Below are 47,888 nucleotides of genomic sequence, written 5' to 3' on the forward strand. Positions count from 1 at the left end.
CTGATTGCAGTCTAGCGAGCCCGGCAGGACTGGGCTGCGCTCTTCAAGGAGAATGGGAAGCCGGGAGCCGAACGCCACTCTGTGACCGAAGCCAAGGCATCAGGTCACGTATTGGAGATTGGTTCAAGAACCGAACGGCAGATGCCTGTCGCGCGGAAGGAAGACATTTAGCCTTATCGGCGGAAATGCCGGTCAATAACCAACCGAACCCAAGGAAAAGCAGCCAATTGAAGCCGTTTTGCCCCTTGTGTTCTTTCATTGGAGAATGCGATGGACAAGACGGCAGACGGTTGGATGAGCGGTTTTATCGGGGTGCTGATCTTCAGCGGATCATTACCTGCGACACGCGTCGCAGTCATGGATTTCGATCCGGTGTTTCTGACGGTGGCGCGTGCGGCGATCGCCGGCCTGCTCGCGCTCGCGCTGCTTCTGATCTTCCGTCAACCGCGTCCAGCGCGGGCCGATCTCGTTTCGCTGGCGATTGTCGCCTTCGGCGTCGTGCTCGGTTTCCCGCTTTTGACCGCCCTCGCCCTACAGCACGTGACCTCGGCGCATCTGATCGTCTTCGTCGGCCTGCTGCCGCTGGCAACGGCCATCTTCGGCGTACTGCGCGCCGGCGAGCGGCCACGCCCGGCCTTCTGGCTTTTTTCCTCCCTCGGCAGCGCCGCAGTGGTGGGCTTCGCGCTGGTACAGGGCTTCGCCGCGTCGCCCATCGGCGACCTCCTGATGCTCGGCGCCATCATCGTCTGCGGCCTTGGCTATGCCGAAGGCGCCAGCCTCTCGCGCAAGCTTGGCGGCTGGCAGGTCATCTGCTGGGCGCTGGTCCTGTCGCTGCCGATCATGCTCGCGCTCACGCTCTTCACGCTGCCTTCCTCCTTCTCGATGGTCACGCATGGCGCCTGGACGGGCCTCGCCTACGTCTCGATCTTCAGCATGCTCGTCGGCTTCGTCTTCTGGTACCGCGGCCTCGCGCTCGGCGGCGTCGCCGGCGTCGGACAATTGCAGTTGCTCCAGCCCTTCTTCGGCCTGGCACTTGCCGCGACGCTCCTCGGAGAGCCCGTAAGCTGGAGCATGCTGGCAGCAACCGGCGCCATCGTGCTCTGCGTCGCCGGCGCCAAGAAGTTCGCGAAATAGACGTCAAGGGCGGTGCCGGCAGAGAAGCGGCCTCGCCCGCTCTAAAGGCGGTCGAGCTTCAGCCGCTCGCCGAGCAGATCGAGAAAGTAGCGGATCTTTGCCGAAGGGCTCCGCCCCTCGAGCCAGAGCGCGTGGATCGGCACCGGAGCGGGCTCAAAGTCTTCTAGGACGACCTCGACCTTGCCCGCGTCGATCAGGTGCTTGATCTGCCAGAGCGGAGAGTAGCCAAGGCCGAGACCTACCTCCACCGCCGAGTAGATCGTGTTCATCGAATTCGTGCGAAACGAGCCGGTGACTTTGACCGCGCGAGCCCGACCGTCGATGGTGAACATCCAGGCGCCAGGTCGCTCGTCGCCCGTGCGCGTGACACAACGATGCTCGGCCAACTCCAGCGGATGTGAAGGCCGACCGAAGCGCGCGAAATAGGAGGGCGAACCGAAGACGACCCGGCGAAGCGCACCCAGGCGTTTGCCTGTCAGTCCCGAATCCGCGAGATCCCCGATCCGCACCACCAGGTCGAGCCCGCTTCCGGCGAGGTCGACGAACGCATCGGAAAGGTCGAGGTCCACCTCGACCGCAGGATACTTCGCCATGTATTCGGCGATGATTGGCATCAGGAACCGCGGCGCAAACAGATTGGGCGCCCCGAGGCGCAGCACGCCTGACGGCTCGGACCGGCGCTGCGCCGCCTCCTCGCGCGCCTCGTGGATCTCCTCCACCGCCGGCTTGATGCGCTGATAGAAGCTCTCGCCCGCCTCGCTCGGCATCGAGCGGCGGGTCGTGCGATGCACCAGCTCCACACCAACATCAGCCTCAAGCATGGCGAGCGACCGGCTGACGGTCTGGAGCGGGCGCCCCAGCCGTTTCGCAGCCGCCGTCAGGCTACCCTGTTCGACAATGGCCAGAAAGGCTTCCAGGTCTTCGATGCGGCTCATGAAATAATCCCGTTTTCCGGGAGAATAAATCACATTTCACATCGATTGTCCGCCGCCTTGTGCCTCATTAGCTTGAGGTCATCACTTCTCGGCGACATGAAAGGCAGCTCAATGAACCAGCGATCCAATACGATCCTCGTTGTCGGCGCCACCGGCCGGTTCGCCGGCCTCGTCGTTCCGGAACTTGCGCGGCGCGGCGCCAAGGTTCGCGCCCTGATCCGCGATGAGACGCATGGCGCGCTGGCGAAATCGCTGGGCGCATCCGAGATCGCGATCGGCGATCTGCGTGCGCGCGGAAGCCTCGACCGGGCACTCGAAGGCGCTGCCGGCGTCTTCCATGTCGGGCCCGCCTTTGCCCCGGATGAAGCGGCGATGGGTGTATCCATCGTCGAGGCAGCCGTGCGTGCCGGAGTGCAAAAATTCGTCTTCTCCTCGGTGATCCAGCCGACCCATGTCCGGCTGAAGAACCATGCGGCCAAGATCCCGGTGGAAGACGCGCTCTATTCGTCACCGCTCGAATACACCATCCTGCATCCGGCAAACTTCATGCAGAACCTCCGCCCGGCCTGGCCAAGTGTGCTTGCAACCGGCACCTTCGCCGAGCCGTTCCCGACGACGACGCGCATCGCCCGGGTCGACTACCGGGACGTCGCCGAGGTCGCGGCAATTGCACTGACCGAGGATCGCCTCGCCTATGCAACGCTCGAGCTCTGCGCCGAAGGACGGCACAACCGTGAGGAAATCGCCCGCATGATGAGCGAAGCGCTCGGGCGGCCGATCGTCGCCGGAAACATCGGATTTCACGAATGGGCAAAGCCGATCGCCGCGACATACACCGACCACCAGTTGGAACTACTGGCCAAGGTGCATGCTCACTATACCGAGGTGGGCCTCGGTGGAAACAGCCTGACGCTTCGGGCTGCCCTTCAGCGTGCCCCCCGCAGCCTCGAAGGCTTCATCCGTGAGTTGGCGCAAGCCTAGCAACAAGGACTGTCCGGCGCCGTTCCCCTTCTTTTTCGAAATTCTGGAGTCATCCCTATGTCAAAGAAGCTTCCACATCGATACCAGGCGATCGTCATGCCGCTTGTCCTTTCCGTGCTGATGTCCGCCATCGTCTCCTTTGTCTCGACGGCCAGCGGCAGCGGCCTGCAGCCGGATCTCTTGGCGCTATGGCTCAAGGCCTGGGCCTTCTCCTGGCTGGTCGCGTTCCCGAGTCTGCTCGTGGTTCTTCCGGTGGTGCGCCGGATCGTGGCGGCGACGGTGGAGCAACCACGCAGCAGCCCTTGAAGCGCGCAGCGCAACCCTCCCCTCGCGCCCTCGGCGACCATTTGCGAGGAGTTTGCCTTTTGCCGTTCCCGGCCTCCTGCTGCGGCGGATGATTTTTAGGATATCTAAAATCGATTGACAGGAAATCGGGCCGCACCCTAGCTTGAGGAGAGACGAGAAGGGGACAGACATTGACGACGGACCATGCCAGCGGCGCATCTACCGGCGAGGCAGAGGCGCCGTCGCTCGGCGATCGCCTGCGCCAACGGCGCAAGACGCTGAAGATGACCCTTCAGGAGGTCGCCGACGAGGCAGGCTTTTCCGTCGGCTTCATTTCGCAGATCGAGCGCGGCATCACCGTCCCGTCACTGACCTCGCTGATTGCCGTCTGCCGGACGTTGAAGGTCGAGGCCGGCAGCTTCCTCAACCCGCCGAAGGTGGCGACACCGTTCACCCGCCGCGAACACCGGCCGATCTATGGGCTCGGCGGAGAACGCGGCAACGCGGTCTCCTACGAACGCCTCTCCGCCTCCTTCCCCGGTAACGTGCTCAGAAGCACCATCATCCACGAACCGCCGGGCCATCGCAGCGAACCGATGTCGCACGAGGGCGAAGAGATCTTTTTCATTCTCCAGGGGGCTTTGACGCTGGAGGTGGACGGTGAGCGTATGGTGCTGGAGGCCGGCGATTCCGCCCATTTCCCTTCTGTCCGCACCCACACGATGTGGAACCACACGAGCGAGCCCACCACTATTCTGCACACCTGCACCATGGATGTGTTCGGCGACGGAGATCCGTCGGGAAGCCCTGCCGACAGCCTCGCGGTGACGCGAGCCGACAACCGGCTGAGCGCCACCAGCAAGACATGACCTTTAAGGGCGCTTGAGCGTCCGAGCCTCCAACGCTAGGGCAACAGCACCATGGCGCCCGTCGTCTGGCGTCCCTCGAGCCGGCGATGCGCCTCGGCTGCCTCCGAAAGCGGTAGACGCGCGTGGACGGCGATCTTGACCGCGCCGCTCGCGACGAGGTCGAAGAGATCCTTGCTCATGGCAAGCACGTCCTCGCGCCGCGCCAGGTGCGCCGGCAGCAGTGGCCAGGTCGCGTAAAGCGACCCTTTTATCGCCAGCGTCGTGATGTCGAACGGCGGGATCGGGCCGGAGGCGGCGCCGAAGCTGACGAAATGGCCGAAGGGGCGCAGACTATCGAGCGAACCTTCGAACGTCGCCTTGCCGATGCCGTCGTAGACGACATCGACGCCTTCGCCTTTGGTGATCTCGCGGACATGGTCGGCGAAACCCGAACTGCTGTAGTCGATTACGTGGTCTGCGCCATTGGATCGCGCGAGTTCACCCTTTTCAGGTGAGCCGACGGTGCCGATGACCGTGGCGCCGAGATGCTTCGCCCATTGCGTCAGGATGAGGCCGACGCCGCCGGCGGCGGCATGGACGAGGACGGTGTGACCAGCTTCGACACGGAAGGTGCGGCGCAGGAGATATTGCGCCGTCAAGCCCTTCAGCATCATCGCCGCACCCGTCTCGAAGTCGATGTCGTCAGGCAGATGCACGAGGAAATGGGCCGGCACATTGTGCTCTTGCGCGTAGGCGCCGAGCGCCTCGGCATAGGCGACCCGATCGCCGGGCTTGAAGCCTTCGACATCAGGCCCGACCGAGATCACCTCACCCGCCCCTTCCTTTCCGGGGATGAACGGCAGTTGCGGTGGCGGGTAGGAGCCGCGGCGCAGGTAGACGTCGACGAAGTTGACGCCGATCGCCCGGTTGCGCACCCGGACCTCGCCGGGGCCAGGTTCGCCGAGTTCGACGTTTTCATAGGCGAGCACGTCAGGCCCGCCGTGCTGATGCACGCGGATTGCTTTCATGGATTTGCTCCTCTGGTTGGGAATCGTGGCCGCAGGGCCGTGGCAGTGCCTAGTCGATGGTGGGTGCCGGCTTGCTCTTCTTGGGCATGCGGATCGAGCGCTCCTTTGTTCTCACACCTGATAGATAGCCACACGGCAGTTCCCCGTGTAGACTGATATCGATGACAATAGAGTTCAAAGATTATGATATCTGATCAGATCGGCATCGACCTGCTGCGCGCCTTTGTGGCGGTCTGTCGACAAGGCAGCTTGAACCGCGTCGCTACCCAGACCGGCCGCACCCAATCGACGCTCAGCATGCAGATGCGCCGGCTCGAAGATCTGCTCGGCCGCCAACTCTTCAACCGCACTGGTCGAGGCGTCGTGCCGACGCGCGAGGGCGAACTGTTCCTGGGATATGCGACCCGCATGCTGGCGCTCGGCGACGAAGCGGCCGCGCGGCTGCGACAGGCCGACCTCACGGGTGGCGTGCGGGTCGGGCTTGCCGAGGAAGTGGCGACGACGGCGCTGCCCGAGGCTCTCGGGCGGCTGCGGCGCGGCTATTCGGAGATCCGGCTCGACGTCGTGGTGGAGCAGTGCGTGGCGCTCGGAAGGACCTGGCCCGAAGGTGAACTCGACATCATGGTCGTGCCGACCTCTGTGGTCACGGCTGACGCCCTCACCACCTGGAACGTAGAACTGCAATGGGTCTGCGCCACGGACTATGCGTTCGACGAGACACGGCCGGTCGACCTCGTCGCCTTCGCAGCGCCCTGTCTCTGGCGCCGGCGCATGATCGAGACGCTGGCGGACCAGGGCCGAGAACACCGCATCACCTTTACGAGCCAGAGCATCACGGCGCTTCAAGCCGCAATCGAGAACGGGCTCGGCATTGGATTGCTTCCGCCAGAAGCCGTGCGCGCGAGCACGATGCGGGCGCTCCCCGCTTCGTCAGGCGTTCCGAAGCCGCTTGCCGTCCAATACGGGCTTTTCGCCAGGGATCGCCGCACAGCCGTCGTCGATGTAGCGATCGGCGTGCTGCTCGAAGCCCTGCCGGCAGCGTCAAGAACCTAGTGACCTTCGTTGAAACGCTCGGCCGCTTGAGAACACGTGGCTCCGAATGGAACTCACGCGCCCCAGGTCGTCTCCAGCACGCGGAGCCAGTTGCCGTGGCAGATCTTGGCGAGCGCCGCCTCGTCATAGCCGCGTGTCCGCAGAAGGTCGACAAGCAGAGGCAGGTCGGCTGCGCTACGCATCGCAGCAGGGATGGCCGTACCGTCGAAGTCAGAGCCGAGTGCCACATGGTCAATACCGATACGCTCGACGATATAGTCGATGTGGTCGACAAGGAGCGAGAGCGGCGTGTCCGTGTTCCTGGTCCCGTCGGCGCGCAGGAACAGCACGCCGAAATTGATACCCGCGAGCCCGCCGGTATCCTTGATCGCGTCGAGCTGACGGTCCGTCAGGTTGCGGCTGTGCGGGCAGAGCGCATGAACGTTGGAATGCGACGCCACCAGGGGCGCCTGCGACAGCGCGGCGATATCCCAGAAGCCCTGCTCGTTCATGTGCGAAAGATCGAGCATGATCTTCAGCTCGTTGCTGGCGCGCACCAGATCCTTGCCGGCCTCGCTGAGGCCCGGACCGATATCGGGCGAAGAGGGAAAACGGAAAGGGACGCCATAGGCAAAGATGTTCGGCCGGCTCCAGACGGGACCAAGCGTGCGCAGGCCGGCGGCATGGAGCACATAGAGCGCGTCGAGATCGGCGCCGACAGCCTCGATGCCTTCGATATGCAACACCGCAGCAAAGGCGCCCTTGGCCATGGCATCGCGGATATCGCCAGCACTGCGGCAAATCTTCAGCCGTCCCTCGGATTGCCGCTCGATCCGCATCAACAGGCTCGCCATACCGAGAGTAGCTTCGAGAGCGGTTTGCTGATCGGGCATCGCAAAGTCGCCGCTGCCGTCCTTGGCCAGGCCCGGCGAAGCCACGTAGACGGCACAGAGACCGCCGGCAAGGCCACCCGTCTCCGCCTTGTCGAGATCGATGTGTCCGGTATCGGCGCCGTCGAGAAAGCGGCGTTCCGGCGCACCGCCCGGCGAACGCCAAAGCCGCGACAGCACGTCGTTATGTCCGTCAAAGACCGGGATTTTCGCTTGGGTCGCCAATTCTGGATCGCCTTCTCAACCTGTTGTCCTGTGCGCGACTCATAGATAGTCGCGGACGGACCATAGACATTGGGTGCGGGAACCGCACCATTTTTCCCTGCCGCCCTAACCCAATGCAGCCATGCCGGGCAAATGCAAACCGTGCATAGGCCCTGCCGGAATCGGAATTGGCAGCGCATGCGGCTGTCGTGCTTAGTCAGAAAACGCGCGCGGCAACACCCCGCGAACAGGACGGAGAATGGACATGACGAAGCCGGCATCGCTGGATTGGCAAGCCGCCGAAGCAACAGCGAGACGCCTGACCGCACAATGGGCGGCGGACGAGCCGGGCGGCGCCGTCATCGGTTTCGACGGATCCGGAATCTGCTTTTCGCATGCGGCCGGCGTCGAGAGCCTCGCCACGTTTGCGCCGTTCGCGGTCGACAGCGTCGTGCGTTATGCATCCCTCACCAAACACGTCTTTTCGGCAATGGTGCTCGCGCACAGCGATCTGATAGGCCTCGACGATCCGCTCGGCCAACACCTTCCGGAATTGCGTTCGCCGCTTGCCGAAGTTACGGTTGGACAGGCGCTCGACATGAGCGGCGGCCTGCCGGATACCCGCGAATGCCTGTCGTTGCTTGGCCTTTCCGTCTACACGGAAACCAAGGCCGGAGCGCTGCTCGATTACATTTCGCGCCTTGAGCGGCTGAACTTCGCGGCAGGCACCGAGGTCTCCTATTCGAACACCGGCTACCGCCTCGTCGAAGCGGCGTTGGGGCGCAAGGGATTCGGTTTCGACGATTTCGTCCAGCGCGAGATCTCAACGCCGCTCGGCATCGCGCTGAAGGCGCCGGACGTCTGGAACGACCCGGTGGAGGACCTCGTTCCCGGCTATTGGCATTCGGGCAAAAGCTGGCAGCTTTCCGCCGCCGGTCTGCACATTTCCGCGTCGGGCAGCCTGACCGGCAGCGCCCGGGCGCTCGCCACCTGGCTACAGGCGCTGCTCGGCGACGAAGGTCGCTTCGCCGGTCTTCTGCAGAAATTGCAGGCGACCCGGTTTCTTGCCGACGGGCGACCGACGGGTTACGGCCTGGGCCTGCGCAAGTCCTGGCTCGGCCCGCGTGAATTCGTCGGCCACGGCGGCTCACACCCCGGCTACAAGACCTATTTCCTGCTCGATCCCGAAACGCGCGCCGGCTTCGTCATCGTTTCCAATCGCGAAGATACCAACGGTTACAAGATCGCGCTCGAAAGCATGGCAGCGCTCACCGGGCTCACACTACCGGCTCCCGTGACCGATCTCGGCGACGGTCTCTATGTGACGGAAACCGGCCCCTGGTGGATCGAGATCAAGGGCAGCACCTGCACCTATCTCGATGCCGACGAGACGCTCTATGACGACGGCGAAGGCTGGGTCTCATCGCGCTCCGCCTCGTCGCCCCTAAGGCTTCACCGTGATGGTGCCGCTCTAGTCAGCGAGGTCGGTCATGCTGCTAGACGTTTCCTCCCGGCAAAGACCGAAGAGCCCGTTCCCGCCTCGCTCTGCGGCGTCTGGCGCTCGAACGAAGACGCGGAATTCACGGTCGATAAAGGTACGGTGTTGATGGGCATCGGTCCGACGCGTCAGGCCCTTGCACTGACCGCACTCGGAAACGACCGCTTCCTGTTCACATTGAACGACGGTCCATGGGTGAAGCGCATCTGCCTGCATCTGCTTGGGCCTGACCGTCTCGAAATGGTGACGAGCCGCGCCCGGATGATCGAGTACCATCGGCGCGGCTGATTTTTCTTGATGGCGCTGCCGCACCGCCTAAAAGGAGGCTTTCTCGCCGCAGATGACGGCGGGAGCCGAGCTTTACGGGAGCGCGTCAGTGGAAATCAAATGGCTTGAGGACTTTCTGGCGCTCGCCAACACGCTGAATTTTTCCAAGGCGGCGGACGAGCGCCACGTGACGCAGTCGGCCTTCAGCCGCCGCATAAGACAATTGGAAGCGTGGCTGGGGGCAACGCTGGTCGATCGGGCGACCTATCCTTCGCGTTTGACCGAGGCGGGTGCGAAATTCGTTCCCGTGGCACAGGCGACGCTGAAGCAACTCTACCAGACCCGCCGCGACCTGCGGTTAGAGGAAGGGTTCGACGCCCGAACGATTACGCTGACGGCGTTGCACACGCTCTCCTTCACCTTCTTTCCGCAGTGGATGACCCGCATCAATGCCAGGGTCGGACCGCTGTTTTCGCGGCTTCGTCCGGATTCCGGCAGCATGGAGGAAAACCTCAACTCGCTCGTCGACGGCGAATGCGACTTCCTGCTCACCTACGCCCACACCCAGGTTCCGCACCTGCTCGACCCACAGGCCTTCGAGCATCGTGTGCTGGGACACGAGCGCATCCTTCCCGTCTCGGCCGCAAACAAAACAGGTGCGCCAAAGCACCTGCTCGAAGGCGGGGCGAAACCCTTCCCGCATCTGAGCTACGAGAAGTCGTCCTTCTTCGGCCAACTCCTCGACGAGCTGATCAGTCCCAATTTGCCGCCGGCGCAAAGGGTGCACGAAGGCAGCATGTCCGTGGGATTGAAAGCCATGGCCGAAGCCGGCTGGGGCATCGCCTGGGTTCCTGAGAGCCTGATGACGGACGAATTGGCAAGCGGCTCCCTGGTCCGGGCAGCCGAGCCTCGCTGGAACGTCAGCGTCGAAATCCGCGTCTATCGCGCCAGGGAGAACCGCCGCCCGATCGTCGGGCGTGTCTGGCAGAGCCTTGAGGCCACCGCCTAGGCGATAGCCCAGAACCGCGCCACCTAGATCGCCGTCCGCCGTGCGTGTTCCAGATAGAGTTCACGCAAGCGCTTGACGATCGGGCCCGGTGCGCCGGAGCCAACAGGCTTGCCGTCGATCCGGGTGATCGGTGCGACGAAATTCGAGGCGCTGGTCAGGCAGGCTTCGCGGGCGCTCAGCGCCTCGTCGAGCGTGAAGGGCCGTTCTTCTAGCGTCAGCCCCTGCTCGCGCGCCAGCGCCAGTGCGGCAAGCCGCGTGCAACCGGGCAAGGTCGCCTGGCTGTTGCCGCGGGTGACGATGCGATTGTCCTCGGTGATGATATAGGCGGTGGAGGAAGCGCCTTCGGTGACATAGCCGTCTTCGATCATCCAGGCCTCGTCGCAGCCTTCGGCCTTGGCGATGCGCTTGGCGATCACCTGCGGCAGCAGGCACACGCTCTTGATGTCGCGGCGTGCCCAGCGCTGGTCGGGCACAGTCTTGATCGAAAGGCCTTTCTCCGTCGCAGCGACGCCCACCAGCGTCTTCTGCTGGGTGAAGAGCAGAAGCGTCGGCTTGATATCCTCCGAGAACAGGAAGTTCCGGTCTTCGGCGCCGCGGGTGAGCTGGAGATAGACGATGCCTTCGACAAGGTCGTTGTCTCGCACCAGCCGCTTTTCAATCGCGACGATCTCCTCGGTCGACACCGGCAGCGGCACGTCGATTTCACGCGCCGAACGTTCCAACCGGGCCATATGCGGCGCGCTGTCGATCAGCTTGCCGTCAAGAACAGCGGTCACCTCATAGATGCCATCGCCGAAGAGGAAGCCGCGATCGAAGATCGAGAGGCGCGCCTCGTTCTCCGGCAGAAACTCGCCGTTGAGATAGACTGTGCGAATGGGCGGCTGGGACATGTGGGCTCCATAAATATTAGGTTTGGTGTGCAGCCGTGGATCGCCACACCACTCGCGATCCATGGCGCAATGATCACTGCTCTCTCAAGTCGCGAAGCCTCTCGAGCGAGATCGCTTCGACCGTGCTTGGCTTGCCGTTCGCGGCGTTGAAGCCGTGCGTCGTTCGCGCCATGGTCAGCGAATTGAGGATTGCCTCCTCGGTTGCCCCGATGGCCGCCTCGAAGAGCGGCGACATCAGGTCGTTCGGAAGGTCCGGGTAATCCGCAATCGCTGCCCGCCGTGCCTTCGTTCGACGAACGGATGGCGCCGTCGAGAAGGCAAGCGCATAGTCGCCGGAGCCGTTGCTGAGTGCTGCCCCAGTGCGGGCAAGGCCGCCAAAGCCGCGCTCGGCGAGACGCTTGAGATTGCGAGCGGAGAGCGGCGCTTCGGTGGCGATTACGATGACGATGGATCCATCCCGGTCGTGTGCCGCCGGCGCATCATAGGCACGACCGCAGACGGTGAGCCGCCCGCCATAGTTGGATTGAACGAGCACCCCGAGCGTGAAGATTTCCCCGGCCGCCTTGACGCGGCGCGAACTGGTCCCGATGCCACCCTTGAGGCCAAAGGCCACCGTGCCGGCACCGGCGCCGACAGCCCCCTCCTCCACGGCACCAGTCTTCGCGGCGGCGAGGGCTGCACCGATCTCGTCGATGGTCGGGCGGCCGGCGCGAATGTCGTTGAGACGGGAATCGTTGGTCTCGCCGACGACAGCGTTCAGCGACACGACCTTCTCGTTGCCGGGTTGCGCCAGGGTCCAGCGGTTGATTGCCTCGATGGCCCGGCCGGTCGCGAGCGTATTGGTGAGAACGACGGGCGTTTCCAGCTCACCTAGCTCCTCGACCTGGGTGGATCCTGCGAACTTGCCAAAGCCGTTGAGCACCGCAAGCGCTGCGGGCACCTTGTCCTGAAACAGGTTGCCGCCATGCGGCAGGATGGCGGTCGCGCCGGTGCGGATGCGATCCCCCTCGACCACGGTGGCATGACCGACCGCGACGCCCTCGACATCGGTAATGGCATTCAACGGGCCGGGTTCATAGACGCCCGGCCGGAAGCCAAGGTCCCGAAGTCGCAAGCATTTGATATCTACCATTTTTTCCGTCATTTCCTTGCCCGTCGACCCGATCGCGAAACAGACGTTTCGTCGCGGGGCACCCTACCTTTATCGTTGGCAAAACGGCATCTCAAAAATGGAATAGTTTCATGAGTAGCCTGCAACGCCGGCGGATACATCGACGGGATCATGGCGCAAGGGCCGATCACGCCGTCAAGTTCTGAGACAATGCAGCCCGGCAGGTCAGGACGCCAGATGATCCGGAGGCGACGTCAGGCTCCGGGAATGACTTGGCGGCGCACCCATGATCTTGCGGAAGGCGCGGCTGAACGAGGCCTCGGAATCATAGCCGAGCCGGTTGGCGACATGGGCCACGCGCTTTCCTTCGCGCAGCCACTGATGCGCCTGGTGCATGCGCATGCGCGCCACATAACGGGCGGGCGTCTCGCCGACCGTATCGGCAAAGCGCTGGGCAAAACCCGAGCGCGATGCGCCCATGAGCTTTGCCAGTTCCGGCACCGACCAGTCCTTGGTCGGATCGAGATGGATGGCGGCAAGAACGCGACCGACCTCCGGATGGCGGACCGCGGCCAGCCAGCCGGTCGCGGTGCCGCAGCCATGTTCTACCCAGGCACGGATGATCGTTGCGGTCAGCACGTCGGCAAGCCGCGCCAGGATGCCGCCGGAACCGACGCGCTGCATCGCCGCCTCACGCGTCATCGTATCGAGCAGCGACGGGATCGACGGCTCGCTCGAGGCGAGATCGCTGGTGCGCATGACCGAAGGCATGAGTTGCAGTAGAGGATGAAGCCGATCGACGTTGAACTGCATCACCGCGAAAAACAGAAGGTTCTGGCTGTCCGAGTTGGGGCACTGCACGTCGACAATGCCATCACAAACCTGGCGTTTCGGCAGGTCGCGGATCGAGATCGCCGGCAGCCCCGGCTTGCTGGCAAGCACATGCGCGTCGCCCCGCGGCAACAGCACGGCATCGCCTGGCGCAAGCTCCATCCAGGCGCCGTCGGGCGTTTGCAGATGGGCGGAACCGGATGCGAGAAAATGAAAACGCGCAGGTTCCTGCGCGGGATAGGAGGTTGCCCATGGCGCACAGGGCTGGCAACGCCCATATTCCACGCCGTCGAGCCTCAGGCCGCGCAGAATCTCGGTTAGCGCATCGCTCATCTCTCATCCCATCTTTGGATAATCGGCACAGTGTTTTGGATTTTCTAGCATAGAAACTCCAACACGCCATGCATATTTTCATCGCCACATGCAATGGAGATGAAAGTCATGGATGGTATTGTCGCCAAGCCCACGGGACATGCGGATGAGCGAGAAAAGCCCTTGTGGGCGGCCGTCGTGTCCCTGTCGCTTGGGGTTTTTGGCTTGGTCACGGCGGAATTTCTGCCGGCAAGTCTTCTGACGCCGATGTCCGCCGATCTCGGCGTCACCGTCGGCGCGGCCGGTCAGTCGGTCACCACCACAGCCGTCGTCGCGGCCATCGCCGGTCCGGCGATCGTCGTCTACACCGGGCGCTTCGACCGGCGGAACGTCCTTCTGACCCTGACCGCCCTTCTGGTGATTTCGAGCCTGATCGCTGGTTTTGCCTCAAGTCTTCCGATGCTGCTTGTCGCGCGCTTGCTGCTCGGCATCGGGCTCGGCGGCTTCTGGGCGCTGTCGCTGGCGCTCGCCATGCGGCTCGTTCCCGCCCGGCTGATGCCTCGGGCGATGGCGATCATCATGTCGGGTGTGTCGATCGCGACGGTCTGCGCGGCCCCGGTCGGCGCCTGGATCGGCGCGACGCTCGGCTGGCGTTATGCCTTCCTGCTCGCTGCCGCCGTCGGCATCGTTACGTTCATCGTGCAGGCGCTGACGGTTCCCCGCCTTCCGCCTGTCGGGACGACCGGCCTCAACACGATCCTCAACGTACTGAAGCGTCCGGCGATCCGGCTCGGCCTTGCGACGATCCTCTTGGTCGTCACGGGTCACTTTGCCGGCTTCACCTATGTTCGCCCGTTCCTTGAGCAGGTGCCGCAGTTCGGTGTCGAGGCGATCACGGCGATCCTGCTCGCCTTCGGTATCGGCGGATTCTTCGGCAATATTGCCGGCGGGTTCCTGGCCGAGCGCAGCACGCGGCTGTCGATGATGTCGGCCGCAGCCGGCGTCGCTGTCACCACTCTGACGCTGGCGCTTGCCGGCGTACTGCCCGCCGTCGCCATTGTTGCCACGGCCGCCTGGGGCTTCGCGTTCGGCGCGCTGCCGGTCAGTGTGCAATCGTTCCTGAGCCGCGCCGCCGGCGACGAGGCCGAAGGTGCGGGAGCAGCAACGCTCACGACGTTCCAGATCGCCATTTCCACAGGCGCGATCCTCGGCGGCCTTCTCGTCGAACTTCAGGGACCCGCAGGCGTCTTCCTTTTCGCCGCGGTCGCAGCAATGCTCGGCACGTCGCTGGTCTCCGTCTATCGCGAACGGACGCTGCAGGCTGCGGAGTAGCCGACCAAGATCAGGGCGGGAGTGGCAACTCGCACCCTGCGCCTGCCGGGCCTTAAGGGGTTCGGCAGGCAAGAAAAGTCAACATCCGGATCCACTCTGGAGTATCAGTTCCCGGGAAGACGACGCTCCCTCCAGCTTGTCTTCGGCACCGCGTCGCCAATGGCGATGCTGAAGGAGGTCACTTCCGTCGCCTCTTCATTGACGACGCATTTGAAATCGACGTCGTACCAATTCGCTTTGCTCTGATAGGCTCCGCCGCTCGCGTCCATCCGGTTCTTCGAGATGAAGCCGCCTTTCGGTCCGAAGGGCACCAGCCCTTCCGGCGGGGTATCCGGTCGTTGGCTGCGGATCTGCTCCAGCGCCTCGAGATTGCACAGTTGCAGGATGCGCCTCTTGACCGGCAGGTTGATCAGCGCCTGTTTCACCCGCGGGTCAGCAATCGACTTTGCCGAGTACAGCTCTTTTGCTTCGGTCATCTTGCTCGGAACCGGCTTGAGTTCGACCTTTGCCGCAGCATCGGCCGGCTTTGCCTTTGCGGTCTCCTGTTCCGACTTGACCTCCTGCGGCTTGGCCTGAGGCGTTTCTTTTGGCTCAGGCTTCGCCTCGGCCACCGTCGAGGCGGCTTTTTCATCCGCCTTCTGTGTGGCGTTCTCGGATGACTTTGCGGGCACAGCCAGAGCCGACAGCGGTTTCGGCTCTTTCACCGGTTCCTTCTTCTCCGCCGGGGGCACCTTTGGCGGCTCGTCCGCTGGCTTTGCCTTGTCGTCCACAGCCTTTGCCGGCTCGGACGTTTCGGTCTTTTTTGCCGTGTCCCGTGCAGCCGGCGGCAGCTCGGCCTCCTTGTTGTCCTGCTTGGTCTTGGCCATGGCGGAGGCGAAGGACTGCGGCAACTGCTGCGCCGGCCTGGGTTCCGGCTTCGACTTCGGCTCTGGCTTCGGTTGGGGCTTGGGCTTGGCTTGCGGCTTCGGTTGCTCGGCCTTCTTCTCTTCGCCCTTTTTCGGCCCTGCCTTCTTCTGTTCGGCCTTTTTCTCCTCCTTCGCCTCAGGGGGAGGAACGAGCTCAACGTTGACGGTCTGCTCTTTCGGAGGTTTCGGCAGTTCGAGCGGCAGATCGAACAACAGCAGAAAGACGACGATGAGATGCAGGGCGACCGATGTCGGCGCGCCCCATCCTACCCGTTTCCACCATTTTTCCGCAAAGAGCCGCATCGCCAACGAGATAAACCAATCGATCGGCGGAACCTAGGAACTTCCGCCGATCTCAACAAGAGGTACAGCCCTGGAGTGCACCGGGAGGCCCGGTCGCGCAGCTTCAGGCGAGCGGACCGCGCCGCCACGCGCGCAAGCCAACCACCCGCTTGTCAAAAACGTTCCCGGCGAAAACGAGGCGGCGAAATCTGTTTCGGGCCACGCGCCAATTTTGCACAAAAATACCTATTATATAATTTCCATAGATTTAATTATTTCAGCGCGCCTCGAACGGCTCTGCCGGTGATGCGAAACGACATTCTTATTGGCTTTGGGGGCCTTCATGCAGCGAAATTTCACTCACCGAAAACTTTTCACAAAAGCCTTTGCCGCAACGGCAGCGCTGGCGGCAGGCCTCATCGCCACGTCAGCGCTTGCCGGCGAGACGCTCGACAAGATCAAGGCGCGCGGCGTGATCAAGGTCGGCGTCGGTACCACGCCGGGTTTCTTCTCGCCCGATAGCAGCGGCCGCTGGCAAGGCTTCTTCGTCGATTTCGGCCGCGCCATCGCGATCACCGTCTTCAACGACGCCGAAAAGGTTGAGTTCACCAACTCCTCACCGCAGCAGCGGCTGCCGGCGCTGCAGTCCGGAGAGTTCGACATCCTGCTGTCGGGCGTGACCCAGACCGTCAGCCGCGCCTTCAAGCTTGGCTTCCATTTCGGTCCCGTCGTTTTCTACGATGGCCAGGGCCTGCTGGTTCGCAAGGATCTTGGCGTCAGCAAGGGAGAGGAACTCGACGGCGCGACCATCGGCGTCCAGAGCGGCACGACCGGCGAGCTCAACATCGCTGACTTCTTCCGCAAGACCGGCAAGGCCTTCACGCCGGTCACGATCGAAGAGACCGGCGAGTTCCTGAAGGCGCTCGACAGCGGCCGCGTCGACGCGCTCACCCAGGACGCGACCGACCTTGCCGCCAAGCGCACGCAGCTTTCGAAGCCCGACGATTACGTGCTTCTGCCGGAGCGCCTGTCGAAGGAACCGCTGGCGCCGGCAATTCGCGCCGGTGACGACCAGTGGCTCGAAATCGTCAACTGGACCGTCTATGCGACGATCCAGGCCGAGGAATTCGGCATCACCAAGGACAATGTCGATACCTTCCTGAAGAGCGAGGACCCTGCGATCAAACGCTTCCTCGGCGTCGATCCCTCGCTTGGGGAAGCGATCGGCCTTGATCCGAAGTTCGCCTATAACATCGTCAAGGCCGTCGGCAATTACGGCGAGATCTTCGAGCGCAACGTCGGCAAGGGCACGGCCCTCAACTTCGAGCGCGGCTATAACCAACCCTGGACCGCGGGCGGCCTTCTCTATTCGCCGCCGTTCCGTTGAGCCGCTTCATGGATTTTCCCATGACACGCCATAGCCGACCGGGCCCTTCGGGGCCCGGACCTGTCTCGCGGCTGCGCACCTGGATCGGGCCGCTGCCACTGCTGCAAGGCCTACTTTTCGTCGTCGTGCTCCTGCTCTTCGCATTCCTGGGCCAGAACACCGCCGACAGCATGCACCGCATGGGGCTGACGCCGGGCTTCGCCTTTCTCTCTCACCAGGCGAACTTCGAGATCGGCGAGAGTCTGCTCTCCTATTCCGCCGGCGACAGCTATGCCCGCGCGCTTGGCGCCGGCATTGCCAACACGATCAAGGTCGCGGTCGTCGGCTGCCTGCTTGCAACCGTGTTCGGCGTCGCGCTCGGCATCGCGCGGCTCTCGGGCAACCTGCTGCTGGCCAGCTTCGTTCATTCCTATGTCGAGCTTTTGCGCAACACGCCGTTGTTGCTGCAACTCTTCCTGTGGAGCGCCATCATCCACGCGCTGCCGCCGACGCGCAGCGCCTATTCTTTCCTCGGCAGCATCTATCTCAGCAATCGTGGCGTCTATCTTCCCTCGCTCTCGGTCGAAGGCTTGCCAGCGGTGGTCTGGCTTTCGGTGGTGATGCTGGCTGTCCTCGCCGCGCTCGTTCTGTGCCGTCGCCTGTTCGCCGGCTCAGCCTTCTATCTGCCGACGTCCGCCGGTGCTGCCCTCGGGGCGCTTGCCCTCTGTTACCTCACCCTCACCTCCCTAGGTTTCGCGGCCTCTGTCGAAATCCCCGCCAAGGGCGGCTTCAACATTCGCGGCGGCCTGTCGCTGACACCCGAGTTCGCAGCCCTGCTGATCGGCCTCGTCGTCAATGCCTCGGCCTCGATCTCCGAGATCGTGCGCAGCGGCATCCAGTCGGTAAAATCGGGTCAATGGGAGGCGGCCCGGGCGCTCGGGCTGAAACCCGCTCAGATCCTGCGCCTCGTCGTGCTGCCGCAGGCGCTTCGGGTGATTACGCCGCTAATGATTTCCAGCTTCCTGGATCTGACCAAGAATTCAAGCCTCGCGGTCGCGATCGGCTACCCGGACCTCGTCAGCGTCGCCAACACGACGGCGAATACGACAGGACAGGCGCTGGAGGCGATCATTATCATCGCCGCCGTCTACCTGACCATCAGCCTTGCGGTTTCGGCCGTCATGAACCTCTACAACCGCCGCGTGGTTCTGCGCGAGGAAGGAAAGCGATGAGCCAGATCGAACTTGCGCCGCCCGTCGCGCCCGACTGGCACCGTTGGCGCGACGGCCTCTTCAGCGGCTGGGCCAATGGCCTCGTCACGCTTGCCACGCTCGCGGCGATGCTCTGGCTCGCACTTCCCTTTTTCCGCTGGGCCGTCGTCGATGCCGTGTGGTCCGGCACGTCGGCCGATTGCGCAACAGGGACGGCCGGCGCCTGCTGGGCCTTCGTCGGTGCCAAGTTTCGATTCATGCTCTTCGCCTTCTTTCCGCCCCCGCTGCAATGGCGACCGGCGTTGGTGCTCACTCTCATCACGGCGCTGCTCACGGTCTCTGCCCTTCCCCGCTTCTGGAGCTTCCGCCTGGTACCGGTCTGGCTGCTGGCCCTTGTCGTGATCTGGCTGCTGATGGCGGGCACAGCCGGCATGGAACCGGTGTCGACCAATCATTGGGGCGGATTGCCGATCACGCTCACCGTCTCGATCGCCGGCCTCGCCTTCGCCTTCCCGATCGCGCTGCTGCTGGCGCTTGCCCGCCAATCGGACATGGGCATCGTGCGGTGCCTGGCAATTGCCTTCATCGAGGTGCTACGCGGCGTGCCGATGATCGCCGTTCTCTATGTGGCCATGCTGATCGTGCCGATGGCGCTGCCAAGCGGTGCCGCCATCGACAAGCTGCTGCGCGCCCAGATCGGCGTTACCCTGTTCTTCTCGGCTTATCTCGCCGAAGTCATCCGCGCCGGCCTGCAGGTGATCCCCTCCGGGCAGAAGGAGGCGGCCTTATCCCTTGGCCTCAGCCGGATCCAGATGCTGCGGCTGGTCGTGCTGCCGCAGGCGCTCACTGCCGTCCTCCCGGCAATCGTCAACCTCTCGATCGGCATCGTGCTCAACACCTCGCTGCTCGCCGTCATCGGCATCTACGATCTGCTGAACGCGGCCAAGACTTCGGCGACCGACCCGACCTGGCTCGGCTTCTACAGCGAGGCCTATATCTTTGCGGCGCTGGTCTATTTCGCAATCTGCTTCACCGGTTCGCGCTACAGCCTCTGGCTCGAGCGGAAGCTCAACGGTTCCAATCGCCGCTGAGCGCACGTCGCGCGGGGTTGCGCGCCGCGCGCCGCCGGGCCAAGAGTGCGGCGACATGGAATCTGTGACCGGGCAAGCGCATGGGACAAAAGAACATCGCCATTGTGGGCGGCGGGCCAAGCGGGCTGATGGCGGCGGAGGTGTTGGCGGAGCGCGGCCACGCGATCACCGTCTACGACAGCATGCCGACCGTCGCGCGCAAGTTCCTGCTCGCCGGCAAGTCGGGCCTGAACATTACCCATGCCGAACCTTACGCCGTCTTTGCCGAACGTTTCGGTGACGCGTCGCCGCGGCTGCGCGCGGCGCTTGATGCCTTCACGCCCGATGATATCAGGCGATGGGCGGCGGTGCTGGGAACCGCGACCTTCGTCGGCTCGTCGGGACGTGTCTTTCCCGAGGTCATGAAGGCGTCGCCGTTGCTGCGCGCCTGGTTGAAATCGCTGGAAGGTCGTGGGGTCCGGACCCTGACCCGACATCGTTGGACAGGCTTTGAGGGCAACGAACTCGCCTTCGACACACCTGATGGCAAAAAGCTTGTGAGTGCCGATGCGACATTGCTCGCACTCGGCGGCGCGAGCTATCCCCGCCTCGGATCTGATGCCGCCTGGGTTCCCTGGTTGGACGTGCGGGACGTGGCCGTCGCCAGTTTCCAACCCGCCAATAGCGGCTTCGACGTCGACTGGAGCGAAACCTTCCGCGACCGCTCCTCGGGTGCCGCCCTCAAGGGTGTCACCGCCACATCCGCGGCCGGGACGGTTCCTGGTGAATTCGTCGTTTCGAGGAACGGCATCGAAGGCAGCCTTGTCTACGCCCATGCGGCCGCCCTCAGAGATCGGCTGGCGCGCGGCGAAGAGGCCGACCTGGTGGTCGATCTCACGCCGGGAAGAAGCGTTGCGAGACTGGAAAAGGACCTTGGCCGCCTCGACAGCAAGACCAGCTTCTCAAACCGCCTGCGCAAGGGAGCCGGGCTCGAAGGCGTGAAGGCCTCCCTGTTGCGCGAACTGGCGCCCGGAGCCGCCCGGATGGGTCCACCTGATCTCGCTGCCTTGATCAGGGCGCTGCCGATACCGCTGTTGCGCCCGCGGCCGATCGCCGAAGCTATCTCTTCGGCAGGCGGAGTTCAGTGGGATTCGATCGACGAAAGCTACATGCTGAAGGCACTGCCCGGCACCTTCGTTGCGGGAGAGATGATCGACTGGGAAGCGCCGACCGGGGGCTATTTGCTGACCGCCTGCTTCGCCACCGGCCGTGCCGCCGCCCGCGGCATCGACCGCTGGCTCAGCCGATAGATCGATAGATTTTCGCCGCACCCGGCAAAGGCGCGGCGAAAGGACTTGAAGGTGCCTCCAAAAGAGGCGGCTTACTGGTCGTTCAACACCAGACCCTTGGTCAGTTCCAGCGCCTGGCGCTCGAAGAGACCGCGGTAGATGCCGCCGTCGAGACGGATCAGCGCGTCATGCGTGCCCTCTTCGGCGATCCGACCATGATCGAACACCAGCAGCCGGTCGAGCGCCCGCACCGTCGACAGGCGGTGCGCGATCACCAAAGTCGTGCGCCCGAGCATCAGCCGCTCCATCGCCTGCTGGATCAAGACCTCCGATTCCGAATCAAGGCTCGAGGTCGCCTCGTCCAGGATCAGGATCGGTGCATCCGCCAGGAACGCTCGGGCGATGGCGATGCGCTGCCGCTCGCCGCCCGAGAGCTTTACCCCGCGTTCGCCCACCAACGTGCCGTAGCCCTTCGGCAGGGACGTGATGAAGTCGTGGGCGCTCGCGAGCTTCGCCGCCTTCTCGATCTCGCTCTGCGTGGCGTCCGGTCGCGCATAGGCGATATTCTCCGCCAGAGAGCGATGGAACAGGATTGGCTCCTGCTGGACGATCGCGATCTGCTGACGCAGCGACGTCTGCGCCACCGAAGCGATGTCCTGACCGTCGATCCGGATCTGCCCGGATTTCAGGTCGTGCAGACGCTGGATCAGCTTGACGAAGGTCGTCTTGCCCGAGCCCGAATGCCCGACGAGACCGACACGTTCGCCCTCCCGGATCGTCACCGAGAACCGGTCGTAGAGCGGCTTGCGGTGCGCACCGTAGTGGAACGTCACATCCTTGAACTCGATGCGGCCATCGGTGATCCGGATCGGCTTGGCGTCCGCCTTGTCCTCGATACCGAGCGGCTGGCCATGGATGTCGACGAGCTCCTCCATGTCGTTGATCGAGCGCTGCAAGTTGCGGATGTGCTGCCCGACTTCACGCAGGTAGCCCTGCAGGATGAAGAACGAGGTGAGCACGAAGGTGATGTCACCGGCCGTTGCCTGCCCGCGCGACCACAACAGGAGCGCAAAGCCGATCACCGCCGCGCGCAAGACGAGCAGCATGGCTCCCTGTGTCGTGCCGTTGGTCGTGCCGCGTATCCAGGTTCTGCGCGTGCGGTCCCGCCACTTGGCAAGAACCTTGGCGAGGCGGGCATCCTCCCGGCCTTCGGCACCGAAACCCTTGACGACGATGTTGCAGCTGACTGCATCCGCGAGCGCACCGCCGAGCTTCGTGTCCCATCGGTTGGCAAGGCTTGCCATCGGCGCGACATAGCCGAGCGACAGGAGGATCGTCACGACGATGAAGACGATCGAACCGATACCGATGATGACACCCATCATCGGCCAGTAGAACGACATCAGCACCGTCGAGCCGACGAGCATTACGACGGACGGGAACAGGGCCACAAGCAAGGTGTCGTTCAACAGGTCGAGTGCCCACATGCCGCGCGTCACCTTGCGCACCGTCGAACCGGCAAAGCTGTTGGCGTGCCAGTCGGTCGAGAAGCGCTGGATGCGGTAGAAGGCGGCAGACGCGATGTCGGCCATCATCTTGAGCGTCAGATCGGTGACGCCCAGGAAGGTGAAGTGCCTGAGTATGATCGCGCCGAGCGAGAGCGCCATCAGCATCCAGAAGGCAGCAAGTGCCGCATTCCAGGCAAGCTGATCGGCTGCCGCACCGGAGACGACGGCGTCGACAAGCCGGCCGGAATAGAGCGGCGTCAGGACGTCGGCGAGCGTTGACAGCAGAACCATGCCAAGGATGACACTGATCCGCAGCGGCTGCCGCTTCCAATGGACCCAAGTGAAACCAAGAACGCTGCGGAACGCACCGCCGCGCAGATCGAAACGAGTAAAAGCCATAACGATTGCCCGATGCCCATGCATCGGCCTCAAAACTGATTCAAAACGGAGTATGCCGAAAAAAGGAACCCAGCTTCCGATGCGGCATCATTGGTTTGGCAGCGTCCTCCGGGGAGGAAGGGCCAAGGTCAGCGAGACGAACTCCGACCCGGAAAAGACGGAAAGGCGAAAGTGCCCGTCTGCGTCCAGCTCAGAACTGTACGCCGCCCGGTAGGGAGAAAGAAAAAGCTGGCATCTTTTAAAACCTCCCTGATTGGTTGCCGGATGACGACCTATAGGCGAATCGGGCGCAACCGCCAAGTGCAGAAATCTTGCCATGGCGCCAATCGTCGCGGCTGCGGCCGGTTTGCAACAGTCGCTGGACGCAGATCGCGAACGTCGAGAACGCCGCGCATTACCGCGCGGCGTTCCAATCCTCGAGCAAGGTCAGCCCTTGCAATGCTCTGCTGCTCGGCGTGAGCCTTAGAAGCTCACCTTGAGCTTGGCGTTGACGCCGTGGTCGGAGACGCCCGACGCAATCTGCCCGGTGTAGTTGACGCCAAAGGTCGCGTCCGGCGCGATGTTGAAGTCGATGCCCGCTTCGACCAGCGCCGACATCGGCGACGACGATCACGCCGAAGTCGCCGCCGTCTCGGCCGCCATGCGCCAGGCCGAGCGCGTCATTCTCGCAGTCGACAGCAGCAATTTGGCCGGCGGGCGCTCGTCCGGCTTGCGTCGCTTGCCGACATCGATGCGCTGGTCACCGACAGGCTGCCGGACGAGCACCTCGTTGCGCTCCTGCACGAACATGGCGTCAGCATCCATTGCTAGTGGAAGTACCGGAAACGAAGGTGCCACCGCGTTTTTGGACCAAGGGCTTGAAAACCGTAGCCGGGCACCACACATAGGCATCATCGAATTGCCCGTGGAGCCCGCCGGAATTCATCCCAAGGCTCCGGGCGAAGTTCGCGCGGAAACCCTGACCACGGATGTACTGGCAGTGTGACGCAGCGAACGGGAAAAGGTCGGCCTTGCCGGCCTTTTTTGTTTTCACCACCGCTTCAATCCGATCGGAGGCTGGCCGGCGCTGCTACCAGCGGACGGCCAAACGCGCGCCAATGGCTCCAAGCAGCGTCAGGCCAAAGACCGCGATCGTGTACCAGGTCGCGACGAAGAGCGGCGAGTCGTCGGGGCAGTGGGCGGCATAGAAGGTCGCAGCGATGCCACCTGCGGCAAGCCCCGCCAGCGCACCGGAAAGCGCCGGCCGCGATGGCGCGCCGTGGCGCAGCGCCAGCAGGAAGAGCGCAAGCGGCGCCAAGCCGATCAGAGGAATGAAGGTCAGGCAAAGCACGCTGTTGGTGCCGATCAGTTTTGCAGCCCAGGTATCAGACGGCAGGGCGATCAGCTCCAGCGCGACACCAACGAGCACCAGCAACGGCGCGACGCAGAGATAGGGCAGCAGCTTGCGCAACTCGGCTTCGGGCCAGGCCGCAACGCGCATGGCTGCGAAGGCTGCCGCCGCGAGGGCACCGGTGACCACGAACTTGAACAGGAAGCGCAGCGTCTCAACAGCGGCGGCGATATCCGGCCTCGGCCCAAGCATCATGAAGAAGACGAGCCCGGCGAGCATGAGCGCCCCGCTTGCGGCGCCCAGCCACACAGTATTCATAGACAATCCGGGCCGCCGGATATCCGCTGCAAGAGCTTTGATGAGATCGTTCGTGTCCATGTCAGTTTCGTCCAAATCGGCGGGCGATTGCAGCCAGGCCGCGGTGAAGCGCCACGCGAACCGCCGTTTCGTTCATATCCAGTCTCTGCGCCGTTTCGGCGATCGTGCAGCCTTCGATCGAGATCGCGTTGACGACTGCCCGTTGCCCGGGCGCGAGGCCCTCCAGCGCCCGGCCGATCTCCCAATCGCGGGCCTTTTCGGATTCGGCGCTCGCAAGAGTTTCTTCATATTCGTCGATGCCCACCGTCGGGCGGCGGGCCTGCCGCCGGACGGCATCGACGAATTTGTGCCTGGCGATCGCATGGAGCCAAGGGATAACAGGCGCATCGCCTCGCCAGGTATGACGCTTGACGTGCACCGCCAGCAACGCCTCCTGGACGATATCCTCCGCATCGACGCCGCCGCCCGCGGTCCACCGCCTCGCCCAACCGCGGATTACGAGCGCAGCATCACGCAGGAAGTCGCCATAGGCTTTCTCGTCACCGGCCAAGGCCTGGCGAAGCAAACTTGCGAGATGTTCGTCCTCCGCGCCGCTCACTCGCGCCTTTCCTCCCCATTCGCTGATTCCAGGCGTTTGTTACACACTCATCCCAAATTCGCATGGGCAGCGCTGTCAAGCCGGCTGACATCATCGTGACCGCTCGCGAACGCATCACGAAAGCGTGTTGCCAACGTTATGTAACGCCCCCTGTCTCCGCGACGAAAGACCTGATGTGCGCCTGAGACAGGACGCACGGGATGAGTTCAACACGGAGATAGAATGATGTCCATGAAGTCCACAATCAGCAGCGCAATGCTCGCAAGCGCGGTTGCGGCCGCCCTGTCGACGCTCGCGACCGCAGCGCCGCTCACCGAAGCACAGGTCAAAAGCGCGATGGATGCGGGCAAGGAAAAGTGCTTCGGCGTCGCCCTCAAGGGTCACAACGATTGCGCCGCCGGACCGGGCACGACCTGCCAGGCCACGTCCACGGTCGACTATCAGGGCAACGCCTGGAAGTTTGTCGATGGCGGCACCTGCACGACCATGGAACTGCCCGACGGTCGCAAGGGCTCGCCGCAGCCGCTGGCCCGCGACATGCCTTCCTGATCCACCACAGAGCGGAACGGGATGCGGGGCAATCGCGTCCCGTTCCGCACAGGCTTTCACCAAACGGTGGCGCTTCAGCCCGCCACTGAAAAGCACTCGAATACTGAACGGGATTGGCGATGAGCACTTCGACAGGATACGGCGGCCGGTTTGCCTTGGTGAGCCAGCGTCTGCCGAAACATGAAATCGCCGGGCTGGCGGGAACCAGCTTCAAGCACCAGCACCTGCCGGCAATCCTCGCCGATGATACGCCGGGCGGCTTCTTCGAGGTTCATGCGGAAAACTACATGGGCGCCGGCGGTCCGCCGCATGCAGCACTTACCCGCATCCGCGAGGACTTTCCGGTCTCACTGCATGGCGTCTGCATGTCGATTGGCGGGCCACAACCGCTGGACAAGACGCATCTCGCCCGATTCAAGGATCTGGTCGACCGCTATGAACCGGCCCTTGTCTCCGAGCATCTCGCCTGGTCGACCCACGAAACCACCTTCTACAACGACCTCTTGCCGCTGCCCTACACCGAGGCGACCGCCGCTCGCGTCGCCGATCATATCGACGAGGTCCAGGAGATGATCGGCCGCCGGCTGCTGCTCGAAAATCCCTCGACCTATGTCACCTTCCGGGAATCGACGATGAGCGAAACGGCGTTCATTCGCAAACTGGTAAAACGCACCGGCTGCGGACTGCTGCTCGACGTCAACAACGTCTTCGTCTCGGCCACCAACCACGGCTATTCCGCGCTCGACTATCTCAGCGACTTTCCGCTGGAGCATGTGGGCGAGATCCATCTTGCCGGGCACGCGGAACAGCAGGACGACGAGGGCGAACTGCTGCTGGTCGACAGCCACGACGGGCCGGTCGCCGATGCCGTCTGGAAACTCTACGAAATGGTCATCGCTCGGACCGGCCTCATCCCGACTCTGATCGAATGGGACAGCGCCATTCCCGACTGGCCGGTGCTGAAGCGCGAGGCGACGGCCGCACAACGGATCCTTGACCGCCATGCGCAGGTGGCGTCACGGGAGAAGTTCCGTGCAAGCGCCTAGCAGACTACCCACCGCGCGCGTTGGCGCCGCCGGCAGTTATGTCGCCGGCTTCGTTCCGCCGCTTCTTGATCCGGAACGGCAGACGCCGACGCTGGTCTCCGGCCCGAATGGCAAGGCGGCCGTCAAGCGCTTCAACGTCTACCGCAACAACGTCACCGTCAGCCTGATCGAGGCGCTGGCGGCGACCTTCCCGGCGACTGAGCGCATCACCGGCGAAACCTTCTTTCGTGCCATGGCCCGCTTTCACGTGCGGGAAACGCCCCCGACCTCGCCGCTGCTTTTCGAATACGGCCGGGACTTTCCCAACTTCATCGCGCGCTACGAGTACGCCCAAGCGATGCCCTGGCTTGCCGATGTGGCGCGGATCGAACGCGCCTGGCTCGATGCCTATCACGCCGCCGATAAGTCGGCGCTGACGCCAGATGCACTCGCCGCCGTTCCGCCGGACCGGCTCGGCGACGCCGTCTTCGAGGCGCACCCGGCGACCCGGATCGTCCCATCCGACTATCCCGCTGTGACGATCTTTGCCGTCAACCGGGCGAGCGGACCGGTCGACCGAATCGAGTCCTTGGCGCCGGAAAGCGCGCTGATCACCCGCCCGGAACTGGAGGTGGCTGTCCGCAACCTCACACCCGGAGCGGACATTCTGCTCGACCGGCTGCTGTCAGGTGTTCCCCTGGCCACGGCGGCAACGGAAGCAGCAAGCCAATATCCCTCGCTCGACCTCGCCACCGCCATCGCAGCGGCGCTCGAGGCCGGCGCCTTCTCGGCCATTCATTACGGAGGATGAAACCATGATGTCCGCATACAGCTCCCGAAACAGCGTCAATGCCACCGACCTGTCGCACTTGGCCCGCCGCGCGAACCGGGCGGTCGGCGCGCTCGCTCCCCTCTGGCTCGCGCAACTCGTCCTGCGCTTTGGGCTGGCCGTGCCGTTCTTCCGGTCCGGCATGAGCAAATGGGACGGTTTCCTACAGTTGAACGATGTCGCGGTGCTGCTCTTCAGTTCGGAGTTTCAGTTGCATCTTCCCGGCGGTCCTTATCCCTATCCCGCACCGGCGGTCATGGCCTTTGCCGCGGGCTCGGCCGAGATCCTTCTGCCGATCCTGCTGGTGTTCGGTCTGGCAACCCGCTTTGCCGCGCTCGGGCTGCTGGTGATGACCGCAGTCGTGCAACTGACCGTTCCGGACGGCTGGCCCATCCACATCACCTGGGCGGCAATGGCACTCGGCCTCATGGCTTCCGGTCCCGGCAAGCTGTCGCTCGATCATCTGCTGTGCACCTGGCGCGGCGGCCCCAACAAGGGCTGAGCCCATTCCGGCGCCCGCATTACCTGCGTGCGCCAACCCTGATCCCCACTCTCCCCATCGGCAGTTCCAACAGCAGCGTGCGAAAATCTCGCACGCCGCTGTCGCGGTTTTTGAAATGTGCAGACGTAAAATCCAATATGGACATTTTAGTCCACGGGTGATTTAAGGGCGGTTCCTGAAGAAAGGAAAGGCCGTGAATCCCGAACTCCGCCCGCATATGCTGGTCTGCGACGCGATCGCCTTGCTGTTCCAGCCCTATGCCGAAGTCGTGCTGCACGATCTCGCAACCGAAACCGTGATCCACATCGCCGGTAATTTTTCCAAGCGGGAAATCGGCGAACCCTCGCTGCTCAGCGAGATCGGTTTCAAGGAAGCGGACGGGATCATCGGTCCCTACGAGAAGGTCAATTGGGACGGGCGCTCGATCAAATCGATCAGCGCGGTGCTGCGTGATGCAACAAGTAAGGCGATCGGCGTGCTCTGCATCAACGCCGATGTCTCGGACTTTCACGCCGCACTCAGGACCCTCAACGCGCTTGTCCGCGTGCCCTCAAGCGGCGACAAGCCGGAGAGCCTGTTCAAGGAGGACTGGCACGAGCGGGTCAACGAGTATGTCCAGCAATGGACGACGGCCCGCGGGCTGACGATCTCGACCATGAGCCGGACCGACAAGCAGGCGCTGGTGATCGCTCTTTCCTCCGATGGAGCCTTCGGCGGCAAGAACGCCGCCTCCTACATCTCCCGTATCCTCGGCATGGGCCGGGCGACCGTCTACAAATATCTGAGCGAGGGCAGCGCGCCATGATCGTCATCGACCGCGAAAAACTTGCATCCTTGCCCCTGCTGACACTCGCGGCCCCGGCCATCCGCGACGCCTATATTGCTGTGACCGATGGCCGCGCCAACCTGCCGCCGGTCGGCTACCTGCCGCTTGCCGGCCGCAATGCCGATTGCCACATCAAATACGGCTACATCGAAGGCGATCCGATCTTCGTCGTGAAGATCGCGTCCGGTTTCTATGACAACCCGGCCAGGGGGCTGCCATCCAGCAACGGCATGATGGTTGCGGTCTCCGCCGAGACTGGAGACGTGGTCGCGGTGCTCGACGATAAAGGGATGCTGACCGATCTGCGCACCGGCATCGGCGGTGCCATCGCGACCATGGCCTTGTGGCGCAGCGACACCCGCTCGGTCGGCATCGTCGGCACCGGTACGCAGGCGCGCGTCCAGATCCGCGCGCTCGCCGCGCTCTCGGATCGAAAGCTTCATTTCTCGGTCTGGGGACGGTCGCCGGAAAAGGTAGCCGCTGTGCTTGCCGATCTTGCAGACCTTGAGTTTGCCATCGAGGCGACAACCGACTTGGAAGCGCTGTGCCGCCAATCCGATGCGATCGTGACGACGACACCCTCGAAAGAGCCGCTGATCCGGTCGGACTGGATCGCTCCCGGCACGCACATCACCGCCATGGGTGCGGATGCGCCGGGCAAGCAGGAGCTCGACATCGCGCTCGTTGCCCGCGCCGATCGGCTTTTCGTCGATCTCTCCGAGCAATGCCTGGATCACGGCGAATTCTCCGCCGCTGCGCGGGCAGGATCGATCGGCGAAGGGCGCTGCGTTGCGCTCGGAGCGGTTCTTTCCGGTGCGACCAAGGGTCGGCGCTCGGACGGAGACATCACCATCGTCGACCTGACGGGGATCGCGACACAGGATATCGCCATCACCTATGCCGCGCTCGCTGCGCTCGGTCTGCTTGGGCGCGCTGAAGGAGCACTATCATGAACAAAGACATTTTCGAAACAGCAGCACGCTCCGTACAGGCACGCCAGCGTATCCGTCCGTTCATCTATGAGACGCCGCTGATCCCCTCCCGCGCAATCGGACGGCAAACGTCTTCGACTGTGCTGTTCAAGGCCGAGAACCTGCAGTTGACTGGTTCCTTCAAGATTAGGGGTGCCTCCAGCAAGATGACGTCGATGCCGAGAGATCAGCGGGTCATCACCGCCTCCTCCGGCAACCACGGCATCGGTGCTGCCCATGCGGCAAGTGCGATCGGCCAGAAACTGACCGTCGTCTTGCCCGAGATCGTCAAGGCGGCGAAGCTCGAACGCATCCGCTCCTATGGCGTCGACGTCATTCTCCACGGCGGCGAAACAGGGCTCGCCGAACAGGAAGCCCAGCGGCTGGCCGCATCGGACAAGCGTGTCTACGTCTCGCCTTACAACGATCGTGAGATCATCGCCGGACAGGGAACCATTGGGCTCGAACTGCTGGAACAGACCGAACGCATCGACAATGTCTTCGTCGCCATGGGTGGCGGCGGGCTGATCAGCGGCATCGGCTCGGTGCTGAAGAGTTTCAGCCCGCACACTCGCGTCATCGGCGTTTCCGCCGCCAATTCCGCAGCACTTGCCGCTTCGATGAACGCGGGTCGCGTCGTCGAGACGGAACATCTCGATACATTCGCCGAGGCGGTCGCCGGTGGCCTGGATGAAGACAGTGTCACGCTCGCCCTGGCCATGGCCGTCATTGATCAGGTCGTCACATGCACGGAAGCGGAAATCGAAGCGTCGATGCGCGAGCTGCTTCTTGACGAGCATATGCTGGTCGAAGGGGCTGCAGCCCTCGCGCTCGCCGGCTTCCGCCAGGTCGCCGAAAAATACGCCGGCCAGACCAATGTCGTGCTGCTCTGCGGCGGCAATGTCGATGGCGCGAGCATGCTGCCTACATTGCTTCGCTAGGCGACGACCAGCGTCAAAGGCTGACCCGTTCGACGTAATAGCGCGGGATCTTCACCCGATCCCGATCGCGATAGAAGTCGATGCAGAAGTCGACGAAGGCCTTGAAGCGCTTCGAGACGTGGCGGCGGCGTGAGTAGATGAGATTGATCGCCGTCTGCGGCGAGCGCCAGTCTGAAAGCACCGGCTCCAGCAGGCCCGCCTGCCGCTCGGTCTCGACGAAGAAGTCAGGCAGGTAGGCGATGCCCTCGCCTGCCACCGCGAAATACTTGATCGTCCAGTAGTCGTTGGTGGTGCAGGTGGCTGCTGGTAGCAGGTCCACCTCGTCCTCGCCGGCTTGCGTCAGGTACCAGGATTGCAGCCGCGTCGGCTGGCGGAAGACGAGGCCGCGATGGCCGCCAAGTTCGTCCGGGTTTTCCGGCTGTCCGTGGCGGGCGATGTATTGCGGGCTGGCGAAGAGACCGTACGACGAGACCGAAAGCCGGCGGCTGATGTAGTCCACATCCGACGGCTCGCCCCAATGGAAGATGCCGTCGAGCGCCTGTTCGGTGACGTCGGAAAACGGCTGACGCGAGGAGAGAAAGACGACGTCGAGATTGACCTGCGGATATTGCTGGCGAAAGGCGTAGAGCAGTTCCGAGGTGATCGTCGTGCCGAACTCACCGGTCGATCCTACCCGCAGCGTGCCTGCCACCTCCTGGCGCATCTCCGCCATCGCGGTTGCCGCATCGTCACAATTCGACTGGATGAGCCGCGCGTAACGCAGGAATTCGGCGCCCGCATCGGTCACATGCAGCTGGTGCCCCTCGCGCACGAAGAGCTCGATGCCGAACTCGTCCTCCAACTGACGGATCTTGTGGCTGAGCGTCGACTTAGGCAGCCGATGCCGCCTGGAAGCCGCTGAAATCGAACGGGAATCGGCAACCTTTACGAAGCAGTCGATAAGTGAGAGATCCATATTTCGTCCAAAATCTTGGATGATATGTTCAGAAAATAGCCTGTTTCGGCCCATTGTGCAAACGCATGGGAATTGGGAATGTTCACTGGAGCTAAGGGAAAAGAGGTTCCAGTGAGCGATATCAGAGAATTCATTCGCGCCGCATCAGGCACCGGCGGCAAGGCAACGCTGGCGATCCGGGGCGGTCGCCTCGTCAATGTCGTCTCGGAGGAAATCTATCAGGCCGACGTCGCCATTTATGGCGAACGCATCATCGCCGTCGGCGACATCTCCGACTATATCGGCCCTGAGACCAAGATCGTCGACGCCACGGGCAAATATCTCGCGCCGGGCATGATCGACGGGCATCTGCATGTCGAATGCTCGAAGATGTCTCTGACGAGCTTTGCCAAGGCCGTCGTTCCGCTCGGCACGACCTCGATCGTCACCGGCCTCGACCAGATCATCGTCGTCGGCGGGCCGGCTGCAGCACGCGAGTTCCTCGATGAAGCCAAGCAGACGCCGCTGAAAGTCTTCTGGGGCGCCCCCTGCAAGACGCCCTACACCATGCCGCGCTCGACCGTCGGCCACTACTTCAGCCCGGCCGACCACCAGGCGACACACCACTGGCCGGAATGCGTCGGCATCTGGGAGACGGTGCGCGAGTTCATCCAGGAAGAAGACGCCGACGTGCTGGCGGCGCTTGAACTCGCCGAGAAGAGCCGACTGCCGGTGCTTGGCTGCTGCCCGATGACCCGCGGCGCACGGCTTAACGGCTACCAGCAATCGGGCGTTCGCGCCGACCACGAGAGCTACACGCCGGAAGAGATGCTCGAAAAGCTGCGCGCCGGCATGCATGTCGTGGTGCGTGAATCCTCGATCTCGCATTTCCTTGCGGACAACCTGCGCATCGTGACGGAAATGGGCGTGAAGGCGCTCCGCCGCATCAGCTTCTGCACCGACGACGTGGTGGCAAGCGACATCCTGAAGCGCGGCCATCTCGACAACATGGTCCGCATGGCGATCGCCATGGGCATTTCGCCGATGGCGGCGATCCAGATGGCGACGATCAACGGGGCCGACGCGCTGAGGATCGACGACAAGGTCGGCTCGATCTCGCCCGGCCGCGCCGCCGACATCCTGCTCGTCAACGACCTGCGCGATTTCAACATCGAGACGGTCGTCGCCAAGGGCGAAGTGGTCGCCCGTGACGGCAAGATGGCGATCGAGCTGACGCCGCCGGAGCGAAGCGTGGCACTGCTCAACTCCGTCAAGGTTGCGGCGCTTGAGCCCGGCGACCTGAAGGTTGCCTATGACGGCGCCGGAGACACGGCCGAGGCGATGGCGATCGCCGTCACGCCGGAAAAGATCTTTGTGCGCACCCGCCACGACGTGACGCTTGTGGTCAAGGACGGTCAAGTCTTCGCCGATCCGGCAAGGGACGTGCAATACGTCACGGTCGTCGAGCGCTACGGCAAGACCCGCAACCGCCCGGTTGCCTTCACCTCCGGCTTCGGCTTGCGCGAAGGCGCGATCGCCAGCTCGACCGCGCCCGATGACAACAACATCATCTGCATCGGCGCCGACCTCGAAGACATGCGCATCGCCATCAACCACCTGATCGCCCACAATGGCGGCCAGGTCGTGGTCAGGAACGGCAAGGTTGAAGCCTTCCTGCACCTGCCGATCGGCGGCATCGTCTCCGACATCGAACCGGCCGAGATGGCGGCGCTGGAAGACCAACTCGACGATGCGGCCCGAGCCCTCGGTTGCCCGCTTCCCTGGCCCTTCATGTACATGTTCGTGCTGCAGATCACGGCGATTCCGGAATATGCGATCACCGACCTCGGCGTCGTCGATTGTGTCGGGCTCAAGGTGATCTCGCCGTTTTCGCCCGCAAGCGGGGATGAGCGCGCCGAAGCCGCGGAATAATGCCTGAAGAGGGGGCCGGTCATGCCGGCCCCCTCAGTCGTTTCAAAAAAGGGGAACAAAATGAACATACAGAACAAGACCGTGGAGGCGGCACCTAGCCCGGAGACATCCTGGCTTCACGCCCTTCTTGACCGCTACTTCCAGATCTCGCGGTTCGGCTCCACCGTCCGCACGGAAATCTTTGCCGGCCTCACGACCTTTCTCGCCGCCTCCTACGTCATCGTCGTCAATCCCTCGATCCTGGCGCATGCCGGCATTCCGTTCTCGGCGGGGGTGACGGCGACGGTGCTCGTCAGCTTCATCGGCAGCTGCGCCATGGGGCTTTATGCGCGCAGCCCCATATTGGTGGCGCCGGGCATGGGCATCAACGCGCTCTTTGCCTATACGATGGTGGTCGGCGCCAAGGTTCCGCTCGAGGTCGCGCTCGGCTGCGTCTTCTGGGCCGGCGTGCTCTTCACCATCATGGCGTTCTTCAACCTGCGCCAGACGATCATCGAGGCAATCCCGGTTGATCTGCGCTACGGCATCGCCTGCGGCATCGGCCTCTTCATCGCGCTGATCGGCCTGGAAAACGCCAAGTTCATCGTTGCCAATCCCGACACCATCGTCGGGCTGACCCAGTTCAACCCGGTGACGCTCACCTCCATCGCCGGCTTCGTGCTGACGGTGGCGCTGGTGGTGCGGCGCGTTCCCGGCGCGATGATGGCCGGCATGATCCTCACCACCATCCTTGCGATCCCGATCGGCCGCTGGTGGGGCGACGGCAGCGCGTTTTGGCCGGAGACGCCCGACGTGCACACGCTGGTCAACTGGAGCGGTTTCTCCGCCGCACCGGATTTCAGCTTCGTTGGCCAGATCGATCTCCTGGGCGCGCTGAACCTGATCTACCTGCCCTTCATCTTCGTCTTCCTGTTCACCAACTTCATCGAGGCGCTTTCCACATTCCTTGGCCTTGCTGAAGCGGCCGACCTCAAGGATGAGATCGGCATGCCGCGCAACATCCGCGAATCGATGCATGTCGATGCGATCGCGGCACTGATCTCCGCCCCACTCGGCACCAGCCCCGCGACCGTCTATCTCGAATCCGGCGCCGGCATCCAGCAAGGAGGCCGGACCGGACTGGTGGCACTTATCGCCGGCCTGCTCTTCCTGCCCTTCCTGTTCCTGTCGCCGCTGCTCTCGCTGGTGCCGGCGGTGGCCACTGCGCCCGTCCTGATCCTCACCGGTCTCTTCATGTCCGAGCCGATCAGCAACATCCGCTGGAGCGCGCTCGACGAGGCGATCCCCGCGTTCCTCGCGATCGTCTTGATCCCGCTCACCTTCTCGATCACGCTCGGCCTGTCGCTTGCGATCATCGCCTATGTGCTGATCAAACTGGTCTGCGGCCGGGCGCGCGATGTAAGACCGGTCATGTGGTTCGTCGCGCTGCTTGCCGCAGCCCTCGTAGCCCAGACTCAATAGACCACCAGCAAATCCTTCGGCGCCCTCCTTTTTATGGAAGGGCGCCGACATCGCCCATCCGAAGGAAACAAACATGCTTCAATCCTGGTCGAGAACCGCACCCGAACTGGTCGACGTCGCCATGGGCCGCAAGCCGGCCGATCTCGTCATCCGCAACGGCAAATGGGTCAACGTCTATTCCGGCGAGATCATTCCCGGCACTGACATCGCCGTCAAAGCCGGCCGTTTCGCCTATGTCGGCCCGGACGCCAGCCACACCATCGGCGAAGGCACCAAGGTCGTCGATGCGGCCGGCCGTTATCTCGTGCCCGGCCTTTGCGACGCGCACATGCATGTCGAGAGTGGTCTCGTCACCGTCACCGAATTTGCCCGCGCGGTGATCCCGCACGGAACCACCACCATGTTCATCGACCCGCACGAGATCGCCAACGTGCTCGGCCTCGATGGCGTCCGGCTGATGAACGAGGAAGCGCAGAGCCTGCCGGTCAACGTGCTCGTCCAGGTGCCGAGCTGCGTGCCGAGCGCGCCGGGCCTTGAGACCGCCGGCGCCGAGCTTTCCGCTCAAGATGTCGCCGAGGCGCTCGCCTGGCCGAACGTCATCGGTCTCGGCGAGATGATGAATTTCCCCGGTGTCGCTGCCAACGACCCGAAGATGATGGCCGAGATCGCTGCGACCCAGGATGCGCGGCTGACCGTCGGTGGGCACTTTGCCTCGCCGCATCTCGGCCGCGAATTCCACGCCTACGCCGCCGGCGGCCCGGCCGACGACCACGAGGGCACCACCGTAGAGGACGCGATCGCCCGCGTTCGCCAGGGCATGCGCGCCATGCTGCGCCTTGGCTCCGCCTGGTACGATGTTGCCGCACAAATCAAGGCCGTCACCGAATCCGGCCTCGATCCGCGCAATTTCCTGCTCTGCACCGACGACAGCCATTCCGGCACGCTGGTTCATGACGGACACATGAACCGCGTGGTGCGCCATGCGATCGCACAGGGGCTGAAACCGATTACCGCCATCCAGATGGCGACGCTCAACACCGCCCAGCATTTCGGCCTGGAGCGCGAGCTCGGATCGATCGCGCCCGGCCGGCGGGCGGACCTGATCGTCACCTCGGATCTCGCGGCGCTGCCGATCGAGATGGTGTTTGCGCGCGGCGAACTCTTGGCCGAAGGCGGCGCGCTGGTGCGCGACATCCCGGCCTATGTCTATCCGGAAAGCGCCCGCAACACCGTGCATCTCGGCCGGATGCTGGCCGCCGCGGATTTCGACATTCCGTCCAATGCACGCGCTACAAGGGCGCGGGTGAACGTGATCGGCGTCGTCGAAAACCAGGCGCCGACGCGCGCGCTCGAGGCCGAGGTCGCAATCGAAAACGGCTTCGTGCAGATGGATAGGGCCAACGATATCTGCCAGATCGCGCTCGTCGAACGCCACCGCGGCACCGGCGACGTCGTCAACGCCTTCGTCTCCGGCTTCAGCTACGGCAGCGATTGCGCGATCGCCAGCACGGTCGCGCATGACAGCCACCACATGATCGTCGTCGGCACGAACAAGGCGGACATGGCCAAGGCCGCCAACCGACTGCACGAGGTCGGCGGCGGCATCGTCGTCATCAAGGAAGGCCGCGAGCTGGCTCTGGTCGAACTTCCCGTTGCCGGCCTGATGTCGGATCAGCGGGCGGAGATCGTTGCCGAGAAGGCCGCGGCCATCGTCGAGGCGATGCGCGCCTGCGGCTGCCGGTTGAACAACGCCTACATGCAGCACTCGCTGCTGGCCCTCGTCGTCATTCCGGAACTCAGGATTTCGGACAAGGGCCTGATCGACGTCCGGACCTTCCAGAAGACCGACGTGATCTTGAGCACGCGCTGACCCGCTCCAAGGAATCGGCCGGCTGACACAGGCGGCCGATCTCTGAGCGCGCGAGGCGCCAACTGCGCTTCCGAACCGGAGGTGGAGGAAGAACAGCCACCCAATCCCCCGGTTTCTTCGTTTATGGTTAACCCGCGCCTGAGAGAGACCGTTCCTTCCGTTTGTCCATCCAAATCAGCCGTTCGTCGACACTATGCAGGACAGCCTTGTGCCGCAAAGCGTGCTCCAAGCGGCTGTCCTGCAATGGGATCGCGGCATGAAGCAGCTTTCGGCTTCCCATCGAAACGGCGCCAAATTGCATGCAATGATGGTAAATGATAAAAGAAGGGTCTTATATACAACCGTGCAGGGCAACGGCGCCGCGCCGGAGCCCGCCATGTTCCGAAACGAGGTTTCCACAGTTAGTTTTCGGCGCGCGGCAAGGGCATTGACCCAGATACGTCACGCGGTAGCTTTGGAGAAGGACGAACCACGCCGAAGTGCCGCGCGTGCAGTGTCTGCGGGAGGCGGGACCGCTTGCTGTCCCCGGGCGAGTTCGGAACGGAAAGGAAAAGGCAAGTATGCAGGACACTGATGCAACCTTGTCTGCTTCAGCTTCAGTGCAAGATCCGGGCGCGGCCAACACCGATGAAATCCTCTCGTTCTATGACGAGGCCTTCCATCTGACGAGCGCTTCGCCGGCGCTCCAGGAAACCTACGAAGTCGGCACGCTGGTCGATGCAACGTTGTGGCACCTTTATCCCGAACTGCTTGCTCCTGCCTCCAAGGCGACGGTCGCGTCGGTGGTCGCAAACGGTTTGCCCCGCAGCGTCGAAGTCATTGACGCAACCACCAAATCCCGGCGCACGCTTCTGGTCTTCCGCGCATTGCGTGGCATTGGCGTGCTCGAAACGAGTGGCCGCTCGACGCGCCGCGAGGTCGGCAGCCATGGCGAAAGCGAAAGGGCGCTGCTTCTCCACCAGGCGACGCACGATGTGCTGACGGGCCTGCCCAATCGCCGGCAATTCAGCGACGACCTGCAAAACATCCTGCCGACGCCGCGCGAAAAGCTGGCACTGATGCAGATCGACCTCGACGACTTCAAGCCGGTCAACGACACGCTCGGCCACGGCGCCGGCGACGCCGTGCTCAAGATGGCGGCGGAGCGCATCCGCGGCGCTCTTCGCGACGGCGAGGTCGCCTATCGCCTTGCGGGCGACGAGTTCGCCGTTATCCAACGCCACAGCGACCAGCCGACGGATGCCGAATATCTGGCGGAAGCCTTGATCCAGGCGTTCAATGAACCCTTTACGATCGACGGCATTGCGGTTTTCGTCGGCGCCAGCATCGGAATTGCCATCGCCCCCAACGATGGCAACGAGATCGAGCAGCTGATGAAGGCCGCGGACATCGCGCTCTATGCTGCAAAAAAAGACGGCCGCGGCCGGTCGAAGACCTTCAGCCGCTCGATGCTGATCGTGCTGGAACAGCGGGAGATGCTACGTCGCAGCCTGCGCACGGCGCTTCAGGACAGGCAGTTTTCCATCGAATACCAGCCACTCGTCGAACCGCCGTTCTCGATCGTCGGATTTGAGGCGCTGGTGCGCTGGCACCATCCGCTGGTGGGTGTCATCCCCCCCAATGTCTTCATTCCCATGGCGGAAGCCGACGGGCTGATGAACGAGATCGGCCAATGGGTGCTGGAAGAGGCGTGCCGGCAGGCCGCGACTTGGCCGTCGCACTTCACCGTCGCCGTCAATCTCTCGCCGGCCGAATTCCTGCGGGAGGGGCTGACGGACCGGATCGCCCAGGCGATCGACATGGCGGGCCTCAGGGCCGACCGGCTTGAATTGGAAGTCACCGAATCGGTCCTGCTCGAGCGCACGACCAACAACCTGGACACGCTGAACACCCTGAACGTGCTGGGCATCCAGATTTCGCTCGACGATTTTGGCACCTTCTATTCGTCGCTCAGCTACCTCAAGAACTTCCCCTTCGATACGATCAAGATCGACCGCTACTTCATCAAGGACCTCGAGAGCGACGAAAAAAGCCAGACGATCGTTCGGTCGATCATCGGGCTTGCGCATGGCCTCGGCATGCGCGTCACCGCCGAAGGCGTGGAAACGGTTGGACAGGCGGTCTGGCTGCGGAAAGAGGGATGCGACCGGCTGCAGGGTTACTTCCTGGGCATGCCGATGCCGGCAGACGCCATTGGCGCCTATCTTCGCCGCTCGTCGGCAATGGCAACGCTCTAGGCGCATCCGTGCGTTGCGCGGCGGGACGCGCGGCGCATCACCTGGGTTGTTTACCGCAAAATCCGGGGGTCGCGTGGTTAGAAATCATTATAGAAAGTGCCGTATGGCCGTGGCAGAGTTCGGGGTGCGGAGGACATTGCTGCATGGGTGCAAGTGTCAATAAGACCACGGGGACGGCTTTCGAGCCCTTGCTGCAGTTCGATATGGAGATGGAAATATTTCTGTCGGACTGGCAGCACTGCGATCATGTTTCGAGCTACCTCGCCCGCATGATCAGCCACAACAGAACCGATCCGGTGCGGCATTCGAACTTCTTCTCCTCCGCTTTGAACGAGCTTCTCGAAGTTTCGTTTCGCGGCGGCACGACCGACGGAAAGATCGGCCTGTCGATCTATCGCCAAGGCGTCACGGAGCGGGTTCAGCTCAGTTTTCCATGCCCGCCTGGTCAGGCGCGCTTCTATCGCGAAGCCGTATCGAGAACCCGCGAGAGCGACGCCGAGGCCCGTTATCTCGATGCCATTTCCAACGATCTCGCCCCGAGCCGGGAATCGGTGCTTCTGGACCTCGCCGTCAACTATGACGCCCGCCTTCGGCTCGACGAAGACGCGGCTTCGGCAATCACCCTGGTGGTGGATTTGCCTCTTGAAGGAATGGTGAGTTGATCGCGGCGGGCCTTACTCAGCGCTTCAAAGTCGCCTTCGATCCGAACAGCCAGGTCTTCTCGCTCTCCGGAACGATTCGCCCGCGATCGATCGATGAGATCGCCGAGAGCATTCATGCGCTCAGGGAAGCGATCGATGCGGTGAAGGGCGTTCTCTATATCGACGTGAAGCGCCTCATCCAGATGAACAACACGGCCTTCCAGGCTTTTATCCGGGTCGCCCTCGACGCCTGCCGGGAGCGGTCGGACCTGCGCCTGATCGTCGTCACCTCCAGCGTCGTCGGGTGGACGACGCGCATGTTCCGGCATTTGAGCACGATCGAGCCGCAGATCTCCGTCGAGGTCTATGATTCGATGTTTTATCCGGGCCAGAGCTTCGTCGAGGATACGAGTTTCATTCCCATCCTCCGCGCGCAGACGAAAATGACCTGGCGCCACGAGCGCACCATCCTGCCGTGCCACGGGATGCGGCCCGGCATCGCCATGGCAGACATCTGCTGCGGCATTGGCGATTTCGCCGTGCTCGCGCAGAAGGAGTTCCAGCCGGCGCGGATCGTCGCCCTCGACCACTCGAAGCCGAGCCTCGCCTATGCCCGCAATGTGGCAGCGGAGTTTGGCGTGACGGGTATCGAATATACCTACGGCGACGCGTCGGAGATGCTGCTCGAGGACAACCAGTTCGACTTCGTGTCCTGCCGCCACTCGCTGCAGATCTTCAATCAGCCGGAGCTGCTTCTCAAGGAGCTCTATCGGATCGTGAAGCCGGGCGGCCGCGTCTACATCACCAACGAGAAGAATTCGCACTGTCTCGGCGAACCGCGGGCGCAAAGCATCCAGTGGACCTACAACGAGCTCGCAAGGCTTTTGAGCCATTTCGAGATGGATGTTGAGCTCGGGCCGAAGAGCCGGCGCTATCTCGCCGACGCGGGATTCGACGACATCCTGGTCGAATCCTTCATGGTCACCAATCTGGACGGTGACCCGCAGGATTTCGCCGACATCATTGCCGGCTGGGAGACGATGTTTACGGCGATGGCGGCGAGACACGGCGAAGCTCCCGACTTCATCGACCGTTTTCGCCAGGGCTTCCGGGATCACATCTTCGCGGCACTGCATCCAAAGGGCTATGCCGGCTGGCCGATCTGGGCAGCGTCCGGGCGCAAACCACTATGAGCGCAAACGATATCCAACGTCCCCGGTTCGGTTTGAGATCCTTTCGCGCCAAGTTCGTGCTGGTTGTCGGCAGCGCCGTGCTCTTCGACCTCCTGCTAACAGGCGGTCTGGCGCTCTGGAACGTTCAGAGATTGTCGCGCGACGCGACGACGGAGGTCGGACAGGGCCTGCAAAAGGCCAACGAAGACTACATCCTCACCTACGCGGAATCGACGGCAGCACGGGTTAATCTTCTGCTCGGTCAGGTTCACGCAGACGTCGCCACGCTCGCGGGCGTGCTCCAGGCGCAAATCGACCGCCCCGTGCGCAGGTCCGATGTCGGAGAGGCACTGGCGCGGCACGCACCGGAATCCGTTACCGTCACCTACGATGCTAAAGGTGGGTGGGCGCAGAACCTCCCGGGACAGCTCTCGAGCGTCAGCGTTTGGAGCTATCTCCTTGGCCCCGACCACCGGCCGCTACCCGAGGTGCAGACCGATATCGAGAACAGCGCCGTTCTCGATCTGGTTGCTCCCGCACTGCTTGCACACGGCCGCTCCAAACTGCAGATGTACTACGTCGGACCAAAGGAGCGGCCGATCTTGCGGATGGCGCCCTATGCCGATCAGGCGCAGACGTTCGACCGTCTCTACCCCGGTCACAACGAGGCCAACTTCTGGAACTTCTTCTTCCCCGGCCTCTACGAGTCCTGGGAAGGATGGGCGAAGGATCCGAGCCTCAGGCCTGTTGCAGCCGATACCACGCAAACGGCACCTTATACGGATGCCGCCACGGGGAAACTGATCGTCAGTTTCTTCCAGCCGCTCTGGGCGCGCGACCGTAAGGGTGTCGCCGGAGCGGCCGGTACCGATATCACGCTCGACCAGCTCGCCGAAGTGGTCGAGAGCGTCAAGGTCGGCGACAGTGGCTTCGGTTTCCTGGCCATGTCCGACGGCAACGTGCTTGCCATCAATCCCGTTGGCGAAAAGGTCATCGGCCTGCAACGGTCGAGCGATACCGGTGGGCAAGGTGTTACCGGGCTCGAGCGCTCGCTGCGCCGCAGCATACAGCCAGCGATCGCAGAACTAGCCCTCATCGGCGACGGCGCCATACAGCGCGTTCTGCTTGACGAAGGCGGCGACAAAGTCCCCTATCTCATTCTCCTGAAGCTGTTGGAGCCGGAGAATTTCTGGGTGTCCGGTCCCGTGCGCCGGGAGACCATGTCGATCGGCATCGTCGTGCCCGAGCGGGAAATCTACGCCTCGCTGTTTGCGGCGCAGTCAGGGATCTCCGAGGCGACGAACCGCATCCTGATCTATCAGATTCTCGCTCTGCTTGCCTCACTGCTGTTCGTCACGCTTGCAGTGTTCGGCATTTCCAAGCGGGTTACTCGCGGCATCAGCACGCTTGCTGGAGCCGCAACACGGATCGAGGCGAAGGACTATTCGGTCCGCGTCCCAATTTCTACGCGCGACGAGGTCGGGGAAGCCGGCATCGCCTTCAACCGAATGGCGGAAGAGATCAGCTACCACACTGAGAACCTCGAAAACCTGGTGACCGAGCGCACGAGCCAGCTTGAGGACGCCAACCATCAGATTTCAGCGCTGAACACGCAGTTGCGCAGTGAGAACCTGCGCCTTGGCGCCGAACTCGCCGTCGCCAAGCAGATCCAGATGATGGTGCTGCCGAAGGCCAGCGAGCTCGCGGAAATCGCCGACCTCGAGATCGCCGCCTATATGCGCCCCGCCGACGAGGTGGGAGGCGACTACTACGATGTGCTGCGCGACGGCGACCGGCTCAAGATCGGCATCGGCGACGTGACCGGTCATGGCCTTGAAAGCGGTGTGCTGATGCTGATGGTGCAGTCCGTCGCCCGTGCCTTGCAGGAAGCCGGCGACATGGACCCGGAGGAGTTCCTCAACCGCCTCAACCGCGCCATCTATAAGAACATCGTGCGGACCAATACCGACAAACATCTGTCGCTGGCCTTCCTCGATTACGACCATGGCCGCCTGACGCTGTCGGGACAGCACGAGGAACTGATCGTCGTGCGCAAGGGTGCGGAAATCGAGCGGATCGACACGCTCGACCTCGGTCTACCGATCGGCCTCGAACCGGACATTTCGGCTTTCGTCGCGACGCGCGAGATTTCCTTCGGCCGCGGCGACATGATCGTGCTGCACACGGACGGCGTGACCGAGGCGGTGAACGCCAAGGGCGAACTCTTCGGCATCGAGGGGTTGTGCCAAAGTGCCGGGAAATTTTACGGGCAGAGCGCCGAAGAAGTGAAATCGGGTATCATCGAGGACCTGATGGCGCATATCGGCAAGCAGAAGATTTACGACGACATCACGCTCGTCGTCATGAGACACAGGTGATCAGATGACCACGCTCTACGGACTGGCGGACCTGACGATCGGCGCCCACCAGAGAATGACGCGGCTACGCCTCTATGACGGGCCGCTCGATTTGAGCTGGAAGCATTGCGCCATGGCTTCGGATCTCGTGGCCGAACTTGCCGCACTGCGCTACCGTGCCTCGCACAACACCTACCGCGAAGTCCGGCACAACATTGGCTACCTGACCAATGAGCTGGTCGAGAATGCGGTGAAGTTCCGTGCTTCCGGCGCCGTCATGGTGGAAGCCGCCCTCGAAGCAAACAGCTTCCGCACGAAAGTGTCCAACGTCATCGACAACGAGACGGCTGCGCGCTTTCAGGACCTGCTTTCTGAAATCGCTACCGGCGACCCCGGCGAACTGCTGATCGAGCGCATCGAGGCCAATGCAACCGGGCTCGGCAAGAGCGGTTCGGGGCTTGGTCTTTTGACGCTGATGAGCGATTATGGTGTTCGTTTCGCTTGGGTTTTTGGTGCCCAGGGAGACGATGGCGAGACCTCGCTGGAGACGTATGCCTCCATTGCGGTCCCAGAACTCTCGAACTGATGAGCCGGTGAACATGGAAAACAAGGACAAAGAAGAGTATCGCGTTTGGTCCGAAGGCAACGATATCCATTTCGAAGGCACCATGCGGCTGCCGGGAACGGAAGCCTATGCCCCGATCTTCTCGACCGTCATGGGCGTGATCGAATCCGAGCCTGAGCACGTAACCATCGATCTGACCGAATTGCAGTTCCTGAATTCGTCCGGGATCAACCTGCTCGCCAAGCTGACGATCGAGGCGCGCAACCGCCCGAACGTGCAACTGACGGTGCGCGGGACCTCCGAAATCCCGTGGCAATCGAAATCCTTGCCCAATCTCAAGAAGCTGCATCCCGGCCTCGATCTCAAGCTCAACTGAGGCCCACGTCTGGCTGCATTGCAGCCGGCTCACCGAATAGACCTCAGGCCAGCACGATCGGTTTCCGCCGGTCGCGAGCGCGCGGGTTGTTCGACGAAGCGTTCTGAGAAAACTCAGGCCGGCTCGCTGCCCCTAGGCGGCGGCCCGGGACACATTGACTCGCGCAGCAACTGGGCCTAATCATTAATTCATCTGATGACTTGATGAGCAGATGATGCAGCCGATCAATCGCACCAATCTCACCGAAAGTGCCACCGAAAGCCTGCGGGCGGAAATCCTGAGCGGCCGTTGGGCCGTGGGCGAGCGTATTCCGAACGAAACGGCCCTCACCGATTTGCTGGCAGTCAGCCGCGGCACCGTGCGTGAAGCCGTTCGGGTGCTGATTTCGAAGGGCCTCCTCGACGCCCGCCAGGGCTCCGGTACCTACGTGCGTTCGACTGTCGACACCTCAGGCGCACTCGACCGGGTCAAGCGCACCGGTCTGCGCGACCAGTGGGAAGCGCGCGCAGCCCTCGACGTCGAGGCGGCGCGGCTGGCGGCACTCCGTCATACGCCTGAAGACCTCGAGCGCATGTTCAAGCTGCTTGGCGCCCGCGGCACGGTGGCCGATGGCGGACGCGACGCCTTCGGCCAACGCGACATCGCCTTCCACAGATCGATTGTCGAGGCATCGGGCAACAAAGCGATCGTCGAGCTCTATGATTTCTTTACCTCGGCCATCCTCGAAACCATTCACTCGACCCTTCGCGGCGACCTGCCCGAACCGGACGACCGGGCGCATGCGGCGATTGTCGAGGCCATCGCGTCCGGTAATCCGGACCAGGCCGCGGCCTCCGTCCGGGCGTTCATGGCCCCCGTCCTCGCTGAACTTGATCGGCTTCTCACCCAATGAACCAGACTTTTCGTGACCCCCACAAAGCCGAGGCCGCCGCGCCGCTGAACCTCGAAGACCAGCTCATCGATGCCGAGGCCGACAGCCTGCCGGCGCCGCAACCGCTTGTCTTGAGCCGCAGCGCCCGTGTTCTTCTTGGCGTGAGCCTCGTTCTGATCGCCTTCAACCTGCGGCCGCTGTTTTCGAGCCTCTCGGTGCTGCTGCCCGAGGTGATGCAGGCAACCGGCCTGTCGACCGCAGGCGCCAGCGTACTCACCACCCTGCCGGTGCTCTGCCTCGGCATCTTCGCGCCGCTTGCGCCAAAACTCGCGCAACGTTTCGGCGCCGAGCGCACGCTTCTTGGCGTGCTGCTGCTTCTGACGCTCGGCACGGGCCTGCGCGGCGTTCAATCCGTGCCGCTGCTGTTCCTTGCGACCTTTGCCGCCGGTGCGGCGATCGCGGTCGGCAACGTCCTCCTCCCCGGCCTCGTCAAGCGTGACTTCGCCGACCGGGCCGCGATGATGACGGGCCTCTACACCATGGCGCTCTGCGCCGGCGCGGCCAGTGCCGCCGGCCTCACTTTGTCGATCGAGCACCATGTCGCCGGCTCCTGGTCCGGCGCGCTTGCAGCCTGGGCGGTGCCTGCCCTGATCGTGCTCCTGATCTGGGCGCCACAGGCGCTGCGTGGCAAGGCGCAGGCCCGCCACAGCGGCTTCCGCGTTGTCGGCCTCTGGCGCGATCGCCTCGCCTGGCAGGTAACCCTGTTCATGGGGCTGCAGTCGGCACTGGCCTATTGCGTCTTCGGCTGGATGGCGCCGATCCTTCGCGAGCGCGGCCTTGATGCCGCAACCGCCGGCGCGGTCGTCTCGGCCTCGATCATGATGCAGGTCGTTACCTGCCTGCTCGTGCCGTCTTTTGCCGTCCGCCGCCGGGACCAGCGCGCCGTCTGCGTGGCGCTCGCGGCCGCTGCCATCATCGCCCTGATCGGCATCCTCTTTGCGCCGCTGTCGACGGTGCTCGTCTGGGCCGTTCTTCAAGGTATCGGCCAGGGTGGCCTGATTGCCGCGGCGATGACCCTCATCGTGCTGCGCTCGCCCGACTCCCATGTCGCAGCCCACCTCTCCGGCATGGCCCAGGGCGTCGGATACGTGCTCGCCGCCATCGGCCCGCTGCTCGTGGGCTTCATCCGTAGCTGGACCGGCAACTTCGCGGCCAGCTCCATTCTCTTCATCACCCTTGGCATCGGCGTGGCGATCATGGGCATGGGCGCCGGCCGGGCGCTCCATGTCGGCGCACGAACGGTCAGGATCTAAGACGGGCGCAGCCGTCTTGAAATGAAAGCTCAGCTCGATCGGGCTCCACCTCTCCGGTGGAGCCCTTTCTCGTCGATCTCAGTGCACTGCTTCACGCCGCGGCGGCCGCCTGCTGATAGCGCGGTGCGGGCCTGAAGGTGAGCGCGATCAGGAACGCCCCGAGACCGATGCCCCAGGAGCCGACATAAAGCCAGGTATAGCTGGCCAGCGCATCATAGATCATGCCGCCGGCAATCGGTCCCGTTGCCATGCCGAGGCTGCCGGCCATGGCTGTTCCGCCGATGACCGTTCCCATCATCCGCAGGGGGAAATTCTCGCGGGCAAGCACGGCATAAAGCGGCATGACGCCGGCATAGATGAAGCCGAACAGGGCGGCGACAGCGTAGAATGAACCGAGCCCCGCAGCGAAGACATAGGCCAGTGCCCCAAAAGCCTGCGCCAGCAGCCCGAGAACCAGCACGCGCTTTGCCCCGAAGCGGTCGCCGAGCAGGCCGAATACGACGCGCCCGCCCATGCCAGCCAGCCCCTCGATACTGTAGATCGACACGGCCGCCATCACGGGGATACCGCACGTGATGGCGTAGCTCACCGTGTGAAAGATCGGGCCGGAATGCGTTGCGCAGCAGAAGAAGTTGGTGAGCAGCAGGATAATGAAGAGCGGCGATTTCAGCGCCTGGCTCGTTGTCATCGTCGATTGCGCCTCTTCCTCGGGAGAAGCCGCCGCAGCACCGGCAAGTGCCGGCGCCTGGCGAACGAGAAGCGACACCGGGATCATGATGACCGCGACGACGACTGCGATGATCTGCAGAGCAGTTCTCCAGTCGTAGCCGGAAACCAGCCATGCCGCAAACGGCGACATCGTCATCGGCGCCATGCCCATGCCGGCCGAAACGAGCGAGACCGCGAGGCTCCGGTGCGTATCGAACCAGCCGGTAACGCAGGCCATCATCGGCGCGAAGATCGCCGCCGTGGCGGTGCCGACGACGACGCCGAAGACGACCTGGAAGGCGATCAGCGAAGTCGCCCAGCTGGCCGCCATCAGGCTCACGGCCAGAAGCACCGAGCCGATGAGCACGATCGGCCGCGCACCCCAGCGATCGGAGAGACTGCCCCAGGCAATGCTGGCGAAAGCCATCGCCAGGAAGCCGATGGTCATGGCACTGGAGACCCCGGTGACGGACCAGCCGGTATCCCGCGAGATCGGCAGCAGGAAAACAGGAAGTGAGAACATGGCGCCGATCGCCAAGCAGCCAAGCAGGCCGCCAGCCGCCACGATCACCCAACGATAAATCGAATTGCTCATTGCAATCTCCAATGAAAGAACACAAGGGGCAAAACGGCTTCAATTGGCTGCTTTTCCTTGGGTTCGGTTGGTTATTGACCGGCATTTCCGCCGATAAGGCTAAATGTCTTCCTTCCGCGCGACAGGCATCTGCCGTTCGGTTCTTGAACCAATCTCCAATACGTGACCTGATGCCTTGGCTTCGGTCACAGAGTGGCGTTCGGCTCCCGGCTTCCCATTCTCCTTGAAGAGCGCAGCCCAGTCCTGCCGGGCTCGCTAGACTGCAATCAGGACAGCCGGGATATCGTCGACGCGCTTTCCATGGGGCTGGTGTCGCGCCGCTCGTAGGCGCGCTGGTCACGCAGGATCTG

At 63.3% G+C, this 47,888-nt stretch carries 44 protein-coding genes; 30 read left to right on the forward strand and 14 right to left on the reverse strand.

The features are described 5' to 3' along the window. The first annotated feature begins 270 nt into the window (after positions 1-270). Positions 271-1,134 (forward strand): DMT family transporter, encoded by an 864-nt coding sequence (locus tag BLU35_RS30885; RefSeq protein WP_093235962.1) that lies wholly within the window; start codon positions 271-273, stop codon positions 1,132-1,134. A gap of 41 nt (positions 1,135-1,175) precedes the next feature. On the opposite strand, the gene BLU35_RS30890 is transcribed toward BLU35_RS30885, so the two are convergent. Next, positions 1,176-2,069, reverse strand: coding sequence for a LysR family transcriptional regulator (locus tag BLU35_RS30890; RefSeq protein WP_093235963.1), 894 nt, complete (start codon positions 2,067-2,069; stop codon positions 1,176-1,178). A 111-nt stretch (positions 2,070-2,180) separates the two neighbouring features. On the opposite strand from BLU35_RS30890, the gene BLU35_RS30895 reads away from it, so the two are divergent. From BLU35_RS30895 to BLU35_RS30905, 3 genes are all read left to right on the forward strand, one after another. Continuing rightward, positions 2,181-3,050: an NmrA family NAD(P)-binding protein gene (locus BLU35_RS30895; protein WP_286161678.1), complete on the forward strand. Its 870-nt coding sequence runs from the start codon at positions 2,181-2,183 to the stop codon at positions 3,048-3,050. A gap of 57 nt (positions 3,051-3,107) precedes the next feature. Next, complete coding sequence (locus BLU35_RS30900) at positions 3,108-3,356, forward strand: DUF2798 domain-containing protein (protein WP_176907508.1); 249 nt, start codon at positions 3,108-3,110, stop codon at positions 3,354-3,356. Positions 3,357-3,526: 170 nt separating this feature from the next. Beyond that, positions 3,527-4,204 (forward strand): helix-turn-helix domain-containing protein, encoded by a 678-nt coding sequence (locus tag BLU35_RS30905; protein WP_210185179.1) that lies wholly within the window; start codon positions 3,527-3,529, stop codon positions 4,202-4,204. 35 nt (positions 4,205-4,239) lie between these two features. Here BLU35_RS30905 and BLU35_RS30910 read toward each other — a convergent pair whose 3' ends face one another. Continuing rightward, positions 4,240-5,211 carry a quinone oxidoreductase family protein gene (locus BLU35_RS30910; protein ID WP_093235966.1) on the reverse strand — a complete coding sequence of 324 codons (972 nt, stop codon included), beginning with the start codon at positions 5,209-5,211 and terminating at the stop codon, positions 4,240-4,242. Positions 5,212-5,394: 183 nt separating this feature from the next. On the opposite strand from BLU35_RS30910, the gene BLU35_RS30915 reads away from it, so the two are divergent. Further along, positions 5,395-6,264, forward strand: coding sequence for a LysR family transcriptional regulator (locus tag BLU35_RS30915; RefSeq protein ID WP_093235967.1), 870 nt, complete (start codon positions 5,395-5,397; stop codon positions 6,262-6,264). Positions 6,265-6,317: 53 nt separating this feature from the next. Here BLU35_RS30915 and BLU35_RS30920 read toward each other — a convergent pair whose 3' ends face one another. After that, on the reverse strand, positions 6,318-7,358 hold the full coding sequence (locus BLU35_RS30920) for a dipeptidase (protein WP_093235968.1): 1,041 nt from the start codon (positions 7,356-7,358) through the stop codon (positions 6,318-6,320). Between the two features lie 244 nt (positions 7,359-7,602). Between BLU35_RS30920 and BLU35_RS30925 the strand changes: the two genes are divergently transcribed. Together BLU35_RS30925 and BLU35_RS30930 are read left to right on the forward strand one after the other, a co-directional pair. Further along, positions 7,603-9,123 carry a serine hydrolase domain-containing protein gene (locus tag BLU35_RS30925; RefSeq protein ID WP_093235969.1) on the forward strand — a complete coding sequence of 507 codons (1,521 nt, stop codon included), beginning with the start codon at positions 7,603-7,605 and terminating at the stop codon, positions 9,121-9,123. Between the two features lie 88 nt (positions 9,124-9,211). Beyond that, positions 9,212-10,111, forward strand: coding sequence for a LysR family transcriptional regulator (locus BLU35_RS30930; protein WP_093235970.1), 900 nt, complete (start codon positions 9,212-9,214; stop codon positions 10,109-10,111). A gap of 23 nt (positions 10,112-10,134) precedes the next feature. On the opposite strand, the gene BLU35_RS30935 is transcribed toward BLU35_RS30930, so the two are convergent. From BLU35_RS30935 to BLU35_RS30945, 3 genes are all read right to left on the reverse strand, one after another. Beyond that, positions 10,135-11,001, reverse strand: a complete 867-nt coding sequence (locus tag BLU35_RS30935; protein WP_093235971.1) for a D-amino-acid transaminase — start codon at positions 10,999-11,001, stop codon at positions 10,135-10,137. Between the two features lie 73 nt (positions 11,002-11,074). Then, the gene (locus BLU35_RS30940) at positions 11,075-12,133 is read right to left on the reverse strand and encodes a DmpA family aminopeptidase (protein WP_093235972.1); all 1,059 of its coding nucleotides are present in this window, start codon (positions 12,131-12,133) and stop codon (positions 11,075-11,077) included. Between the two features lie 204 nt (positions 12,134-12,337). Next, positions 12,338-13,276 carry an AraC family transcriptional regulator gene (locus BLU35_RS30945; protein WP_093235973.1) on the reverse strand — a complete coding sequence of 313 codons (939 nt, stop codon included), beginning with the start codon at positions 13,274-13,276 and terminating at the stop codon, positions 12,338-12,340. Positions 13,277-13,384: 108 nt separating this feature from the next. On the opposite strand from BLU35_RS30945, the gene BLU35_RS30950 reads away from it, so the two are divergent. Further along, positions 13,385-14,587 carry an MFS transporter gene (locus BLU35_RS30950; RefSeq protein ID WP_058323146.1) on the forward strand — a complete coding sequence of 401 codons (1,203 nt, stop codon included), beginning with the start codon at positions 13,385-13,387 and terminating at the stop codon, positions 14,585-14,587. A gap of 104 nt (positions 14,588-14,691) precedes the next feature. Here BLU35_RS30950 and BLU35_RS30955 read toward each other — a convergent pair whose 3' ends face one another. Then, entirely contained in the window at positions 14,692-15,795 is a 1,104-nt protein-coding gene (locus BLU35_RS30955) for a DUF930 domain-containing protein (RefSeq protein ID WP_093235995.1), read from the reverse strand. Positions 15,796-16,117: 322 nt separating this feature from the next. Here BLU35_RS30955 and BLU35_RS30960 point away from each other — a divergent pair, with 322 nt between their 5' ends. The 4 genes from BLU35_RS30960 (at position 16,118) to BLU35_RS30975 (ending at position 20,731) form a co-directional block, all read left to right on the forward strand. After that, complete coding sequence (locus BLU35_RS30960; RefSeq protein WP_093235974.1) at positions 16,118-17,161, forward strand: amino acid ABC transporter substrate-binding protein; 1,044 nt, start codon at positions 16,118-16,120, stop codon at positions 17,159-17,161. Between the two features lie 20 nt (positions 17,162-17,181). Then, on the forward strand, positions 17,182-18,372 hold the full coding sequence (locus BLU35_RS30965) for an amino acid ABC transporter permease (RefSeq protein WP_093235996.1): 1,191 nt from the start codon (positions 17,182-17,184) through the stop codon (positions 18,370-18,372). Continuing rightward, positions 18,369-19,442 carry an amino acid ABC transporter permease gene (locus tag BLU35_RS30970; protein ID WP_093235975.1) on the forward strand — a complete coding sequence of 358 codons (1,074 nt, stop codon included), beginning with the start codon at positions 18,369-18,371 and terminating at the stop codon, positions 19,440-19,442. The genes BLU35_RS30965 and BLU35_RS30970 overlap by 4 nt, the downstream gene beginning before the upstream one ends. Positions 19,443-19,522: 80 nt before the next feature. After that, complete coding sequence (locus tag BLU35_RS30975; RefSeq protein ID WP_093235976.1) at positions 19,523-20,731, forward strand: TIGR03862 family flavoprotein; 1,209 nt, start codon at positions 19,523-19,525, stop codon at positions 20,729-20,731. Positions 20,732-20,802: 71 nt separating this feature from the next. On the opposite strand, the gene BLU35_RS30980 is transcribed toward BLU35_RS30975, so the two are convergent. From BLU35_RS30980 to BLU35_RS30995, 5 genes are all read right to left on the reverse strand, one after another. After that, positions 20,803-22,617, reverse strand: a complete 1,815-nt coding sequence (locus BLU35_RS30980) for an ABC transporter ATP-binding protein (protein WP_058327323.1) — start codon at positions 22,615-22,617, stop codon at positions 20,803-20,805. 462 nt (positions 22,618-23,079) lie between these two features. After that, positions 23,080-23,214, reverse strand: a complete 135-nt coding sequence (locus tag BLU35_RS35370; protein WP_113398904.1) for an autotransporter outer membrane beta-barrel domain-containing protein — start codon at positions 23,212-23,214, stop codon at positions 23,080-23,082. Between the two features lie 12 nt (positions 23,215-23,226). Then, positions 23,227-23,406: a hypothetical protein gene (locus tag BLU35_RS35795; RefSeq protein ID WP_176907510.1), complete on the reverse strand. Its 180-nt coding sequence runs from the start codon at positions 23,404-23,406 to the stop codon at positions 23,227-23,229. Positions 23,407-23,686: 280 nt separating this feature from the next. Beyond that, entirely contained in the window at positions 23,687-24,325 is a 639-nt protein-coding gene (locus BLU35_RS30990) for an NrsF family protein (protein ID WP_058327325.1), read from the reverse strand. A 1-nt stretch (position 24,326) separates the two neighbouring features. Continuing rightward, positions 24,327-24,863 (reverse strand): sigma-70 family RNA polymerase sigma factor, encoded by a 537-nt coding sequence (locus BLU35_RS30995; RefSeq protein WP_058327326.1) that lies wholly within the window; start codon positions 24,861-24,863, stop codon positions 24,327-24,329. Between the two features lie 225 nt (positions 24,864-25,088). Here BLU35_RS30995 and BLU35_RS31000 point away from each other — a divergent pair, with 225 nt between their 5' ends. The 7 genes from BLU35_RS31000 (at position 25,089) to BLU35_RS31035 (ending at position 30,506) form a co-directional block, all read left to right on the forward strand. Continuing rightward, on the forward strand, positions 25,089-25,412 hold the full coding sequence (locus BLU35_RS31000) for a BufA1 family periplasmic bufferin-type metallophore (RefSeq protein WP_058323170.1): 324 nt from the start codon (positions 25,089-25,091) through the stop codon (positions 25,410-25,412). A 119-nt stretch (positions 25,413-25,531) separates the two neighbouring features. Further along, positions 25,532-26,458, forward strand: coding sequence for an MNIO family bufferin maturase (bufB, locus tag BLU35_RS31005; RefSeq protein WP_093235977.1), 927 nt, complete (start codon positions 25,532-25,534; stop codon positions 26,456-26,458). Beyond that, positions 26,445-27,248: an HvfC/BufC N-terminal domain-containing protein gene (locus tag BLU35_RS31010; protein WP_286161679.1), complete on the forward strand. Its 804-nt coding sequence runs from the start codon at positions 26,445-26,447 to the stop codon at positions 27,246-27,248. Before bufB ends, BLU35_RS31010 begins: the two co-directional genes overlap by 14 nt. Positions 27,249-27,252: 4 nt before the next feature. Continuing rightward, positions 27,253-27,768, forward strand: a complete 516-nt coding sequence (locus tag BLU35_RS31015) for a DoxX family protein (RefSeq protein WP_502688196.1) — start codon at positions 27,253-27,255, stop codon at positions 27,766-27,768. 193 nt (positions 27,769-27,961) lie between these two features. Beyond that, complete coding sequence (locus BLU35_RS31025; RefSeq protein WP_286161680.1) at positions 27,962-28,573, forward strand: helix-turn-helix transcriptional regulator; 612 nt, start codon at positions 27,962-27,964, stop codon at positions 28,571-28,573. After that, positions 28,570-29,547 carry a Rossmann-fold NAD(P)-binding domain-containing protein gene (locus BLU35_RS31030; protein WP_093235981.1) on the forward strand — a complete coding sequence of 326 codons (978 nt, stop codon included), beginning with the start codon at positions 28,570-28,572 and terminating at the stop codon, positions 29,545-29,547. The genes BLU35_RS31025 and BLU35_RS31030 overlap by 4 nt, the downstream gene beginning before the upstream one ends. Beyond that, positions 29,544-30,506, forward strand: a complete 963-nt coding sequence (locus tag BLU35_RS31035) for a pyridoxal-phosphate dependent enzyme (RefSeq protein WP_093235982.1) — start codon at positions 29,544-29,546, stop codon at positions 30,504-30,506. Before BLU35_RS31030 ends, BLU35_RS31035 begins: the two co-directional genes overlap by 4 nt. A gap of 13 nt (positions 30,507-30,519) precedes the next feature. Here the strand turns inward: BLU35_RS31035 and BLU35_RS31040 are convergent, their stop codons facing one another. After that, the gene (locus tag BLU35_RS31040) at positions 30,520-31,461 is read right to left on the reverse strand and encodes a LysR family transcriptional regulator (RefSeq protein WP_093235983.1); all 942 of its coding nucleotides are present in this window, start codon (positions 31,459-31,461) and stop codon (positions 30,520-30,522) included. Positions 31,462-31,572: 111 nt separating this feature from the next. Here BLU35_RS31040 and BLU35_RS31045 point away from each other — a divergent pair, with 111 nt between their 5' ends. The 11 genes from BLU35_RS31045 (at position 31,573) to BLU35_RS31095 (ending at position 46,235) form a co-directional block, all read left to right on the forward strand. Continuing rightward, the gene (locus tag BLU35_RS31045) at positions 31,573-33,372 is read left to right on the forward strand and encodes an adenine deaminase (protein WP_093235984.1); all 1,800 of its coding nucleotides are present in this window, start codon (positions 31,573-31,575) and stop codon (positions 33,370-33,372) included. A gap of 60 nt (positions 33,373-33,432) precedes the next feature. Further along, the gene (locus tag BLU35_RS31050; RefSeq protein WP_093235985.1) at positions 33,433-34,833 is read left to right on the forward strand and encodes an NCS2 family permease; all 1,401 of its coding nucleotides are present in this window, start codon (positions 33,433-33,435) and stop codon (positions 34,831-34,833) included. Positions 34,834-34,906: 73 nt separating this feature from the next. Continuing rightward, entirely contained in the window at positions 34,907-36,703 is a 1,797-nt protein-coding gene (gene ade / locus BLU35_RS31055) for an adenine deaminase (protein ID WP_093235986.1), read from the forward strand. Between the two features lie 560 nt (positions 36,704-37,263). Further along, on the forward strand, positions 37,264-38,940 hold the full coding sequence (locus BLU35_RS31060) for a putative bifunctional diguanylate cyclase/phosphodiesterase (protein WP_093235987.1): 1,677 nt from the start codon (positions 37,264-37,266) through the stop codon (positions 38,938-38,940). Positions 38,941-39,083: 143 nt separating this feature from the next. Then, positions 39,084-39,602, forward strand: coding sequence for a hypothetical protein (locus tag BLU35_RS31065; protein WP_058323161.1), 519 nt, complete (start codon positions 39,084-39,086; stop codon positions 39,600-39,602). Then, positions 39,599-40,774, forward strand: a complete 1,176-nt coding sequence (locus tag BLU35_RS31070; RefSeq protein ID WP_093235988.1) for a class I SAM-dependent methyltransferase — start codon at positions 39,599-39,601, stop codon at positions 40,772-40,774. The genes BLU35_RS31065 and BLU35_RS31070 overlap by 4 nt, the downstream gene beginning before the upstream one ends. Beyond that, entirely contained in the window at positions 40,771-43,131 is a 2,361-nt protein-coding gene (locus BLU35_RS31075; RefSeq protein WP_093235989.1) for a SpoIIE family protein phosphatase, read from the forward strand. Before BLU35_RS31070 ends, BLU35_RS31075 begins: the two co-directional genes overlap by 4 nt. A gap of 4 nt (positions 43,132-43,135) precedes the next feature. Continuing rightward, positions 43,136-43,696 (forward strand): slr1658 superfamily regulator, encoded by a 561-nt coding sequence (locus BLU35_RS31080; protein ID WP_093235990.1) that lies wholly within the window; start codon positions 43,136-43,138, stop codon positions 43,694-43,696. Positions 43,697-43,709: 13 nt separating this feature from the next. Continuing rightward, a complete protein-coding gene (locus tag BLU35_RS31085) occupies positions 43,710-44,051 on the forward strand; it encodes a slr1659 superfamily regulator (RefSeq protein WP_093235991.1) in 342 nt (113 codons plus the stop codon). 214 nt (positions 44,052-44,265) lie between these two features. Further along, the gene (locus BLU35_RS31090; protein ID WP_093235998.1) at positions 44,266-44,943 is read left to right on the forward strand and encodes a FadR/GntR family transcriptional regulator; all 678 of its coding nucleotides are present in this window, start codon (positions 44,266-44,268) and stop codon (positions 44,941-44,943) included. Further along, the gene (locus tag BLU35_RS31095) at positions 44,940-46,235 is read left to right on the forward strand and encodes a CynX/NimT family MFS transporter (protein ID WP_093235992.1); all 1,296 of its coding nucleotides are present in this window, start codon (positions 44,940-44,942) and stop codon (positions 46,233-46,235) included. The genes BLU35_RS31090 and BLU35_RS31095 overlap by 4 nt, the downstream gene beginning before the upstream one ends. Positions 46,236-46,326: 91 nt before the next feature. Here the strand turns inward: BLU35_RS31095 and BLU35_RS31100 are convergent, their stop codons facing one another. Further along, positions 46,327-47,538 carry an MFS transporter gene (locus BLU35_RS31100; protein WP_093235993.1) on the reverse strand — a complete coding sequence of 404 codons (1,212 nt, stop codon included), beginning with the start codon at positions 47,536-47,538 and terminating at the stop codon, positions 46,327-46,329. Positions 47,539-47,888 lie beyond the last annotated feature (350 nt).

Origin of the sequence: Sinorhizobium sp. NFACC03, from assembly GCF_900103435.1 — a bacterium.
Lineage (GTDB): Bacteria > Pseudomonadota > Alphaproteobacteria > Rhizobiales > Rhizobiaceae > Ensifer.

Coding starts and splice junctions, on each gene's coding strand:
- BLU35_RS30885 (WP_093235962.1), top strand. CDS start 271: ATGGACAAGACGGCAGACGGTTGGATGAGCGGTTTTATCGGGGTGCTG.
- BLU35_RS30890 (WP_093235963.1), bottom strand. CDS start 2,069: ATGAGCCGCATCGAAGACCTGGAAGCCTTTCTGGCCATTGTCGAACAG.
- BLU35_RS30895 (WP_286161678.1), top strand. CDS start 2,181: ATGAACCAGCGATCCAATACGATCCTCGTTGTCGGCGCCACCGGCCGG.
- BLU35_RS30900 (WP_176907508.1), top strand. CDS start 3,108: ATGTCAAAGAAGCTTCCACATCGATACCAGGCGATCGTCATGCCGCTT.
- BLU35_RS30910 (WP_093235966.1), bottom strand. CDS start 5,211: ATGAAAGCAATCCGCGTGCATCAGCACGGCGGGCCTGACGTGCTCGCC.
- BLU35_RS30915 (WP_093235967.1), top strand. CDS start 5,395: ATGATATCTGATCAGATCGGCATCGACCTGCTGCGCGCCTTTGTGGCG.
- BLU35_RS30925 (WP_093235969.1), top strand. CDS start 7,603: ATGACGAAGCCGGCATCGCTGGATTGGCAAGCCGCCGAAGCAACAGCG.
- BLU35_RS30935 (WP_093235971.1), bottom strand. CDS start 11,001: ATGTCCCAGCCGCCCATTCGCACAGTCTATCTCAACGGCGAGTTTCTG.
- BLU35_RS30940 (WP_093235972.1), bottom strand. CDS start 12,133: ATGGTAGATATCAAATGCTTGCGACTTCGGGACCTTGGCTTCCGGCCG.
- BLU35_RS30945 (WP_093235973.1), bottom strand. CDS start 13,276: ATGAGCGATGCGCTAACCGAGATTCTGCGCGGCCTGAGGCTCGACGGC.
- BLU35_RS30950 (WP_058323146.1), top strand. CDS start 13,385: ATGGATGGTATTGTCGCCAAGCCCACGGGACATGCGGATGAGCGAGAA.
- BLU35_RS30955 (WP_093235995.1), bottom strand. CDS start 15,795: ATGCGGCTCTTTGCGGAAAAATGGTGGAAACGGGTAGGATGGGGCGCG.
- BLU35_RS30960 (WP_093235974.1), top strand. CDS start 16,118: ATGCAGCGAAATTTCACTCACCGAAAACTTTTCACAAAAGCCTTTGCC.
- BLU35_RS30965 (WP_093235996.1), top strand. CDS start 17,182: ATGACACGCCATAGCCGACCGGGCCCTTCGGGGCCCGGACCTGTCTCG.
- BLU35_RS30970 (WP_093235975.1), top strand. CDS start 18,369: ATGAGCCAGATCGAACTTGCGCCGCCCGTCGCGCCCGACTGGCACCGT.
- BLU35_RS30975 (WP_093235976.1), top strand. CDS start 19,523: ATGGGACAAAAGAACATCGCCATTGTGGGCGGCGGGCCAAGCGGGCTG.
- BLU35_RS30980 (WP_058327323.1), bottom strand. CDS start 22,617: ATGGCTTTTACTCGTTTCGATCTGCGCGGCGGTGCGTTCCGCAGCGTT.
- BLU35_RS35370 (WP_113398904.1), bottom strand. CDS start 23,214: ATGTCGGCGCTGGTCGAAGCGGGCATCGACTTCAACATCGCGCCGGAC.
- BLU35_RS35795 (WP_176907510.1), bottom strand. CDS start 23,406: ATGTTCGTGCAGGAGCGCAACGAGGTGCTCGTCCGGCAGCCTGTCGGT.
- BLU35_RS30990 (WP_058327325.1), bottom strand. CDS start 24,325: ATGGACACGAACGATCTCATCAAAGCTCTTGCAGCGGATATCCGGCGG.
- BLU35_RS31000 (WP_058323170.1), top strand. CDS start 25,089: ATGTCCATGAAGTCCACAATCAGCAGCGCAATGCTCGCAAGCGCGGTT.
- bufB (WP_093235977.1), top strand. CDS start 25,532: ATGAGCACTTCGACAGGATACGGCGGCCGGTTTGCCTTGGTGAGCCAG.
- BLU35_RS31015 (WP_502688196.1), top strand. CDS start 27,253: ATGATGTCCGCATACAGCTCCCGAAACAGCGTCAATGCCACCGACCTG.
- BLU35_RS31030 (WP_093235981.1), top strand. CDS start 28,570: ATGATCGTCATCGACCGCGAAAAACTTGCATCCTTGCCCCTGCTGACA.
- BLU35_RS31035 (WP_093235982.1), top strand. CDS start 29,544: ATGAACAAAGACATTTTCGAAACAGCAGCACGCTCCGTACAGGCACGC.
- BLU35_RS31040 (WP_093235983.1), bottom strand. CDS start 31,461: ATGGATCTCTCACTTATCGACTGCTTCGTAAAGGTTGCCGATTCCCGT.
- BLU35_RS31050 (WP_093235985.1), top strand. CDS start 33,433: ATGAACATACAGAACAAGACCGTGGAGGCGGCACCTAGCCCGGAGACA.
- ade (WP_093235986.1), top strand. CDS start 34,907: ATGCTTCAATCCTGGTCGAGAACCGCACCCGAACTGGTCGACGTCGCC.
- BLU35_RS31060 (WP_093235987.1), top strand. CDS start 37,264: ATGCAGGACACTGATGCAACCTTGTCTGCTTCAGCTTCAGTGCAAGAT.
- BLU35_RS31065 (WP_058323161.1), top strand. CDS start 39,084: ATGGGTGCAAGTGTCAATAAGACCACGGGGACGGCTTTCGAGCCCTTG.
- BLU35_RS31075 (WP_093235989.1), top strand. CDS start 40,771: ATGAGCGCAAACGATATCCAACGTCCCCGGTTCGGTTTGAGATCCTTT.
- BLU35_RS31080 (WP_093235990.1), top strand. CDS start 43,136: ATGACCACGCTCTACGGACTGGCGGACCTGACGATCGGCGCCCACCAG.
- BLU35_RS31085 (WP_093235991.1), top strand. CDS start 43,710: ATGGAAAACAAGGACAAAGAAGAGTATCGCGTTTGGTCCGAAGGCAAC.
- BLU35_RS31090 (WP_093235998.1), top strand. CDS start 44,266: ATGCAGCCGATCAATCGCACCAATCTCACCGAAAGTGCCACCGAAAGC.
- BLU35_RS31095 (WP_093235992.1), top strand. CDS start 44,940: ATGAACCAGACTTTTCGTGACCCCCACAAAGCCGAGGCCGCCGCGCCG.
- BLU35_RS31100 (WP_093235993.1), bottom strand. CDS start 47,538: ATGAGCAATTCGATTTATCGTTGGGTGATCGTGGCGGCTGGCGGCCTG.